Source organism: Cobetia sp. UCD-24C (assembly GCF_001306765.1).
Classification (GTDB): Bacteria; Pseudomonadota; Gammaproteobacteria; order Pseudomonadales; family Halomonadaceae; genus Cobetia; species Cobetia amphilecti.
Window position 1 is genome coordinate 115,343 of record NZ_LJTD01000004.1, and the last position, 57,671, is coordinate 173,013.

Sequence of the window (57,671 nt, forward strand, 5' to 3'; positions counted from 1 at the left end):
AGCGAGGGCGTGGCCATGCCGGGCAACGAGACGACCTCTATCGGGTCATGATGCTGGCCATGAGGCATTCGCGAGCCCATCAGGGCAGGCAGGTCGAGCATGACGGGGGCGTTGTCGTGTTCCGGGGCGTGACCTGCCTCGTGTTCCAGATTGGCCAGGCACACCATCTGCTGGTGAGGAGTGTGACGTATCACACCAAAGACACCCTTCGGCAGCACGGACGGGGAGATGAGCGTCTGTTGCCCCGTCTTCAGCGTCGCATTCTCGCGACGCAGTTCCAGCAGCTTGCGAACGCGATTCAGCAGGCTCTCGGGCGCCTCTTGTTGCAGCGAGACCGCCTGTGACTGATGAGGGGCATGGACGGGAAGCCAGGGCGACAGGGAGTCAGCGCAGAAACCACCATTGCGTTGAGGCGCCCACACCATGGGCGTGCGACAGCCATCGCGTCCCTTGACCTCGGGCCATAGCGCGATTCCGAAGGGGTCCTGCAGCTCGGCGTAGCTCAGCTCCGCTTCCTCGAATCCAAGCTCTTCGCCCTGATAGAGGCAGAGGCTGCCCCGCAATGAGCAGAGTACCGTCAGAGCCAGCAAGGCGCGTGCGCTCCCCCAGCGGCTGGCACTGCGCGGAACATCATGATTGGACAATGCCCAGCACGGCCAGGCGTCTTCGCCATGCTCGGCAAAGCGTGCCAGAACGGCGTGCAAGTCCACGGCATCGCCCGTGCTGTTGAGCAGGTCGAAGGTGTAGGCCATATGCAGGCGGTGCTGGCCCGCGGTGTAGGCTGCCATGGCGGGAAGCGGGTCGCTGCCCCCGACCTCGCCGACGCTGGTGGCGCCGGGGTATTCCTCCAGCAGGGCACGAATCTCTTCCAGATAGTCGAGATTCTCTGGCTGATCCGCATTGTGTTTCAGCAGTTGATAGCTGCGGGGATGCCCACGGCTACGGTAGTCGTCCGAGGACGGCGGATTGTCCGTCAGCGCCTGGTCATGGAAGTAGAAGTTGGCGGTGTCGAAGCGGAACCCGTCGACGCCCAGCTCCAGCCAGAAGCGCAGATTGTCGAGCTGTGCCTGACGCACCTCGGGATGATGGAAGTTGAGGTCCGGCTGGCTGGCGAGGAAGTTGTGCAGATAATACTGGCAGCGTCGTGAATCGAAGGTCCAGGCCGGGCCACCAAAGGCGGCTAACCAGTTGTTGGGCGCGCCGCCGTCCGGGCGCGGGTCCGCCCAGACATACCAGTCAGCCTTGGCATTGTCCCGGGATTGGCGACTTTCCCGGAACCACGCATGCTGATCGGAGCTGTGTGACAGCACCTGATCAATGATGACGCCCAGCCCGAGCTCATGTGCGCGGGCGACGAGCCGCGAGAAGTCCTCCAGAGTGCCGAACAGGGGATCGATGTCACGGTAGTCCGAGACGTCATAGCCGAAGTCCTGCATGGGCGAGGTGAAGATGGGGGAGACCCAGATGGCGTCCACCCCCAGGGTCGCGAGGTAGTCCAGACGTTGGATGATGCCGGCAATATCGCCGACACCATCGCCATTGGCGTCCATGAAGCTGCGCGGATAGATCTGATAGAGCGTTGCGCCGCGCCACCAGTCGTGTGCGGCATGGCGATGGAGTTGGGTAGATGTCATTGCACAATCCTTGTTGTCGAGGCGGCAGGGGGCACGGGCATGCTAGAGCGCCGGAAAGGCCCCGCGTCTCTGCGCGAGACCTTCCGGGCGTCATCAGTCTGCAGGCGCAAGGCCTGGCGGGGTGAGGCCGTTGGCGTTACCAGCCGCGGCGTCCGATGCGGGTGAGTTCTCTCCCGAGCGCTTCCACCGCCTGAGCACCGGTCTCCTCGCCCGACAGCACCTGATGGGTGCGGTTGAAGAAGGCATTGGAGACGCGAGCGTAGGCATCGCCCGTCACCGAGGCCGGGCGCGCGACGCCGGTTCTGAGCGCTTCATAGAGCTCCCCCATCGAGGGGTTGCTCGCCAGCACCTCATCATCTTGGTAGAGGTGCTCGATGGTGGGGTTGCGCCCCATCTTCATGGCATGGGCCTTCTGCTGCGGAGCGGCGGTGATGTAGGCGACCAGCTCCGCTGCGGCCTGGGGGTGCTCCGAGTAGCGTGATACCGCAAGATTCCAACCGCCCAGGGTTGCGCGTGACTCGCCCTGCGGGCCATGCGGGAGGGGCGCCATGCCGACCTTGCCTGCCACCGGACTGCCCTCGGCCTGGCTGAGCTTCCAGACATAGGGCCAGTTGCGCAGGAACAGCGCATTGCCCGACTGGAACAGCCCGCGTGACTCCTCCTCGGTATGATTCAGCGCGCCTTCCGGAGCGATGCTGCCGATCCAGGAGGCGGCAAGGTCGAGTGCCTCGGCGGCGCGCGAGTTGTCGATGGTGACCTCACCGGCATCATCCACCAGGGTGCCGCCGCCCTGGCTTGCGACCCACTCCAGTGCGTTGCAGGTCAGCCCCTCGTAGGCGCGCCCCTGGAAGCTGTATCCCCAGAAATCGGCATTACCGGCGTCGCGTTCCGCCGCCTGGATCGTGCGCGCCGTCTCGGTGAGTTGCTGCCAGGTCTCCGGCACCTGCTGGTCGTATTTTTCCAGCAGGTCCTTGCGGTAATAGAGCACGCCTGCGTCGGTGTACCAGGGCATGGCTACCAGACGTCCCTCTACGGTGCCGTTGTCGACCAGCGTGGGGAAGAAGCCCTCGGTGGCGTCGTCGGGCAGGTAACGGGAAAGATCGACCAGGTGATCGTCGAGCAGCCCTGGCCACGCCATGTCGACGATCAGCACGTCGATATCACTGGAGCCGCTGCTCAGCAGCTGCTGATACAGCGAGAGCTTCTCGGTGGTGTCGTTGGGAGTGGAGATCACATTGACACGATTGCCGGACTGCTCGGCCCATTGCTGGGCGAGTTCCGGGCACATGTCGGAATCTCCGCCGGGGCCACAGGCAATCGTGACCTCGGTGGCCAGTGCGAGGGGTGCCGTCAATGAGGCCCCGCTCAACAGCAGGGCACCGGCGCTACCCTTGAGGGTCGTGAGCATCCGTTGGCGTGGGGTGCTGATAACAGAAGGCATGGCGTGCGACTCCATCATTGTGATTGTTGTTGCGGCGTCCGGGATGACCGTCATCCACCGAGCATCCCGTGAAGCATCGAATCTGCCAGGCGTCAGTTGAGGGCGAGCCACATGGCGCTGCCTGGCATCAGCGACAGGGGGTGGTGAGAGGCGTGTGTCGCCGTGACACCGGCGATCTCGAGGGTGCTCCAAGTGGTGATGTCTGGCGCCAGTTGACTCGGGTCGATCACGCTCGGCGTATCGCCTGTCCCGAGGTGTGCCAGACACAGCAGGCGTTGCGCTCCATGCTGGCGCACGCTGGCGAAGACGTCGTCCGGGAGCCGCTCGGGGGCAATCAGGATCTGATCGCCCTCGCGCAGCACCTGGCTGGTGCCGCGATAGCGCAGCAGGCGACGCGCTCGCGACAGGAAGCTGTCATCACGGTTTTCCTGCTGCGCCACTGACAGTGGCAACTGCCGTGGGGAGACCGGTAACCAGGGCGTGCCCTCAACGCCGGACTCCGTCGCGCAGCGGCTGAACCCACCGTTCAGGCCGTCATCCCAGACCATTGGCGTGCGACAGCCATCGCGGCCCTTGATCTCGGGCCACAGGTTGATGCCGAAGGGGTCCTGCAGGTCCTCGAAGGCCAGCTCCGCTTCGGGAAGCCCCAGCTCTTCTCCCTGATAGAGGCACAGGCTGCCACGCAGCGAACACAACACCGTCAGGGCGAGCAGGGCGCGCGATTCTCCCCAGCTGGTCGCACTGCGTTCCACGTCATGATTGGACAGGGCCCAGCAAGGCCAGGTGTCTTCGCCTTGCTCGGCAAAGCGCGTCAGCACGTCGTACAGCGCGCGGGCATCGCCATCACTGTTGAGCAGGTCAAAGGTGTAGGCCATGTGCAGGCGGCATTGGCCGGCGGTATAGGCAGCCATGGTCGGGAGAGGGTCATTGCCGGCGATCTCGCCGACACTGGTGGTGCCCGGGTACTCATCGAGCAGGTCGCGGATGCGCTCCAGATACGCCAGATTCTCCGGTTGCTCGATATTGTGCTGCATCCGCTGATAGCTCTGCGGGTTGCCCGGGTTGACGCCTTCGCGCGCCATCGCCGGGTTGACGCCTTCGCGCGCCATCGCCGGGTTGTCGGTCAAGGCGCGGTCATGGAAGTAGTAATTGACGACGTCGAAGCGGAAGCCGTCCACCCCCAGATCCAGCCAGAAGCGCAGGTTGTCCAGCTGCGCCTGGCGCACCTCGGGATGATGGAAATTCAGGTCCGGCTGACTGGCCAGGAAGTTGTGCAGATAGTACTGGCGGCGCTTGGCATCGAAGGTCCAGGCGCGACCACTGAAGGCCGCCATCCAGTTGTTGGGCGGGTTGCCATCCGGAAGCGGGTCGGCCCAGACATACCAGTCGGCCTTGGCGTTGTGACGGTCCTGACGGCTTTGCTGGAACCAGACGTGTTGATCGGAGCTGTGAGACAGCACCTGGTCGATGATCACGCGCAACCCCAGCTGGTGGGCTTGCGAGACCAGGTGCTTGAAATCCTCCAGGTGGCCGAACATCGGGTCGACATCCCGATAGTCCGCGACGTCATAGCCGAAATCCTTCATCGGCGAGGTGAAGAAAGGGGATAGCCAGATGGCATCCACGCCGAGACTGGCCACATGGGGCAGGCGCTCGATGATGCCGGCCAGGTCGCCAATGCCGTCGCCGTTGGCATCCATGAAACTGCGGGGGTAGATCTGATAGATCGTGGCACCACGCCACCAGTCGAGGCGTGCGTGAGGATCGAGTTGAGACAGGGTCATCATGACCTCCTTGTGAGTCGCGTGATCGGCAAGCGGGAGATTCAGTGCGCCTCGCCAGCACAGCGCGCGATGGCAACGCCGTGGGGCGGCAGCGTCAGGCGACCTGCCTGCCAGTGACCATTGATCATGCCGGGGGCATCCTCGAGGGCTTCCGCTCGCCAGGCGGTCTTCAGAGTCAGGGCCTGAGCAGAGAAGTTGAGCGCGATCAGCAACGACTCGCCGCCTGAGTGACGCGTGAAGCAGATGACTTCCTCATGCAGCGAGTGGAAGTGGATCTCCCCTCGGCTGAGAGCGGGGTGACGGCGGCGGAAGGCGAGCAGCTCCCGGCTGGCATTCAACAGCGATGCCGGGTCGTGTTCCTGATGGTCGACGGCCAAGGCATGGTGGAAGTCGGGAACCGGCAACCAGGGAGACACGCGAGAGAAGCCCGCATGTGACTCACCGGCCTGCCACGGCATGGGCGTCCGGCAGCCGTCGCGTCCCTTGTAGCGTGGCCAGAAGGTGATGCCGGCGGGGTCCACCAGCTGGTCATGGCGTAGCTGGGCTTCACTCAGCCCCAGTTCTTCGCCCTGATACAGGCAGACGCTGCCGCGCTGGGTCAGCAGGAAGGCGAGATAGAGGCGCAGGCGCGCCGGCGAGGCTTCGGCGTCCCAGCGCGTTGCCAGGCGTGTGACATCGTGGTTTCCCAGTGCCCAGCATGGCCAGCCGTCCCCGATCTGCGCTTCCATCGTCTGTAGGGTCGCCAGGAGGTGGTCAGGTGAGGCGTTCTCGGTCAGTAGATCGAAGGAATAGGCCATGTGCAGCCGCTGGTCGCCCCGGGTGTACTCGGCCATCACGCGCAAGGAGTCATCGTCGCCGACCTCGCCAACGCTGGTGGTACCGGGGTATTCATCGAGCAGACTCCGCAGCCGCTCGAGAACAGCGAGATTCTCGGGTTGGGTCTTGTCGTGAAGATGTTGTTGATAGCCGTAGGGGTTGTCCGGGCGCACGCCAATGAAGCCTTCAGCGATCTCACGCCGCGGCGGGTTATCCTTTAGCTCACCATGTGTGCAGAAGTTGATGGCATCCAGGCGGAACCCATCCACCCCCCGCTCCAGCCAGAATCGCACTTCTTCAAGAATGGCCGTCACGACCTCGGGATGATGGAAGTTGAGGTCCGGCTGCTCGATCAGGAAGTTGTGCAGGTAGTACTGGCAGCGGCGAGTGTCCCATTGCCACGCGGAGCCCCCGAAGATCGATTGCCAGTTGGTGGGCGGTGCGCCATCGGGTCTGGGGTCTGCCCAGACATACCAGTCGGCGCGCGGATTATCGCGGCTCTGGCGGCTTTCCTCGAACCAGGGGTGGGCGTCGGAGGTGTGTGAGAGCACCTGATCGATGATGACTTTCAGGCCGCGCGCATGCGCTGCCTCGACCAGACGGTCGAAGTCCTCCAGGGTGCCGAACATCGGGTCGACATCGCGATAGTCGCTGATGTCATAGCCGAAGTCCTTCATGGGCGAGGTAAAGAAGGGAGATAGCCAGATCGCATCGACATTCAGCGAGGCGATGTAATCCAGGCGCTCGAGGATGCCCGGCAGATCACCGATGCCATCGCCATTGCTGTCCTGAAAGCTGCGCGGGTAGATCTGATAGATGACGGCGCCGCGCCACCAATCGTGGGCTGACACCTGGGTGTCTCGAATCGTGGACATGCGAGTCTCCTGGGCGGGAGCCATGGCTCCCACCCGTGCGTTCCTTGCGGAGAATGAAGCGGTTGGCCTGAGGCGCCGTGAGCAGGCGCTGGATACTCAGTCCTGGCTGCCAGGCCCTCGAGAAAAAGCCCTGCAGAACAGGCCCTGAACGTCAGGCTGCCTGGCGTTGCTGGGTCAGGCTCAGCGCGCGATCCTGGCTGTCGAAGAGATGCACGTGCTCCAGGTCCGGCACCAGCGCGACGCGTTGGCCGATCTTCCACTGACTTGGGGCTTCACTGCGGTGGATCAGCAGGCTGTCGCCGTCTTTCGGATCCAGATAGACATAGACTTCGTTGCCCAGGTACTCGACGTTGACGACCTCGAAGGCGTTGTCGCCACGGGCCTCTTCCAGGCAGAGGTGTTCGGGACGAATCCCCAGCGTCAGGCGGCTGCCGGTGCGTTCGTCGCCGGCATCGCGAGGCAGATCCAGTTCGCCGATCCCGGGCGTCGCGATGCGACAGCCATTGCCCTCGCTTCGCAGCAGCTCTGCCGGCAGGAAGTTCATGGTCGGGGAGCCGATGAAGCCGGCCACGAAGCGGGTCGCCGGCGCCTGATAGAGCGTCTGGGGGCTGCCGACCTGCTCGATGCGCCCATCACGCAGTACCACGATCTTGTCGGCCAGCGTCATGGCTTCGACCTGGTCATGGGTGACGTAGACCATGGTGGAGCCCAGGCGATGGTGCAGGCGGGCGATCTCGTTGCGCATCTGGACGCGCAGCGAGGCATCCAGGTTGGAGAGCGGCTCGTCGAACAACAGGATCTTGGGCTCACGCGCCATGGCGCGCCCCATGGCGACGCGCTGGCGCTGGCCACCGGAAAGCTCCTTGGGCTTGCGATTCAGCAACTCCTCGAGCTGGAGGATGCGCGCCGTTTCCATCACGCGCTGCTCGACGTTGTCCTTGTCGGCCTTGGCAAGCTTGAGGCCGAAGGCCATGTTCTCGTACACCGTCATGTGCGGGTAGAGCGCATAGGACTGGAAGACCATGCCCACGCCGCGCTCACGCGGGGGGAGGTCATTGACCAGATCGCCGGCGATATGCATCTCACCCTCGGTGATCGATTCCAGCCCGGCGATCAGGCGCAGCAAGGTCGACTTGCCGCAGCCTGACGGCCCGACGAAGACCACGAATTCTCCGCTGCCGATCTTCAGGTCCAGATCCTTGATGATGTGCGTGCTGCCGAAGGTCTTGTTGATCTTGGAGAGGGTTACGCTTGTCATCTTGCGACTCCCAGCCGGTGCTCGGCACCGGCTTTCGAAAGAAGGTTAGTCGAGTGCCAGGAAGGCAGCCTGATAGGCCGGCAGTACCAGGCGCGCTGCCTGGGGCTGAGCCTCGTCCAGTTCGGCAGTGAAGCCCGTGCCCTCGAGAAGGCGCGCGCCGCCTGCGTAGGCTTGCGGCAGTGTGGTGACCTGTTCTGCGCCCGTGAGATTGAAGAGGCACAGCATGCGCGTGCCGTCATGCTCGCGCAGGAAGCCCAGCAGCTCGTCACCCACGTCCACCAGCTGAATGTCTCCCTCACGCAATACCGGATGCTGATGGCGGAAATTCAGCAGGGCGCGGGTGGCATGCAAGACCGAGTTGGCGTCGTCTTCCTGATTGGCCACGGCCAGGGGGAGGTGGCGTTCATCGACCGGCAGCCAGGGCTCGACACTCGAGAAGTCCCCCTGGTCCGTCTGACGCCAGGGCATGGGGGTCCGGCAACCGTCGCGGCCCTTGAATTCCGGCCACAGCACCTTGCCGTAGGGGTCCTGAATGCGCTCGAAGGGCACGTCGGCTTCCGGCAGGCCCAGCTCCTCACCCTGGTAGAGGCAGACGCTGCCGCGCAGTGACAACACCATGGCCAGAGCGACCTTGGGGTAGGCCACCGGGTCTTCGTCGGCACCCCAGCGTGTGGCGCTGCGCACGACGTCGTGATTCGACAGCGCCCAGCACGGCCAGGCATCGCCGGCCAGGCGCTGGAACCGCTCGATGACTTCGCGGATATAGCCTGCAGAATGCGGAGCATTGAGTAGGTCAAACCCGTAAGCCATGTGAAGTTTGTCCCCTCCAGCGGTGTATTCCGCCATACGCTCCAGCGGATTGTCATCGCCGATTTCCCCGACTGTGGTGGTACCCGGGAATTCATCCATCAGGGCGCGCAGGTCTTTCAGGAAGTCGAGATTTTCCGGGCGGCTCAAGTCATAGACGTGGCGCTGCCAGGTATAGGGGTTGGAATCCGGCGCGCCCAGTGTCTTGGCTTCGCCTGCTGGCACTGGCGGATTGTCGCGCAGGGCCTGGTCGTGAAAGTAGAAGTTGACGGTATCCAGTCGGAAGCCATCGACGCCGAGTTCCAGCCAGAAGCGCATGTTGTCGAGCTGAGCCTGACGGGCCTCCGGGTGATGGAAGTTCACGTCGGGCTGGCTGGTCAGGAAGTTATGCAGGTAATACTGCTGGCGGCGCGAATCGAAGGTCCAGGCCGAGCCGCCGAAGATCGACAGCCAGTTGTTGGGCGGCGTGCCATCGGGCTTGGGGTCTGCCCACACGAACCAGTCGGCCTTGTCATTCGTACGGTCCTGACGGCTTTGCTGGAACCAGGGATGCTCATCGGAGGTGTGGCTGATCACCTGGTCGATCATGACCTTGAGATTGAGCGAGTGAGCGCGCTCCAGCAGCACCTTGAAGTCCTCCAGGGTGCCGAACATCGGGTCGACATCACGGTAATCGCTGATGTCATACCCGAAGTCGAGCATCGGAGAGGTGAAGAAGGGCGACAGCCAGATGCCATCCACGCCCAGGGAGGCCACGTAATCGAGTCTGGCGGTGATGCCCGGCAGATCCCCGATCCCGTCGCCGTTGCTGTCCAGGAAACTGCGCGGGTAGATCTGGTAGATGACGCCACCGCGCCACCAGCTGGAGGAGGTCTGCATTTGGGCTTCGAGCAATGACATGAAGATTATCCTTTGACGGCGCCGGCGGTCAGGCCGGATACGATGCGGCGCTGGAAGATCATCACCAGGATGACCAGCGGTATGGTGACGGTGACGGAGGCGGCCATGATGGGGCCCCAGGGGAGCTCATGCTGGCTGCCGCCGGAGATCAGGGCGATGGCGACCGGCACGGTGCGTTCGCTGTCGGTCAGCGTGAAGGTCAAGGCGAACAGGAACTCGTTCCAGGCCGCGATGAAGGCGAGCAACCCGGTGGTGGCCATGGCCGGCCACATCAGGGGCAGGAAGACCTTGGTGATGGTCTCCCATGGCGTGGCGCCGTCCATGATCGCGGCCTCTTCCAGTTCCATGGGCAGCTGACGCATGAAGGTCGTCAGCACCCAGACGGTGAAGGGCAGCGTGAAGATGGTGTAACTGAGAATCAGGCCACCGGGGTTGTTGTAGAGATTCAGGCTGCGAATCACCTCGAACAGCCCTGACAGCACCGCGACCTGAGGGAACATCGAGACCCCGAGGATGATCAACATCACGGTGGAGCGGCCGCGAAAGCGCACGCGTCCCAGTGCATAGGAGGCGGTGATGCCCAGCAGCAAGGCGATCAACACGACGCTCAAGGCGATCAGGATCGAGTTGCCGATCGCCTGCAGGAAGCTCTTCTGCGCAAAGATCTGGGCATAGTTGCTGAAGTCCAGCGAGGTCAGCCAGTAGTTGACTTCGAACAGCTCACTGGACGGTTTCAGTGAGGTGATCACCGCGTAATAGAAGGGGAACACGGCGTAGACGATGATGACGGCGATCAAGGCCCATTTGCCGACCAGCTTGGCGAGTCGGGTCAGCTGGTAGCGGTTCATTGGAGTCTGATTCATTTCTCCACTCCCAGTTGGCGGCGGCCAAGGTAGAGGTAGACCACGACGGCCAGCGCGATGATCAGGAACAGCATCGTGGAGGCGGCACTGCCGTAGCCCACGTCCTGGAACTCCACCAGTTGCTGGCGGGCGTAGATGGACATGGTCATGGTGCTCGACGAGTTGGAGGTCAGCACATAGATGACGTCGAAGACGCGCAGTGCATCGAGAAGGCGGAAGATCACGGCGACCAGCAGGGCCGGGGTGATCAATGGCAGGGTGACACGGAAGAACACCTTCACCGGGTGGATGCCATCGACCTCGGCGGCTTCATAGCAATCCTTGGGCAGCATCTGGAGCGCGGCGAGTACCAGCAGTGCCACGAACGGGATGGTCTTCCACACATCGACCATGATCACGGCCCACATCGAAAGATCGGCATCCGCCGTCCAGGCCAGTGGCGCATCGATCAGCCCCAGCCCCATCAACAGGTGGTTGATGATTCCGAACTGGTCATTGAGCATCCAGGCCCACATCTTGGCGGAGACGATGGTCGGGATGGCCCAGGGGATGAGCACCGCGGCGCGGACCAGCATGCGCCCCTTGAATTCGGCGTTGAGCAGCAGGGCCACGATGATGCCGAAGACAACTTCCAGCGACACCGAGATGACGCTGAAATAGACGGTGTTCCAGACGGAATTCCACCACACCGGGTCAGCCAGCAGGCCGTACCAGACGCCGTCGTCCTTCACGAGATAGTTTTCAATGCCTATGAAGGCGGCGCCGGTCGTGTCCGAGAGCGAGGCATCGGTCAAGCTGAGGTAGAAGGTTCTCAGCAGTGGCCAGCCGGCCACCAGGGCCAGCGCGACCAGCATCGGCGCGAGATAGGTCCAGGCCGCACGTACCCGCTGGCGTCTGACCTTGGTGCCGCGTTTGCGGGCCCGGGCCGAGGGCGTGTCCGTCGGCACTGACTCATTGAGCGTGGTTGTCATGCGAAACCTCCCGGGTTACCAGCGACGACGTTTGATGCGAGCCAGCTCGCCCTTCAGCTGAGCCACGGCCTGGGCGCCGCTCTGCTCGCCGCTCAGCACACTGTGGGTCGCATTGAAGAAGGCGTTGCTGACCTGGCCGTAGTTGTCACCGGTGACGGCAGACGGACGTGCCACGGCATTGGTGAAGGTGTCGTAGAGCGTGCCGAAGAAGGGCACGGCGGTGAGCACCTCTTCGTCCTGATACAGCGCCGTGAGGGTCGGGTTGTAGGCGGCCTGGATGGCCCGGCGTTTTTGCTCGGCCTCACCGGTGAGGAAGGCCACCAGCTGTGAGGCGAGCTCGGGGCTCTCGCTGTACTTCGAGACCGCCAGGTTCCAGCCGCCCAGCGCCGCCGCGCTTTCTCCCTCGGCGCCGTGAGGCAGCTTGACCACCCCGACCTTGCCAGCCACCTTGCTGTCATCGCTCTGGGTCAGCGACCAGGCGTAGGGCCAGTTGCGCATGAAGACGGCGTTGCCGGACTGGAAGATGCCGCGGGCTTCTTCCTCGGAATAATTGAGCGCCCCCTGCGGGGTGATCTCGCCGATCCAGCTGGCGGCCAGGTCGAGAGCGGAGGCTGTATTGGGGTTGTCGACGGTGATCTCGCCGTCGGCATCGACAATGGCGCCACCGTCGTTGCTGGCGACCCATTCCAGCGCATTGCAGGTCAGGCCCTCATAGGCACGCCCCTGGAAGACGTAACCCCACATCTTCTCGCTGCCGGCCTCGCGTTCCTTGGCCTGGATCTGCGTGGCGGTCTCTGTCAGCTCCTGCCATGTCTCGGGCGGTGCGAACCCGTACTTCTCCAGCAGGTCCTTGCGGTAGTAGAGCACCCCGGCATCCGTGAACCAGGGCATGGCCACCAGGCGGCCATCGACCGTGTTGTTGTCGATGATGGTCTTGAAGTGGCCCTGCGCTGCCTCTTCTCCGAGCGTCTGGTGCAGATCAAGCAGGTGATTGCCGAGCAGGCCCGGCCAGACCACATCGATTTGCAAGACGTCGATGTCACCGGACTGGGCCGACAGAATCTGCTGATAGAGCGAGAGGCGTTCCGTCGAGGAATTGGGCGTGGAGACGATATCGACCTCATGGCCGGTCTTGTCTTCCCAGGCAGCGACGCCCTGTTCACAGAGTTCCAGTTCGGCCCCGACCGCACCGCAGGAGATGGTCAGGTCCGCGCCCATCGCAGGGGCGGTGGTGGCCGCTCCCAGCAGGGCGAAGCTTGAGGCAATTAGCGTCTTGCGTTGCATGGTGGATCCTCGTCACTTGTTGTTGTTTGACCCGCATCGGACGACTGGGTGGGGGAGAGTCACAACGTCGTCCGATGGTGGCTTCTTAATCGATTAAGGCGTAGTCACAGTCAAGCGATTGGCGTCGATATCCGCAACCTGAACTTTGGTCTTGCTGTCACCGATATGTCGCCAGAAATGGGAGTTTTACGCGGTGATCGCTCCCCTTTGGTCGAATTTCGACATAAGTCGTGTGTCTGGAGCGCCGGATTGCCACTAGGGTCTTAAACGATTAAGTGAATGTGGCCACCCCTCCAACGCCAACGCCAACGCCAATGATTCGGGCGCCACTTCGCTGATCATCGCCAAGCGAGTGATTCGTCAACAACAACAAAGGCTCTCTTCAACATGACAACTCCCCCTCAGCACCCGCTCAAGACCCCACTCGTCATGGCCGTTGCCATAGCGGTCATGAGCACCAGCGGACTCGCCAATGCCGACGGGACAGGCGACATCGAGGCGCGGCTCGCAGAGCTGGAACAGCGTATCGATGACGCCGAACAACGGGCCAGAGCGGCTGAGCGTCGCGCCGCCGAGGCAGAGCGCGCGATGGCCGTTCAGCGCCAGTCGAATGAGGCTGATCAACCCGCGCGCGTGACCGCGCAGACCGAGGACCTCGAAGAGCGTCTGGCGGCCGTCGAGCGCCAGGCCAGTGGCGAAGAAGGTTTCTCCTTCAATGCCTATGCCCGCTCCGGGCTATTGATCGGCGAAGGAGGCAAGAGCATCGAAGGCGGCCCCTATCTCACGCCGGCGGGCTCGGTGGGCGGGGCGGTCGGGCGGCTGGGGAACGAGCCCGACACCTACGTCGAGTCGGTATTCAACTACAAGACCCGCTACGACAACGGGACGAAGGCGCTTTACCGCACCATGATTGCCGATGGAGTAGAGACCAGTAACGACTGGACCTCGGACGAGTCCAGTCTGAACGTACGACAGGTCTTCGTGGAGTTGAGCGATCTGCCGAGCTTTACCGGCGCCTTCGAGAATTCCTCCATCTGGGCGGGCAAGCGCTTCGATCGGGACAACTTCGATATCCACTGGCTAGACAGCGATTTCATCTTCCTCGCCGGGACTGGCGCAGGTATCTACGACGTCCAGCTTGCCGATGACTGGAAAGCCAACTTCTCGGTCTACGGGCGCAGTTACAGTGAATACCCGACAGAGGACTCCGATACTGGCGGTAATACCGACAACCTGACGTTCACCATGAACAACTATGTCGGCCACTGGCAGTGGATGGTCAGTGCCCTGTCGGCGGCAGACAATGAAGAGCGCGCCATGGACACGGGGGCCGAAGCGGCCGATTCCGGCTTCCACACCATGCTGGCCTACCATGGCGACAGCTTCTTTGGTCTCGCCGACGGCAGCTTCAAGGCCGCCGTGCTGCATGGCCGAGGGCTTGGCGCGGAGACGAAGGTCATCGGGGGTGACGGGAATCTGACAGATGATGCGACCTCGACTCGACTCGGTCTGTATGGCACGACCTATCTCGCGCCCAAGTGGCGTCTGGCACCGGCCGTGCTGGCGGAAGTCAGTGAAGACCGTTATGCCGAAGGCGACGAATACTCCTGGGCGACGTTCAATGCGCGTCTGGCCAATGAGCTGACGGCGAATTTCGAGATGCAATACGAACTCAGCTATCAATGGATGGATCTTGACCCCGGCGCCTCAGGCACTGCCGTGGAAGGGAGCTATCGAAAATTCACCATCGCGCCGACCTTCAAGCCTGAAGTCGGTGGCTTCTGGAAACGTCCGGAAATCCGCCTGTTCGCGTCCTGGAGTGACTGGGATGAGGAGCTCAATGACTTCTCGGATGAAGATGCGCTCGGGAGTGCAGGTTTCACGGGAGGTGAATGGGCCTTCGGTGTCCAGAGCGAGGTATGGTTCTAGGAACAGGACGCCAAGCCAGTCATCGCCTGCCAGTGTTTCGATCTTGCCCGCGGTTAGCCGCGGGTTTTTTGTAACGCTAGCGCTGGATGGTTGAGACGCTGATCCCAAACTGACCAGCGAGATCTTTTCTCCGTAATGCTGGAAGGAGCTGCTTGGGAAGTCGGCATGAATTTTCGGTGTCGTTATCGCTTGCTTATACAGCTTGATAACCATGATGATTTTCCTGTATGAATTACTTGATGCGTTTACGAGAGGCTAATAAAGGATAAATTCGTTGTGAAAATAGATCATCCGGCACCCTACAGTGAGTTGTCGATGAGTTATGCTGAACGTTTTTTTCTATACATTTAATGACGGTTTTTATATTGATTGTTGGGAGTCGGTAAATGACGATATGCCACGGAAAGATGAAGGGAACTTTTTGTCGATGATGTTGTATCGGATTTGCTGGCTCGCGCTATATTTCATTTCAAGTCAATGGCAGCGCCACCAATGAGTTGAAGCGGTAGGGCTGTTGTTGAGCCCTAATATCTGTGCTAGCTTATATTCGTGGCCTGCCATGAGGCTCAATCACAGCATGTGACTGGTCATTGGTTGATTTTTATTTGTCGCATTATCTGTTTGATTTAGGAGACTGCCATGAATAGTGATATCGCCGAAGGTAAGTGGAAGCAACTCAAAGGTAAGGTCCGCGAAGGTTGGGGAGAGCTTACAGATGAAGATGTCGACGAAATTGCGGGTCGCAAGGAGCACTTTGTCGGGAAGGTTCAAGAGCGTTATGGCATGAAGAAAGAAGATGCTGAAAAAGAATGGGATAAACTGTCCGATTCGTGAAGCTTTTTTAATATATATTCCATGTTACCGATGCTTGCGCTTTGCAGGCATCGGTTTTTTGTGTCTGAGCTCCAGTAACAAGAGCAGCACGCATGATATACGGGGGTTTAGAGCATTCTCTCGAGAATACTTGGGATGGCTACTCGATAGCCGAGGCGCTGTCGGGAATGGTCATTCCGTTTCACGACGCACCTTGCGTAGCTCAGTATTACTGACATTCTTGGAGACTGCCCCTTGGAGAAGTACTGGCGTGTCAAGCCATTGATATTATCCGTGGTCCCTCGCCAGGTGGGGCTATAGAGGGCATAGCAATACATTTACTGTCAAAGCCCTTTGCGACATCTTCGTGATTGGCGACCTCCGAGTCGTATCCAGGGTCATCGTCTGGGGGTACCGCGAAGAGGCACCAGCAACCGATGCATCGGCTGTTGCGTCAGTTCTACTGTGGTCCTGAGCCGTCGTGCTGCCAGAGATAGTCGCCAGGGTCGTGTTATCGAAAGGCGGCTATTGAATCCCTGGTGGCACACGTCAAAGCCAACGTGATATGGCTGTATTCTTCATCATGCGCCTGCTGCATGCTTGCGTGATCCGCGGTATGGTCGGCCAATGATTATCCAATGTGGGGTGGAATGCCTTGATGAGATGTTGAGCATTGAGCCCCGTTAGGGAGTGAGCATGAAGAAGTCCGAGGACATATCCTCATCCAAGCGTGTCACCATCACTGAAGTTGCCAAGGAGGCCAACGTCTCGATTGCGGCGGTCTCTCGGGCAATGAATCCTGAAGGCAGCAGCTCCCCCGAGATGCGTAGCCGGATCCTGGCGGTAGCCGAGCGAATGGGGTACAAGCCGAATCGTCTGGCACGAGGCATCAAGTCGCAATCCAGCCTGATCGGGATTCTCGTGACCAATTTCGAGAACCCTGTCTACCTGGCGATTCTCAGCGAATTTTCTGCTGCGATTCAGCGGCATAACTGCCACACCTTGTTGATCAACGTGAATACCGAGAAAAGCATCTCGGAGGCTGTCTCGTTGGTGATGGAATATCATGTCGATGCCTTGATCGTCACTTCTGCATCGGTGCCGCCGGAGTTGGTCGAGGCCTGTGCGAAGCAGAATACGCCTGTGGCCATATTCGGGCGTGATGGAGAAGATTCCGGCGCCTGTGTGGTGACCTGTGACGATGTCGAGATGGGGCGCATGGCAGCAGATCATCTCATTGATCTCGGTTATCGTCGGCTGGCCTATGTGGGGGCGTCGACCAAGGAGCAGGCCACGCTGGATAGAAAGCGTGGCTTCATCGAGCGGCTGGAGCAGCGCGGGCTGACCTTGCATGGCGTGGGGGAAGGGCATCGCCACAGCTACGATGCGGGTTATGAAGCTACCTGTGAGTTGTTCGCAGAGGCGGAGGTCATTCCTGATAGCATCTTCTACTTTGACGATATCATGGCATGTGGCGGCATGGACGCCATACGTCATGAGTTCTCGCACCGCATACCACAGGATATCGGTATCGTCGGGGTGGATGACATTCGCTTTGCCTCAAGCAAATCCTATGATCTGACGACGATCTGCCAGCCATTCACGGAAATGGTCAACAAGACGGTGTCGTTGTTGTTCGCGCGCATCAAGCAAGGTGGCATGGCGCCCAGTCGGGTCATCATGCCGTGTCAGATCACGCAACGCGGTTCGACTCGTCACGTCAACTGACACGCGCACTGCAGAACGCTTGATAGTTTTCTCGTGAAATCTTCTCTGGTGGCGGAGCAGCACTCTCTTGGTAGTCCGCCTGGAATACTGGCGATTCGTTGGCACATCGGTGGATTTTCGTTCTTTCTCGTCCCTTGGTCTAAATGGCTTTGAAAACATTTTCAAAGCCGGTTTGGCTGCGCTAGGCTGCTTGATATGCAGCGTACCAAAGCCAAGGAAAAGCCCCTGTGGTACGCGATAGAACAATAACGCCATCCACGCCTGAAGCCGAGACGCCCAATGACTCAGCAGACACCGCCCTCATTCGATCACCGTTCAAGCTCACAGCAGACAGCGGAACACCAGTCGAGCACTTTGGCCCCCAAAGTGCTGCGCATTGGGATGATCGGGGGAGGCGTTCAGTCTTTCATCGGTCAGGTCCATCGTGCGGCGGCGCAGATGGATGGACGGTATCGTGTCGTCGCCGGTGCGCTGTCATCGAATCCCGAGCGTGCTCGCCAGCAGGCGGAGCAACTCAACATCGCACGTGGTTATGGCGATGGTGAATCACTGCTACGCGAGGAAGCTGCCCGCGAAGATGGTGCTGAGGTGATCGCCATTCTCACGCCCAACGATAGTCACTTCGTCCTGGCCAAGCTGGCTCTGGAGCTGGGCTTTCATGTCGTCTGTGAAAAGCCGCTGGTCAATGATCCGGCTCAGGCTCGCGAGCTTGAAGCGATTGCCGAGCGGGCAGGGCTGCGCTTCTGCATGGCCTATGGCTATACCGGTTATCCCATGGTGCGTCAGGCACGCGCCATGATCGAGAATGGCGAGCTCGGTGAAATCCGTCAGCTGCAGTGTGACTACGTTCAGGGGCACCTGGCCAGCCTGACGGATGCGGAAAAGGCAGGCCACGACTGGCATATGGACCCCGCCATCGCGGGGGAGTCGATGATTCTCAATGATATCGCGACCCACGCCTTTCATATGCTCGAGTATGTTTCCGGGCTTGAGACCAGTGAATTGAGTGCCGATGTCACGGCCAGCGTGGCCGGACGCGAAGCGCACGATAATGCCAACGTAATGTTGCGCTATGGCAATGGTGCCCGCGGCCTGATGTGGATTACTCAGGCGGCTGCCGGCGCCGAGCATGGCCTGAGCTTCCGAATCTTCGGCAGTCTCGGGGGGCTCGAATGGCATCAGGAAACCCCCAATCAGCTCCTGTTCCGCCGTCTTGATGGCGCTCCTGTGCTGCTCTCCAAAGGGGCAGCGGGACTTCATGAAGCCTCCACGCGCATCTCTCGTGTGGCCTTTGGACACCCCGAAGGTTATCGCGAAGCCTTTTCTTCCCTGTATAGCGACCTCCATGAGGACATCACTGCCTGCCAGCAGGGGACTGAGCCGCACCCATTGGCCTGCTGGTATCCCGACCTGCGCAGTGGTGTGCGTGGTGTCGAGTTCGCCGCCACCGCGCTCGACTCCAGTCGACGAAATGGCGATTGGGTGTCTCTCCCATCACGGCGGACAGTCAATTGACGCGCTGATTCGGCTGTTCCATTGAGATAGCCAACGCCACTTCATTCAGGAATGACGCAATGACGGGCCGCCCTCGAGGCAGCCGGTGCGGATTCTGCTATGCCATTGTTCGGTCAATTACGTTGTAAGGAGTACGGGATGAACAGGAAAGGGGTCGACGATCTGCGCAGTAATCGCTGGTTCAAGCAGGATGATCTGCGCTCTTTCGGGCATCGCTCTCGCGTCAAGCAGATGGGTTACTGGGGAGAGGAGTTCGTCGGCAAGCCGGTGATCGCCATCATCAATACCTGGAACGACCTCAATACCTGCCATTCTCACTTTCCTGAGCGGGTCAAGGATATCAAGCGTGGTATCACGGCAGCGGGGGGCTTTGCTGTCGAACTGCCTGCCATGTCATTGGGTGAGCAATTGATGAAACCCAGCGCCATGATGTATCGCAACATGCTGGCCATGGAAGTCGAGGAATTGCTGCGCAGCTACCCCGTGGATGGCGCCGTGGTCATGGGCGGGTGTGACAAGACCACGCCGGGCGTGCTCATGGGCGCGATCTCCATGAATCTGCCGACCATCTATGTCCCCGCTGGTGCCATGCTGCGCGGCAATTACCGTGGGCAGGTGTTGGGGAGTGGTACGGATGTCTGGAAGTACTGGGATGAGCGACGTATCGGCAACGTCAGTCAGAGTGACTGGAACGAGATCGAGAATGGGATTGCCCGCTCTCCGGGTACTTGCATGACCATGGGCACGGCGGCAACGCTGATGTCGATCGGTGAATCGCTGGGCATGAGCCTGCCGGGGGCCTCAAGCATCCCCGCGGTGGACGCCAATCACAACCGTATGTGCTACGCCAGCGGCAAGCGAGCGGTGGAAATGGTCTGGGAAGATCTCAAGCCGACCGATGTCATGAGCGAGGCCTCCTTTGATAACGCGATTGCCGTCGACATGGCGATCGGTGGCTCGACCAACGCCATCATCCACATCGTGGTCATGGCACGTCGTCTCGGAATCACGCTGCCGATGGAGCGCTTCAACGAGATATCGCGTCGCGTGCCGCTGGTGCTGAACCTCAAGCCTTCCGGCGAATATCTGATGGAAGACTTCTTCTATGCCGGAGGGCTGCCGGCACTGATGACGAACATCGGCAGTGAGCTGAAGCTCTCCGCTATGACCGTGACCGGCCGCACCCTGGGCGACAACATCGAGGGCGCCAAGGTCTGGCGCCCGGAAGTCATTCTCCCGCTGGACACGCCGGTCAATGCCTCGGGCGGGACTGCCGTACTGACCGGTAGCCTGGCGCCGAAGGGGGCCATCATCAAGCCGACCGCGGCGGACCCTCGTCTGCATGTCCATCAAGGGCCTGCCTATGTGTTCGAGAATATCGCCGACCTCAAGGCGCGTATCGATGATGAAGACCTCCCGGTCACGGCTGACAGCATCATCGTGCTCAAGAATGGCGGACCGGTGGGCGGCCCCGGCATGCCGGAGTGGGGCATGATGCCGATTCCGGCCAAGCTGCTGAAACAGGGCGTGCGCGACATGCTGCGTATCTCCGACTCGCGCATGAGTGGCACCAGCTACGGGAGCTGCATTCTGCATGTGGCGCCGGAAGCCGCCGTCGGCGGCCCGTTGGCCATCGTCAAGACCGGCGACATCATCGCCGTGGATGTCCCCAATCGGCGGCTGGACCTGATGGTCGATGAGGAGGAGATCCAACGTCGATTGGCAGATTGGCAGCCGCCTAAGGACCGGCACCCTCATGGCTATGCCTCTCTCTACAAATCGCATGTCACCCAGGCAGATGAAGGCTGTGACTTCGACTTTGCCAATGGTGCCCCTGGCAGTACTCCTGAGCCCGATATCTATTGAGCGCCGCTGCCTGAAGCAGGGAGATAAGGTCGAGGGTATCGGGGGCAGAGAGATAGAAGGTGTAAGCCCGCAGGGGTATCCACGCATGTGCCATAGCCATCGTCGACAGGAGTCCAGGAAATGGCGGAAATCGAACTGTTGATAGAGAGCCGGGCGGAATTGGGTGAATCCCCGGTCTGGGATGCCAGTCGCAACAGCCTGTTATGGGCGGACCTTTATGCCCCGGCGATCGAGCGCTACTGCCTGAGTGATGGCAAGCGAGAGCGTCGCGTGCTGCCAGAGACCTTGGGTGCCTTCGGGCGCTGTGCCGATGGGCGTTTGATCGTTGCCATGCGTTCGGGTATCCATCTGCTCGATTTCGAGTCGGGTGCACTGGAGTTCCTGGCCTGCCCACCCGGTGAGCCGTTGGCTGGCACGCGCTTCAATGACGGCAAGGTCGCACCGAATGGACAGTTCTTGATCGGCACTATGGATGAAGCGAGCCGCTCCCGGCCGTTGGGGCATTTCTACTCGGTCACGCCTGAGCGCGAGACGCATTGTCTGCAGTCAGGCCTCATTGTCGCCAATGGACTGGCCTGGAGTGCTGATGGACGGCGCATGCATTTTGCGGATACGCGGCGCGACACGATCCATGTCGCGGACTACTGCCCGGAAAATGGTGTCATGGGAACGCCGCGAGTGTTTGCCGAGACCCAGCCTGCACTGCACGGTCGCCCCGACGGTGGGGCGATGGATATGGCGGGAGGCTACTGGAGTGCAGGTGTCTTTGGCGGAGTCCTCAATTATTGGGATGCCCAGGGACGTCTGGCGCGCCAGGTCCGCCTGCCATGCCCCGGCCCGACCATGCCGTGCTTTGGCGGGGCCGATATGACAACGCTGTTCGTGACCACCTTGCGCAAGGGCATGAGCCCTGAGGCACTGGCCGCAGCCCCCTTGTCTGGCAGTGTCTTCGCGCTGGAGGTCGAGGTGCCGGGTGTCCCCATCGCCACCTTTGCCTCTCGCTCTCCAGCATCACCCGACGTGCTGAATGGAGAACGCTCACCCTCCCTGGACACGACCCGTGAACCTCACGCGTGACTGACCTTGTGACTGCTCTTGTGCCCCGTCCCTTGTGACCTCCACCGTTGATGAATTCCAGAGGGAGACCCCATGCGCCTCAATCGCCTCAAGCAACGCATTGCCCAAAAAGAGGGCGTCGTGAATGGCTGGCTCTCCATGCCGTGTGCCTTCTCGGCAGAGATCATGGCCCATCAGGGCTGGGACAGCCTGACCATCGACATGCAGCACGGGGTGATCGATTACAGCGATCTGCTGCCGATGCTGACGGCCATCTCCACCACTGACACCGTCCCGCTTGTCCGGGTGCCAAGTCTGGAGCCGGGGTTGATCATGAAGGTGCTGGATGCGGGGGCCTATGGCGTGATCGCGCCTTTGATCAATACGGCCGATGACGTCAGGGCACTGGTGGCCGCCTGTCGTTATCCCCCGCTGGGGATGCGCAGCTTCGGCCCTCACCGCGCCATGCTGTATGGCGGAGCGGATTATGCGAAGCATGCCAATGACGAGATGCTGGTGCTGGGCATGATCGAGACCCGCGAAGGCGTGGCGAACCTGGAAGAGATTCTGGCCGTCGAGGGGCTGGATGGCATCTATATCGGCCCTGCGGATCTGGCGTTGTCACACGGGCACACACCTGGGTTCGATCACGGTGATGGCCCCATGGATATCTTGATCGACGAGATTGTTGCACGGGCTCGGCAGCACGGCAGCGTCATCGGTATTCACAACGGCAGTGCCGCGCATGCGCGACGGATGCTGGCGCGCGGTTGTGATCTGGTCACGGTCGGAGCCGATACGCGTCTGTTGATGACAGGGGCCCAGGCAGTACTGAAGGACATGGAGCGCAGCGCGAATCATTGTGAAGGCTATTGAATGCACCTGGCCGTGGCAGTCGTTCGCCTGAGCCAGCGATACGCTATCAGAGGAGAGGCAAAATGAATCAGTTCGCACGTTATCCCAGCCTGGAAGGCCGGCATGTCTTCATCAGTGGCGGCGCCAGCGGCATCGGCGCGACCTTGGTAGAGCATTTCTGTGAGCAGCAGGCGCGAGTGAGTTTCGTCGATATCGATGATGCCTCTGGCGAGGCCCTGGCGGCGCGTTTGACCGATCAGGGAGGAGAGGTTCATTACCGACATTGCGATGTGACTGACATCCAGCAGCTGCGCACGGTCATCGAGGCAGCGGCCGATGAGTGGGGGCCGATAGGGGCCCTGGTCAACAATGCCGCGCGTGATACCCGGGTGCCGCTCACGGAGCTGGATGTCGAGACTTGGGATGATCTTCAGGCCACCAATCTTCGCCATGTGGTGTTTGCCTGTCAGGCAGTCTTTGCCGGGATGCAGGCGGCGGGCGGCGGGTCGATCATCAATTTCAGCTCGCCCAGCTTCCTGCGTCGCTCGCGGGACATCTCGGCCTATTCAAGCGCGAAGGCGGCCACCATCGGTCTGACGCGCACCTTGTCGCGTGACATGGGGGATGCGGGGATTCGCGTCAATACCGTGCTGCCGGGGTGGATCATTACCGAGCGTCAGAAGGCGCTGTGGTGGAATCCCGAGCTGGAGAAGCAGGTATTGGAAAATCAGAGCCTGCACCAGCGGGTACAGCCCGAGGATGTGGCTCGGATGGTGTTGTTCCTGGCAGCGGATGACAGTCGCATGATGACGGCCCAGACCTATATCGTGGATGGTGGCCTCGTCTAGCCATGCTGAAGTGGTCATGGCGTTTTCGCAGAGCGTTTTGGGAGGCTGCGTTTTGCATGCATCACTCCCCATGAAGCGCTTTTCGTGCCAGCGCCACTGGCAACGAGATGGCGTCTATCGCCGGAGTGGCATCGAGTGCTCCTTGGGATGATCAATAGGATGAGGGTGATCGAAGCGACAGTTTTATAGGCTGCTTCAATCATGCCAAGACATCCTTATTGAACTTTGATCCAAGGAAAGCACTTTTTTTGAAAATGAAGGTGAAAACGTTTTCAAGCGCTGCTAGTGTCTTTTCAAACGGCGAAGAATTCAGCGCTGACCATCATTTTCCTACGTCATCATCACTGAGCTTCAGGTGCGGATTTTTCGACCTGAATGCACACAATAAAACAACGCCATATGCTCGTCGGGAGAGAGGAATGAAAACGATAAAATTGACCGTCTCCGAAGCCATCGCCAGATACCTAGCGGCGCAGAAGATTGAACTCGATGGCAGTGTCGAGACCTTGTTCGGTTGCGGGTTCGCCATCTTTGGCCACGGTAACGTGACCTGTCTGGGGCAGCAGCTGCACAACATCCAGGACACGATCCCGATCTGGCGCGGCCAGAATGAGCAGTCCATGGCGGTTGCCGCCGTTGCCTACGCCAAGGCCAACAAGCGCCAGCGCATCGGGATCGCCAGCACCTCCATCGGGCCGGGTGCCACCAACATGATCACGGCTGCGGGTATTGCGCACACTAACCGCCTTCCGTTGCTGATGTTCGCCGGCGATGCCCATGTCTCACGCCTGCCAGACCCGGTGCTGCAGCAGGTCGAGCATGCCCATCAACCAGGCCTGAGCGTCAATGATGCCTTCAAGCCCGTCACTCGCTATTGGGATCGCATCACTCATCCCGCACAGATCATGCAGTCCTTGCCGACAGCGATCGCGACGCTGACGGATCCCGCCAATTGCGGGCCGGTCATGATTTCATTGCCACAGGATATTCAGGGCGTTGCCTATGACTATCCAGAGGCACTCTTCGAAGAATGCATCCATCATATTCGTCGCCCGGAAGCCGATACGCGTGCTGTACAGGATGCCATTTCCCTGCTGGAAAAGGCGGAGAAGCCGCTGATCATCGCTGGCGGTGGCGTTCATTATTCCGAAGCCAATCAGTTGCTGGCCGACTTTGCACAACGTCGTAATATTCCGGTGGTCGAGACGATCGCGGGCCGTTCTTCGCTGCTGCAATCCCACCCCTGCAATATCGGCCCGATTGGTGTGACTGGCTCGAATTCCGCCAATGCCATGGCGGCACAATGTGATGTGCTGGTGGCCATTGGCACACGCCTGCAGGACTTCACCACCGGATCCTGGTCGGTGTTTCGTAATCCAGCGCTGAAGATCGTGTCAGTCAACGTGGCGCATATGGATGCCATCAAGCATCGCGCCATGGCGGTCATCGGCGATGCTCGCCACACGCTGGAGCGTCTTGATTCCGGGTTGGGTGAATGGCAAGCCGATCAGCGCTGGCTGGAAAAGGGCCAGGCTGAGGTCGCCGAGTGGAAATCCCTGTGCGCCAACCGTGGCGAGATCACGCCCGGCGAGATGGCGTCCTACGCCCAGGTCATTGCCAGCGTCAATGCGGTGCAGGAACCCGGCGATACCGTGCTGACTGCCGCCGGTGGCTTGCCGGCAGAGCTCAACATGAACTGGCAGAGCAAGCAGCTCGGCAAGTTCGATATCGAGTTCGGCTTCTCCTGCATGGGATATGAAGTGGCGGGTGGCTGGGGCGCCAAGATCGCCAATCCCGACAACGAGGTCGTGGTCCTGGTCGGCGATGGCTCCTACATGATGATGAATTCCGACATCTACAGCTCGGTGCTGACGGGCCACAAGATGATCGTGCTGGTGTGTGACAACGCCGGGTTTGCGGTCATCAACAAGCTGCAGAGCAACAGTGGCAATCCGTCCTTCAACAACATGCTGGCCGATTGTCGCAGCCAGGCCGATGAGCTGGTACGCGTCGACTTCCTCAAGCATGCCCAGTCGCAAGGTGCCTATGGTGAGCACCTGAGTGACATCAGTGATTTCCGGGCCGCCTACCAGCGCGCCAAGGAGAGCCCGCGGACCTACGTCATCGTGGTGGATATCGATTCCAGCAAGTGGTCTTCCTGTGACTGCTGGTGGGATGTGGGGCTACCCGAAGTCGTCCGCGAGGACGTTGATGAAGCGCAGGTCACCGCCATGAATGCCGGCCGTGTCCATCAGCGTCGCGGGCTCTGATTCTGTGTGAGGCCTGGCGCACACCGCAACGGGCCTCATGAACACGCTTGGAATGACAACGCCAATTACCAGCACCCATGCATTTGCAGGAGAACCCTGATGTTCAATGAAGAACACAATATCGCACCGCTGCGCTGGGCCATGGTCGGTGGTGGCCGTGGCAGTGAAATCGGCCACGCCCATCGTGCTGCTGCCCATCGTGACAACTTGTTCCAGCTGGTCGCCGGTGCCTTCGATCTCGACGCTGAACGCGGGCGTGAATTCGGCACCAACCTGGGACTCGATCCAGAGCGTTGCTACCCGGATTACGCCAGCCTGTTCGAGGCCGAAGCTGCTCGCGAGGACGGCATTCAGGCGGTCAGCATCGCCACGCCCAACAGCACCCACCATGCCATCAGCCTGGCAGCGCTCAAGGCCGGTCTGCATGTGATCTGCGAAAAGCCGGTGACCTTCACGGTTGCCGAGGCCGAGGAGCTCAAGGCCGAAGCACAGGCGCGCGGTCTGGTCTTCGGTGTCATGTATGGCTATAGCGGCTATCAGATGCTGCACCAGGCACGTGCCATGGTGCAGTCGGGTGAGCTGGGGCAGATCCGCATGGTCAACATGCAATTCGCTCATGGCTTCCATAGCCAGCCGGTGGAGCAGGTCAGCAGCGGCGCCAAGTGGCGTACCAGTCCTGCCGTTTCCGGGCCGACTTATGTGCTGGGGGATCTCGGGACGCACATCTTCTATGCCGGCCAGTTCATCACCGGACTCAAGGTCGAACGCCTGATGTGCCACCGCCAGAGTTTCGTGGCCTCGCGTGCGCCGCTGGAAGACAACGCCCAGGTGTTGCTCCAGTACCAGAACGGCGCGGTGGGGTCGCTGTGGGCCAGCGCCGTGAACGCGGGTTCCATGCACCAACAGAAGATTCGCGTGGTGGGAGAGAAGGCCAGTATCGAGTGGTGGGATGAGTATCCCAACCAGTTGCGCCTGGAAGTGCAGGGCGAGCCGGCCCGCATTCTCGAGCGTGGCATGGGCTATCTCGCCGAAGGCGACAGCGCCGTGAATAGCAATCGCATCGGTGGCGGGCATGCCGAAGGCTTCTTCGAATCCTGGGCCAATGTCTATCACCGCTATGCACTCGCCATGCAGGGCGCCGAAGCGCGCCGTGATGGCAGAAGTACTCAGCATCTCGGTCTGTCAGAGCAGGAGTTGGAGTCGCTCTGGTTCCCCAATATCGACGCCGGTATCGAAGGTGTGCGGTTGCTGGAGTGCTGTGTGGAATCGTCTGACAACGAGAATCGCTGGGTCGCGTTCTGACCTGACTGCCGGCATCTGGAGCGCCTCACTCTGACGCTATCACCGCCATGGATTGGTAGTTTCTGTGAGGTCGCTTCGCCATTGCGCCACTGACGATGGTTATTTCAAAAGACAACGACAACACCAAAGAGAAGGACATCCTCATGCAAATCAAGCTTTCCAACGCACCGTGTTCCTGGGGTATCGAGTTTGCCGACAATCCCGCCAACCCCAGCTGGCAGACCGTACTGGATGAGATCGCCGGTGCCGGCTTCAAGGCGACGGAGCTGGGTCCGCTCAACTATCTGCCGACCGAGCAGGCAGCACTGGCGTCCGCGTTGGACAGCCGAGGGCTCGAGCTGATCGCCGGTACCATCTTCAAGCATCTACATGACGCGTCACGTCGTCAGGAAATCCTGGATTACACCCGCGCGACCTGTGAAGTGCTCAAGCCGCAGCAGGGCAACTATATGGTCATCATCGATCACGTCAGCTCGCCGCGCACCGATGAGGCTGGCCAGCAGGAAACCGCGACACGTCTCAATGATGAGCAATGGAACGAGATGATGGTCACTATCCGCCAAGTGGCTGAAATCTGTCAGGAATATGACGTGATGCCGGTGCTTCACCCGCATGCCGGCACCTATATCGAGTATCGTGATGAAGTCGATCGCGCCATGAAAGAGCTGGACTCTGACCTGATCAAGCTGTGCATCGATACCGGCCATTGCACCTATGCCGGGATCGACCCCGCCGAGCTGATTCGCACCTATGGCAAGCGCGTCGCCTATATCCACTTCAAGGATATTCAGGCGCCGGTGCTGGAAAACGTGGTGAAGGATGGCATCGACTTCTATACCGCCATCGGCCAGGGCGTGTTCTGCCCGCTGGGCCAGGGCTGTGTCGACTTTGATGCGGTTCGCGAGAGTCTGGAATCCATCGGCTATCAAGGCTGGATCACCGTCGAGCAGGACGTGGACCCGACCAAGGACAACAGCGCGCTGGAAAATGCCCGCGAAAGCCGTGAATTCATTGAACGCAGCATTCTTGAAAAGGGCCTGGCGGAAGCCTGATCCGCATGAAGCCCTGTCGTCATCGCGCCAGAAGACGGCAGGGCACGGAAGATACCGCAATGACTTGTCTCGATAGCGTGGTGCGTCAGATGCCACGAGCACTCGAGCCACACCTGCCTCAGCAGTTCTCGTAATACTATAACAATCGATCACGAGAGGTCGTCATGCCCACTTCACACCCCGGTAGCGACACCGCTACCCCCTCAGCATCCACCGATTCCTCCTCACCCGACAATCAAGAAAAGCTGACGCCAGCGCAGCTTGTCTTCCTGATCAAGATCATTCTGGTGGCCGCCTTGGGTGGCCTGCTGTTCGGTTATGACACCGGCGTCATCTCCGGGGCCATCGGGCCCATCGCGCAGTATTTTGATCTGTCCGCCGCCGAGAAGGGCTGGGCAGTCTCATCTGTGGTCATCGGCTGTATTGGTGGCGCACTCATCGCCGGACGGCTGTCCATTGCCTATGGGCGCAAGGCCGTCTTCATGCTGTCAGCGTTGATGTTCACGGCGTCAGCACTGGGATCCGGCCTGGCGAGCACCTTTGATGCCTACATCTGGTGGCGCATTCTCGGCGGGATTGCCGTCGGCATGGCCAGTGTCATGGCACCGATGTATATCTCTGAGATGTCACCCGGTTATATGCGTGGGCGCACCGTCAGTCTGTTCCAGCAATCCGTGGTCTTTGGCCAGATGGTGGTGTTCTTCGTGAACTACTTCATTGCCAAGGGCATGGCGGAAACCTGGATCCTGAATCACGGCTGGCGCTGGATGCTGGGGTCTGAAGCGATCATTTCCATTCTGTTTGCGGTGCTGATTCCTTTCGTGCCGGAATCTCCACGTTGGTTGGTGCTGAAAGGGCGCCTGGACGATGCCCGCCGAGTCTTGGCGCGCTTCTATCATGGCGACGCCATTGAACGCACGCTGGGCGAGATCCAGAAATCCTTCCAGCACAATGAGAGCAAGCGTCACGCGTCGCTGCGTACCAAGGGGATGCTGGGGCTGGTGGCCATCGGGATCTTCATCGCAGCTGCCCAGCAACTGACCGGCATCAATGTGGTGATGTACTACGCCCCGGATGTGTTGTCCGCCGTCACTTCCAGCAATGAAGATGCCCTGTTCCAGACCTCCATCATGGGGGTGACCTTCGTCGCCGGTAACCTGCTGGGCATGCTCTTGATCGACAAGGTCGGCCGTCGTCCGCTGTTGATTGCGGGGAGCCTGGGCAGCATCGTCGGCATGACCTTCCTGGGTGTCGTGATAGGCAATGGCGAACCGGGCATCAGTGCCTTGATCGCCCTGATCGTCTATGTCGTCTCGTTTGCCATCTCCTGGGGCTGTGTCTGCTGGACACTGGTCTCCGAGATATTCCCCAATGCCATTCGCGCACGAGCCATGTCACTGGCCGTGGCGGCGCAGTGGCTGCTGGGCTTCATTGTCACTCAGACCTTCCCGATGATGCGCCAGAGCGACTTCCTCAATGAACTCGTCGGTGGTGGATTCAGCTTCTGGCTCTACGCTGTCCTGACCTTCATCAGCTTGATGATCGTGCTGCGTTACGTGCCGGAAACCAAGGGTAAGACATTGGAGGAGCTCGAGAACATCACCGGCACTCGCTTGAGCAAGCGTCGCCGTCGTCTTGCTCGTCAGGGCTTGCCACTGACCGCGGAGTAAACCAGGAGCGCTCTGGACTGTTCATCAAGTCGTCGTTATCTACTTCCGCTGGCAATCTTCATGTGCTGGCGGGAGCGTGTCTTGTACCAGACACTATCGTTCTGCCCTGATACCGATGGCATGATCAAAGGACACCAAGCCACAGCCAGAGGACACATGGATGAAGCATAACGTCGCACGGTATGGCCTGATATTGAATACAGAGCGGTTCGATGAGTGTGTCGCGTTCTACCAGGGCCTTTTTGAACTGCCGCTTCTGTTCAATAAAGAGGATGGCGGTTTCAGGCTGATCTGCCTGGCCTATGGAGACGGATATTTAATGATCGAGCAGGGCGGAAGAGCGATTGAGGGAGGCAAGAGTCCCGAGCAAGGTAGCGCCAAGCTGCGCTTCAATGTCAGCGACATCGAACAGGCCTTGAGGGATGTCAGGGAATGGGGGATCGATGCCGAAATCGAAGAGACGCCCTGGGGGAGGACAATACATCTGCATGATCCCGATGGTAACCGGGTGGGGATCCGGGATGAGGCCGGATTCGAGTGGCAGGTGTCGAGTTGAGTATCTCCCCAACTTCGGGGTGTTATCTGGGAGAGCGAGGGGGCTCGTTTTCCTGATGCTAAACACCTGCCCCTTGCGAGCCATCGCAAAATGATGGCAGGCAAGGGGCAGGTGTTACGACAAGTCAGTCTTACGATGGCGAGGGTAGAGTATCAACTGCTGGCACTGGCCAGTGCTCGACGACGCTTGCTAAGGCGTGTCCCAGTGATGTTTTCTAGCTCTTCCAGCGTTTTACCTTTTGTTTCAGGGACATAGCGGAGGACTACTAGAAGACTCAGCAGGGTTAGTACTGCGTAGAGCCAGAAGCTGAACCCACTACCGAACAGGCTATTAAGCCAGGCACTTTCTCGCAGCATCGGGAAGGTTTGTGTGACCACGAAGCCCGCAAACCATTGACCGGCAACCGCAAGCGCCATGGCACGTCCACGAATGGCATTAGGGAAGATCTCTGACAGTAGTGTCCAGCACACACAGCCCCATGAAATTGCGAAGGACACCACGTAGACGATGAGTGCAATCAAAGCGCCATAGCCCACGGCATCACGACCGATAATGATGCCCAAGGCGCACATCCCAATCATGCTACCAATACTCCCCGCGATGAGAAGCGGGCGGCGGCCTACTTTGTCGATCAACAACATGCCTAACAGGTTACCACCCACAAAGGTGACACCCATGATTGAGGTTTGAAGCAAGGCGTCCTCGCTACTGGCGGTTACCGAGGACAGCACGTCCGGTGCGTAATACATGACAACGTTAATACCGGTCAATTGTTGAGCACTGGCAATGAACACACCGAGTATCACCAATCCTAAGAGTCCGCGCTCCCGCAAACTGACCAGGTTATCGCGTGAACTGTCGCGATAGGAGGAGACAATACTGTTGAGTGTTTTGTCGAGTTCTGCAGTAGGGGTAAAACGGCTCAGGACACTTTTTGCTTGCTCGTGGCGACCTCTGAGCACCAGCCAGCGCGGCGACTCAGGAATAAATAGCAGCAAGAGACCGAAGAGCAGGGCCGGGAGAGCCTCAGAGCCCAGCATCCAGCGCCAGCCATAATCGACCATCCAGTGTTCGGCCATGCCTTTGGCAATGAAGTAATTCACGAAGAACACTACCATTTGACCGAAGACGATGGACTGTTGGAAAAGACTGACAGTACGGCCTCTCAGATGGCCTGGCGACATCTCGGAGATATACATCGGTGCTACCACGCTAGCTAGGCCTACTGCCATTCCGCCCAAGATGCGCCATAGCGTGTAATAGGTGAAATCTGTTGCTGTAGCGGAGCCGATGGCTGAGAGGAGAAAAAGTATGGCAGCTATCAGGAAGGCCATACGGCGGCCAAAGCGGATAGAGACCCAACCGGCACAGATGGCACCTCCAATACAGCCGATGACCACGGAAGATACGGCCCAGCCCTTTTCTGCGGGCGTCAGTTGGAAGTATTCAGCGATGGGGCCAATGGCCCCAGAAATGACGCCGGTGTCATAGCCGAACAGCAGGCCTCCCAAGGTGGCAATCAGCGTGATACGAATCAAATAGCTGAGTTGCTGACGTGACAGGGAAGTAATGGCCCCGTCGGGCGAGCGTTTATCGGTCATACGGAATCTCCAGCGTTTGGACGTGGCTACGTCCCGCGCAGATGGCTTCGAGCAGTCTAGTGGGTTGGCGTGACTCGCTGCTCGAGATGTTGTTATGCCCATAGAGCTGAAGTTAGGCGGCTCTGTGGGGTATACCTTCTAGGTAGTATTAGGCGGTCTCGACGATCGCAAAGTGTTCACGAAGGGCCGAGACACTTCGTGTCAGCTGATCTTCCAGAACTGATAGATAATCGCCTGTCTTGACGGGGGTAAATGGGTCAGGGCCCATGGCAGGTGCTTCAACGATGATTGGGCCGGCGTATTGCATGGCCTGAAGCTGAGTAAACTGATCCGCCAAGTGGCTGTGCCCTTGACCGATACCGCCGCGATTGGAGTCGGCAACATGATAAAGTCCAAGTTGATCACCAGTCTCGGCAAGTGCACGTACGGGGTCAGCTTCCTCGATATTCATGTGGTAGGCATCCAGCAGCACCTTGAGCTGGGAGCTGCCGACATCCTGAATAAGCTTGCGGCATTGCGCCGCGGTATTGACAAGATGAGACTCGTAGCGATTGAGAACTTCATAGACCAAGGGCATATCGCGTTCGGCGGCGTACTCACATAATGGTTTCAGTGCCTCGACCAAGTGGCGATATTCGCTATCTTGATCGCTGCCCTCTGCGGCGCGAATGCGCCCCACAAGCCCGTGCAGTGATACGCGTGCTCCGCCCAGTGCCTGAGCAAAATCAATGAGATCTCGATAATAACTATCGGCTGCCTGCCGATCTGAAGCATGTGGGGAGGCGGGATCACAATCCCCTGGCGTCAGTGAGAAAACTTGTAATCTATGAATTTGGCACAGTGCAAGGATTGCCTCTGGAGTGAAGGTTTCCAGGTCGCCGTGCAGTTCAACTCCATCAAACCCCAGCCGTGCCACGCGAGCGAAAATATCTTCGATCGGTTGAGGGCCGAAGGTCCAGGTACAGACACCTAATTTCATGACATGCCTCCATGGCGGTCATAGCCTTGCCAGCTTGGCAAGGCGTGATGATCAAGAGGTCGGGCAATTCACGAGTTGGCATGCCCGACCTACAGGGAGTGTTGGATCAGAGAGTCGGCATGGTGAAGTGACTGGTTTCGCTGCGCAGGCCATCTGGCCAGCGAGTCGTGACAGCCTTCATGCGGGTATAGAAACGCACACCATCCGGGCCGTGCATGTGAAGCGGGCCAAAGAGAGAGCGCTTCCAACCGCCAAAGCTATGGAATGCCATCGGGACAGGGATCGGCACATTCACGCCGACCATGCCGACCTGAATGCGAGTGGTATATTGGCGGGCAGCATCACCGTCGCGAGTGAAGATGGCTGTGCCGTTGCCATACTCGTGGGCATTGATGAGGGCAATTGCCTCGTCGAGTGATTCCTGGCGAACCAGACACAAAACCGGCCCGAAGATTTCTTCGGCGTAGATGCGCATGTCAGGGCGCACATGATCAAAGAGGGTCGCGCCCACGAAATAGCCGTTCTCGTGCCCCGGGACCTTGATGTCACGGCCGTCCACGACCAGCTCCGCACCTTGCTCGACACCGCTGTCGATGAACTCGATAACCTTGTCGGCATGCACGCGCGAGATCAGCGGTCCCATGTCATTTTCTTGCCCCTCGACTTCGCCGGGGCCAACTCGCAGGGTGGCCATCCGCTCGAGGATCTTGTCACGCAGTCGCTGAGCGGTTTGCTCACCGATCGGTACTGCGACGGAGATCGCCATGCAGCGCTCACCAGCACTGCCGTACGCCGCTCCCATCAGGGCGTCTGCGGCCTGATCCAGATCGGCATCCGGCATCACGACCATATGATTCTTCGCCCCCCCCAGGGCCTGAACACGCTTGCCATGTGCTGAAGCTGTGGAATAAATGTATTCGGCGATCGGGGTGGAGCCGACAAAGGAAACGGCCTCGACGCGCTCATCGGTCAGCAGGACATCGACGGCTTCCTTGTCCCCATTGACGACGTTGAATACGCCCGGCGGCAGGCCGGCTTCCGTCAGCAGTTCTGCCATGCGCAGCGGAGCAGAGGGATCTTTCTCCGAAGGCTTCATGATGAAGGTATTGCCGGTTGCCAGGGCAATGGGGAACATCCACATCGGTACCATGGCCGGGAAGTTGAACGGGGCGATGCCTGCGCAGACACCTAGCGGTTGCATCAGAGAGTGGCTGTCTACGCCGGTACCGACATTAAGAGAGTGTTCACCTTTTTGAAGGTGGGGCATGCCACAGGCGAATTCGACGACTTCCATGCCGCGAGTCACCTCACCGAGCGCATCCGAATGCACTTTGCCGTGCTCACGCGAAATCAGTGTGGCGAGTTCGTCGCTATGCTTTTCCAGCAGTGCCTTGAAGCGGAACAGGATGCGTGAGCGCTTGAGGGCTGAGGTGTTGGACCAGCCGGGGAAGGCGGCGCTGGCGGCAGCTATGGCGGAGCGGGTTTCCTCGGCACTGGCCAGTGACACACTTGCGGACTGCTCGCCAGTGGCCGGGTTATAGACTGGTGCATTACGACCGCTGTCGCCGGGTTGCGTTTGACCATTGATGAAGTGATGTAACTGTTGCATGAACGTGTCCTCGTGGAGAGTGGTATTGGCGCTGACTCAAGCGAAGTAATCTGAGTCGTGCGGGCTGTCTATGCAGCCTGGTGGCCTAGAGCCGGCTCCCTCCGTGCGCAGAGGAATAAGAACCGTGCTATTTGTTGAGCGCGGTTGCCACATCATCCCGGCCCAAACCTTTCGGAAAACTTTGAATCAGCAGATGAATCAGGCGTTGATCAGCTTTGCCTCGCGTGCGAGATGAGCCAGGTTGTCGTGACCGAGCGTCGCGTAAGTCAGCGGGTCGGCGACGGCAGGGTCTTGCTCGGCCTCTACAACCAGCCAGCGATCATCGTGCTGACCATATCCCTGACGCTTCAGCTCGGTGAAAAGCGCGGCAAAGTCAACACCGCCGTCTCCCGGCACGGTGAAAACGCCATCCAGTACGGCATCCAGGAAGGACTTGTCACGGTTGATCGCGTTGTCCATCAGTGCCATACGGATGTCCTTGCAGTGGACGTGGGTAATGCGTTTGCCATGCTTGCGTGCCACGGCGACGGGATCGCCACCGGCATAGGTCAGGTGACCGGCATCCAGCAACAGCTTCACGTGTTGTGTGGAGGCCATCAAACGGTCCACATCGGCTTCACTCTCGATGACGGTGCCCATGTGATGGTGATAAGCCATTTCCACGCCTTGAGACGCCATCTCTTTTGCGACAGCATCCAGGCCGGTTGTTAAACGCTCCCAATCGGCATCATTCATGACGGGGCGGCGTGAGACAGGAGTGTCTTGATCCCCATGTACACAGCGGCTGACTTCGCAATACACCATGACAGTAGCGCCACACGTCTTGAGCAGCTGAAGATGATCATTCAGGGCTTCCAGCTCTTCCTCGATGCTACGCTCCAGCAGACGGCTTGAGTACCAGCCAGATACCAACGCCAGATCGTGAGCATTGAGTACCTGAGACAGGGCGTCGGGGGTGCGCGGGAATTTGTTTCCTAGCTCGAAACCAGCAAAACCTGCCTGGCGGCCTTCGCTGAGACATACCTCCAGCGGTGTGTCGGCACCGAGGCTCGGTAGATCATCATTGGTCCAGGTCAGCGGGTTGATGCCTAGGCGAATGCTCATGGCGGTATCCTTCTTCGAGATATTGAGTGTGCAAGGAGGCACCGTGGCCTCCGAGGGCATGGCGTAGACTCAGGGCCGGAGAGGCTGCCTGCACCCGACCCTGTGGATGTTTTAGTGAGCTTGTTGCTGTTTTTGCGTCACATAGCCCTGGTAGGCGTCACGGACCTCAGTACGTTCGCTGACCTCGGGAATGGCGACCTCCCACCAGTGCCCGCCTTCCTGGGTGGAGGGCAACGGATCAGTGTCTAGCGCGATGACGTAGGTTGTCTCTGAGGCCCGGGCACGCTCGAGGGCGGCTTCCAGTTCGCCAATCCCTGTGACCTGTTCGGCCTGACAGCCCAGCGCACGAGCGTGTGCCGCAAAATCCACCTTGGGAGCGCCTTCCGGAACGGTGCGACAGTCCTTGAGCAGATTGTTGAAACCGGCACCGCCAGTCGCGTGTTGTAGGCGATTGATGCAGCCGTAGCCTCGGTTATCGAGCACGACGACGGTCAATTTGTGGCCCAGCATCACTGAGGTGGCCAGCTCGGAGTTAAGCATCAGGTAACTACCGTCTCCCACTACGACGGTCACATCACGCGATGGGTGAGCCATCTTGACGCCCATCCCGCCGGCCAGTTCATAGCCCATGCATGAGAAGCCATATTCCACGTGATAACTGCCGGGGACAGTGGCTGCCCATAGCTTGTGAAGCTCACCTGGTAAGCCGCCGGCGGCACAGACCACGGTGGTGTCTTCTGTCGCTTGACGATTTACGGCACCGAGTACCTGAGCATCGGTTGGCAGCGAGAGTGCCTGGTCAGCCATCACGCTTTCCCTGACCGCTTCCCATTCCTGCTTGAGCCCAGATTGGCGTTGCACCCAGCTATCTGGTGCAGCCCAGTCGGCTAGCCCCGTCGTTAAAGATTCTATTCCGCGCAGTGCGTCGCACTGCAGCTGCTGTGCGCCATGCTTGACGGCATCGAAGCGACCGACATTGAGGCTGATGAGTGTTTGATCGGCGGCTTCAAAGAGCGTGCGAGAGCCGCTGGTAAAGTCTTGGAGTCGTGAACCGATGGCCAGAATGACATCTGCTTCACGTGCCAGCTGATTGGCGCTGGCCGCGCCCGTCACCCCAATCGCGCCCATATTGCGAGCGTGGCTCCAAGGCAGGGCACCTTTGCCTGCCTGTGTTTCGACCACGGGGATACCGTGCTGCTCGGCAAAGGTGGATAGAGCATCGCACGCCTCGCTGTAGTGCACGCCACCGCCTGCAATCAAAAGTGGGCGCTTGGCTGAGCGGAGCGTGTCTAACGCCATCACAAGCTCTTCCTGGGCGACAGGAGCACGGCGGATACGATGGAGCTGGCGGTCGAAGAAATCGGTAGGCCAGTCGTATGCCAGCGTCTGGACGTCCTGTGGCAGACACAGGGTGGCAGGGCCGCAGTCCACGGGATCCAACAGCGTCGCCAATGCTTGGGGAAGGCTGGTCAGCAACTGTTCCGGCCGTGTGATGCGATCAAAGAAGCGCGAAACAGGTCGGAAGCAATCATTGACGCTCAGGCCGGGGTCGTTGAAATGTTCGACCTGTTGAAGCACCGGATCTGGTGCGCGGCTGGCGAAGGTGTCGCCGGGCAAGAACAGCACCGGTAATCGGTTGACATGGGCAAGCCCGGCAGAGGTCACCATGTTGGTGGCACCAGGTCCGATGGACGAGGTGCACGCCATGATTCGGCGACGGTTGTTCGCCTTGGCATAGGCGATGGCAGCATTGGCCATGCCTTGTTCGTTATGAGCACGATAGGTGGGGAACGCATCACTTGCAGCGTGCAAGGCCTCGCCAAGGCCTGCCACATTGCCGTGGCCGAAGATGGCAAAGCAGCCACCGAACAAGGGGACTTCCTGTCCGTTTTGCTCGATATATTGCGCACTCAGGTATCGCACCAATGCCTGAGCGACTGTCAGGCGCACGGTACCCGGCGCTGCCGCTGAGTGAGAAACAGAGCTCATTGCAGGACTCCTTCTGCGAGCGTGGTGGCAGGACTGGCATCCTCTGCGTTGCAATAGGCATCACGCAGTTTCTGCCAATGGGTAATCAATTCGAGATAGTTGTCAGCAGCCTGTCGGGTCAGGGTCGCGTCATCGATAGTGCCCGAAAGCCAAGCTTGGCTGGGGGCGGTGAATAATGTACGGCCGACGGTGAACCCTTTGCAGATCGGGAAACGTGCTGCCTGTTCGAATCCACGCTTTACGTCTTCGATGGGGGCATCCAGTCCCAGAAGTACGACACCGTGACACCAGCTATCGCGTGTACTGATGATTTGGTTCACCTTTTCCCAGCCCTGGGCTGTAAGAGCCGGAAGTTTCCACCAATCGGGACGAATGCCGAGGTTGTAGAGACGCTCCAGACTGCGCGGAATGGTGGTCTCATCGCAGGTGGGGGCGTCTGCCTGACGTGGCGGAATCACTTCAATCAGCAGTTCATGTCCGGAAATGCAGCAAGCGTCATACAGCTGGCGCAAGCGGGCTTCCTGGTCAAGGCGCAGTGTGGCTTCGTCATCGGGGTGGTAGAACACCAGGCACTTCACGATGTGGTGGCGCGGCCAGCGTCTCAGCTGGCTACCGATGTCATCGCCATGCTGGAAGCGAAGTGGGCGTGAGCTGGGGAGCTCGACCGGGCGGCCGACCCACCATTCCAGTTCAGCGGTGTCATTGAGTGCATCCTGGCCCAAGACATCATCACAGAGGATCGCCGGCCGTGTGATGCCGGCCTGCTGTGCCGCTGTGCGGGTGGCTTGTACCAGTAACTGCTTCAAGCGAGGCAGGCGATCGGGGTTACCTTCGACATCGCGTGCCATGTCCAGGAATTGACGGCGATGGTCGAATGCCAGTCCCAGCACGCTGTCCCAGTGCGCTACACGACGGGTGGTGACGCGATGCAAGTGGGTTAGATGACCATCAAGATCCGGGCGAGGCACGGACTCGCGGCGGCTCAGATAATCGAACAGTTCCGCTTCTGTGGGCATGGCTGGTGCACACCCGTGACGGGACACCACCAAGGCGCCGCACGCGTTGGCGTAATGGCCGCAAGTTTCCCAACTTTCATCGCGCAGGTAGCCACGCAGGAAACCGCTCATGAAAGCATCGCCGGCACCGAGTACATTCATGACCTCGACCTTGACGCCCTCGACCAGAATGCCCTCTTCCAGTTGTTGCGGGATCTCTTCTTCGAAGATGACGCAGCCACGCGCCCCTATCTTGCACACGAGCACTGCCTCGCTATGACGGCGAACTTCACGCAGCGCTTCTAGCGTGTCGGTACTGTTGCCGGCAATGTGAAACTCTTCTTCCGTGCCGACGATCAGGTCAAAGTCGCCAAGCCAACGTGCCATGTGCTGGCTTACGCTTTCATCCGCGACGAACCGAGTCTCGCCATCGCCAATGCTGGTCAGCCCCCAGAGTACTGGCCGGTAGTCGATGTCCAAGACACGCTTTACACCAGCGTTTCGTGCAGCATCCAGTGCCTTGCGAGCAGCGCGCTGCGTACGCGGTGTAGAGAGATGAGTGCCGGTGATGGCTAAGGCACGTGCTCGGGAGATAAATGCCGGATCGACATCATCTTCATCAATGGCCATGTCAGCACAGTCGTTACGAACAAAGAGTAGGGGGAACTGGTCTTTGTCCTTGATGCCGAGGAGCACCAGGCCCGTCAGGCGTTCAGGATCGCGGATTAAGTGGCTGACATCACAACCGGCCGAGGTGAGCTCTTCGCGCAGAAATTCCCCCATCTGCTCGTTGCCAACTCGAGCTAGCATCGAGGATTTGAGTCCAAGGCGTGCCGTACCATACGCCATATTGCCGGAGCTCCCGCCCAGGTATTTCTTGAAGCTGGTGGCGTCCTCGAGACGCGCACCGATCTGTTCAGCGTAGAGGTCAACGGCGACGCGGCCGAGGCAAATGACATCCAGATCCGGTGAGTGAGGAGAGTGGCGCGTCATGGGCATATCCCTTAATGGGCCGGTGTTACCCGGCATTGACAATAATCGATGTAGATCGAGGTATCGGGGGGAGCCCCGTAGTGCTTATTGATGATCTACGTGTACGCCTGCTCGCGGTCAGGCAACAGAGGCGGAATCCGTCCGTTGGAACTCCGCCAACTCTGCATCCAGGCTGGCCATTTCCTCGCCACCGGCCATCATGTTGAGCACTTCCTCACGAGTGATGTCCTCTTTGCGCCAGCTTCCTAATGAGGTGCCGCGCTTGAGCAGAGTAAAGGCATCACCGATGGGGTAGGCGTGATGGACGTTATGCGTGATGAAGATGACGCCGAGCCCTCGGTTGCGCGCCTGAGCGATATAGCGCAGTACCTTCGATGCTTGCTTGACACCTAGTGCTGACGTTGGCTCATCCAGAATGAGCACCTTGGCACCGAAGTAGACAGCGCGTGCGATTGCGACACACTGGCGTTCGCCGCCTGACAGCGTGCCGACGGGTTGAGACGGGTCACGCACATCGATCCCGATCTTGGCCATCTCTTCACGTGCCACCCGATCCGCAAACTCCCAGTCCACATATTTGAAAGGACCGAATCCCTTGGTGGGCTCACGGCCCATGAAGAAATTACGGGTGATCGACATCAAGGGAATCATTGCGAGGTCCTGGAAGACCGTTGCGATGCCAGCATCGAGTGCCTGGCCGGGAGACGTGAAGTTGGCAGGGCTTCCCTCCAGCAGCAGTTCACCGTGGGTCGGGGCATGCACGCCTGACAGAGTCTTGATGAGGGTGGACTTGCCTGCGCCGTTATCGCCGAGCAGACACATGACTTCGCCTGCGTAGACTTTCAATGAAATATTGGAAAGAGCGACAACGTTACCGAAGTGCTTATCGACAGCCTGCATCTCGATAAGAGGAGTGCGGGTGTCAGCGGCTTTAGGAGTATCGCCTCTGGCGCGATCGGCGACGGTCGTAGTCTGTTCCGGCGTCTGTTGCAGGTTGGCGTTAGTAGTCATTACTTAGCCTCCAGAGCTTTCTTGCGCACGTAATTGTTGAACAGTACTGCGATCAGGAGCATGGCGCCGAGGAAGACCTTGAACCAGTCAGTGTTAACGCCGGTGTAGAAGATGCCCATCTGTACCGTGCCGAAGATAAGCGCACCGAATACGGCACCCACGGCAGAGCCATATCCGCCTGTCAGCAGGGCTCCGCCGATGACGACGGCGATGATGGCTTCCAGTTCCTTGAGCAGACCGCGAGTCGTGTCGGCTGAACCGGTATCCATGACTTGCAGGCAGGCAAAGATGGTGGCGGCGACAGCGGTAAAGATAAACAGCAGGATCTTGACCTTCATTACAGGGACGCCGACGTTGCGTGCAGCATTCACATCACCGCCGCAGGCGAATATCCAGTTGCCGAAGCGGGTGTAAAGCAGCAGCCAGGTCGCGGCAGCGGCCAGTACAATCCACCAGACGATAGAGACCGGGACACCAGTGACACTTGGATTTCCCGCGAAGTTGGTGGCAATCCAGCCTTGGGCTGCCATCCAGCTGAAGAGGCCAGTAACTACCTCGCCGGAGAAAAACGGTGCCAACCAGTCATGATCGGCAATCTCTTGCAGACCGCTGACTTGGGTGCGTCCAGTCGTCAAGCGGGTCAGGCCGATGGCCAGGCCGCGCAGGATGAACAGAAAGCCCAGTGTGACGATGAAGGAGGGCAGGCCTGTCCGCATCACCAGATAGCCGTTAATCCAGCCAATCAGGGCGGCACAAGCAAAGGCGAAAGTAATGGCCAGCCAGAGGGGCCAGCCGTATTGCACGGCAGGGATGGCAATCAAGATGCCGGCAAAGCCGATCATGGAGCCGAGAGAAAGGTCGAATTCACCGCCGATCATTAGCAGCGACGCCGCGATCGCGAGAATGCCTAGCTGCGCAGAGACTTCCAGGAAGTTGAGGATGCCCGCCAAGCTGAACATGCCTGTCCCCGAAGCGGCGACAGAGAAGAAGGCAAATACCAGGATGGTGCCGGCAATGGCGCCAAATTCAGGACGTTTCAGCGCGGCCTTGAGGGGGTGAACGCGGCGCAGCCGTTCGTCATCAGCGGCCGGAACGGCACTGACAGTGTGATCAGTCATGATGCTCTCTCCTGGCGCCCTCACTGAGAGGACGCCATGTCATGGAAATGAAAGTTTTGCCAAATTGAGCTTTTCGCTTAGCGAATGCCTTGCTCTGAAAGCTCGATGACCTGACCTGCATTTTCGGCGGTAACAAACCCGGGGCCTGTGGCGACATCGCCAGCCGGCATCAGACCGTGTATGTGGTACTGATGCATGAAGACCACCGGCAGATAGCCCTGCAGGTACTGTTGTTGATCAATGGCAAAGTTCATTTCACCCGATTGAATCGCGGCAAGAATATCGGGGGAGAGGTCGAAGGTGCCGAGCTGAAATTTTTGAGTAGCGCCGGCTTCTTGCATGGCTTTGAGCATTGGCTCAGAGCCGAGAGGCCCCAGGGCGAGGATGGCGTCCACTTCGCTATGCTGATTGAGGTAAGCCACGAGAGAGTTTTTGATTTCGGTGGGATCGGTGCTGGTGGCTAGCTCGCTGGCGCTACCGTCAAACCCTTTGATGAAGCCCGCACACCGTGCATCTAGGCCTACGTTGCCTTGTTCCTGATTGATGCAGAGCCCGTGCTTGGCGCCGCTCTCGACCATGCGTTCTGCTGCACCGCGCCCTGCTTCATATTCACTTTGACCAATGTGAAGACGTGCGCCAATCTCCTTGGACTTATCGCCACCAGAATTGATGGTGATGACCGGGATCTGCTGCTCCACAGCGTTCTTGATGCCTTTGCCCAATGCATCGGCGTCTGTCAGGGAAATGATAAGGCCATCTGGCTGTGAGGCCACAGCAGCATCCAGTAGTTGGGCCATCTTTGCCATGTCAAAGGTAGAAGGTGCGCGGTACTCGACTTTGACACCAAGCTCTTCAGCCGCATCGTCAGCGCCGCGCTTGACGACAGACCAGAAGGGGTCGGAGTTCTGGCCATGAGTGATCATGACGTAGCGTTCGGTGTCGGCTGCCCAGGCAGCATTGGCCACAGAGACTGCTAACAAGGCTGTCGTGAGACTGGCTACCGCACGACGCAGGCGTGGCATCCTTCTGTGAGAGTTCGGAGAGGTGGCGAAAGGCTCGACTTTGTACATGGTTGGCTCCTGACGTTCTTTGGTTATTGTCTTTGTCAGTGAGGAAGAGCGGACTGGCGTTGCTCTCTTCCAGTATGCGAGTGCCCAGTGGTCTGGAGCATGGCGTGTTCCATTCCGACCGGTAGTTGGAATGTAGATTCCACTTGGGCGGAATGCAACCGGAATATTCAATTTATTTTTTTGTTGGAATTTTCATTCCATGTGCCTAGACTGCCAGTCATCGTTCACTCCCGAGTTACGGCCGCATCGGCGCCGGGTCGGCAGGTGACAAGTGACAGGAGTATCTATGGCAGATATCACCCCTCTACAAATGACAGCTCGGCAGATTGAGTCTTTCGAATCCCTCGAGGCGCATATCAGCCAGCAATACCCATCGCTGTCGCGTCGGCTGCAACAAAGTGCCCGCTTTTTGTTGGATCATCCTCAAGAAGTGGCTTTCGGTACCGTGGCAGGTCTCGCCCAAAAAGCCGATGTCACGCCCTCTACGCTCATCCGCTTCGCCAATGCTGTGGGGTTTTCGGGCTTTTCGGAGATGCAGAAACTTTTTCGAGCACGCCTAGTAGAAGCTGAGCCCAGCTACAGCGAGCGCATCAGAGTCGCCCGAGAAGTAACGGGTGAGAGTCCTGGTGCTCACGAGCTGTTGAGAAGTTTCTCGGCTGCCAATCAGCAAGTACTTGGTGAATTGCCAGGGCGTATCGCGTCGAAGGATATCGAGCGAGCTCTCGATCTGTTAGAAGTCGCGGAGGCTGTTCACCTTCTGGGGGCACGGCGAAGTTTCGTCGTCTCAAGCTACCTGGCCTACTCATTGCGGCATATCGCCAAACGCGCCTTCTTGATGGACGGCATGGGAGCGATGTATCGCGAGCAGGCAGAGGCGATCTCCCCCCAAGACTGTCTGCTGGTCACCAGCTTCGCGCCTTACGCAGAAGAGGTGCAGTCTGCCGTCCATGTGGCGCGTGAGCGCGGTACCCCCACGGTACTCATCACCGACTCTTCCCTGAGCCCGCTGACTCACCATGCAGATGTCGTATTGGTGGTGAACGAAGCGGAAGTTCAAGGCTTCCGAGGCCTGACGTCCACGCTATGCCTAGCCCAGGCACTTGCCATCGGCCTGGGCGTTCGCCAGCAGGGCAGCGGGGAGTTGCAGGGCACCACACCGCTAGACACCTCATTGCAGTAAGAGGGCGCTGCCAACTTTTGAGGCTGAAGTACGGAAAAGGCGAGCACTACAGGAGGTAGTGCTTGCCGACAGTCCCTCTCAATTCGTTCGAGACGTAACAACAACAAACGCCATAGATACGGAGGACGCTTCACATGAAAATCGCTCTGCTGGGTGCCGGTCGCATCGGTCGTGTTCACGCTCGCGCCATCTTTGAGCACCCCTTGGCTCAACTGGCGTGTGTCAGTGATGCCTTCCCGGAGGCTGCCAATTCACTCGCTGCGGAATATGGTGTGCCGGTGATGACGGCGGAAGACATCTTCGCGTCAGCGGACATTGATGGTGTTCTGATCGCCTCCTCCACTCCGACTCACTGTGACTTCCTTGAGCGCGCGGCTCGTGCTGGCAAGGCGGTACTTTGCGAGAAGCCGATCGATCTGGATCTTGCGCGAACGCGTCACTGTCTTGGTGTGCTGGCAGAGTACCCCGTGACCTGTGCACTGGGGTTCAATCGTCGCCATGACCCTCAGTTCTCGGCGCTCAAGCAGGCGCTGGAAGCGGGACGAATCGGGGAACTCGAGATGATCACCATCACCAGTCGCGATCCAGAGCCGCCGCCCGCAGAATATGTGGCAGCCTCGGGAGGACTCTTCCGTGACATGAGCATTCATGATCTGGACATGGCGGTCTGGCTGCTGGGCGAGTCGGTCACGGAGGTGACGGTCAGTGGCAGCTGCCTTGTGGATCCAGCCATCGGTGAAGCGGGAGATCTGGATAGTGCACTCATCAATCTGAAGAGTGCTTCTGGCAAGTTGGTCTCCATTAGCAACTCGCGTCGTGCCTGTTACGGCTATGACCAGCGGATCGAGGTCTTTGGCAGCCAGGGCATGCTGGAGGCGCGCAACGAGACTGATACGCGCCTGCGCTTCACCGGCGTGGAAGGCGTGGTGGAAGAGCGTCCACAGTGGTTCTTCCTCGAGCGTTACGCGCAGGCCTATGTTCGTGAGGTGGGAGATTTCGTCACTGCCTGGCAAGAAGGTCGTGCCCCTCTGGCCGGAGCCCAAGATGGTCTTGCCGCGTTGGAACTCGCCGAGGCAGCTCTAATTTCCTATCGCGAAGGTCGGCGTGTACTCCTCAGTGAGATTCGCTGAAAGGCCACTCCTCCAACACCACTGCCAGACAGGAGCTGATACATGACTCTTCTCGTTAGACCGCATGCCCCGAGCGAAGATGGCACCTTGCTCGAGGTAACCCCGGAATCTGCAGGCTGGACACACGTGGGCTTTCGCGTGCATCGCTTGAAACAAGGTGAGCGTTTCGAGCGCCACACCGAGAGTCGTGAGCAATGCCTCGTGCTGCTCTCGGGGCGCGCGACCGTGCGTTCCGGTGACCAGACTTTCGAGAATATTGGCGAGCGCATGAGTGTATTCGATCACTTGCCTCCCTATTCGGTGTATCTGCCAGATGGCGTCGCCTACTCGGTAGAAGCCCTGACAGAGCTTGAGATAGCAGTTTGCAGTGCACCGGGGCATGGCAACCATGCCGCGCGCTTGATTCGCCCCGAGCAGGTGGCCTGTTCGACACGAGGCGAGGGGACCAATACGCGCCATGTGCAGGACATTCTTCCGCAGACAGAGCCTGCTGATAGTTTGTTGGTGGTTGAGGTCTATACACCGCCGGGTAATTGGTCCAGCTACCCGCCGCACAAGCACTGTGCGGACAACCTCCCGGAAGAGTCTTTCCTGGAGGAAACCTACTATCACAAGCTCAATCCGTCACAGGGCTTTGCGTTCCAGCGTGTCTATACTGATGATCGCTCTCTGGATGAGACCATGGCGGTGGAAGACGGTTGCTGTGTGATGGTGCCGGAGGGATACCACCCCGCCGCCGCCCCGCACGGCTACGAGCTCTACTACCTCAATGTCATGGCCGGCCCCAAGCGGGTCTGGAAGTTCAAGAATGATCCTGCGCATGAGTGGATCGTCGAGCAGGCGTGATAGACAGGTCATTCTTCGATAAGTCGTAAAAAGCCCGCCTCTGGACATTCCAGAGGCGGGCTTTTGCGTTCATGGCGTCACATTACGCCAGAGGGCTTCATACCAGCTCGCGCTTTTCTTCCCGTGCGATGCGGCGATCACGTGCGACCGCGCGGCAGATGACGATCAATACCGCCAGGGTGAGCACTGGCCATACCAGTACGTAGGTGGCAAATAGCAATGTCATGTGTGTTGTCTCCCTGTTCTGTCTCGGACGTTATCCAGATCATGCGCCGGTGGAGGCAGCAGGCTGCGTCTGGATCGGTGTTGTCGTATCACGATCGCCTGAGTCAAGTGCTTCGTCATAGTTGCCGACACGTGCGGTGATGGTGTCGAAGTCGAAGCGTTCCTGGCGGCTGGCGAGGCTCATGACCACACACACCAGGGTGCTGGTGCCGTAAGCGGTCAGTGATGCCAGCAGGACGGTGTAGTCGCGCAGGAAGTCAGTCGCGAAGATCAGCATGGCGATCATGGCCGCGATTCCCGCAAGGATGCCGAGAATGCGCCCCAGGAAGCCGAATACCATCAGGCCGATGATCACGCCGCCGCCGATGCTGGCGAGCAGCTCGAAGAACAGACCGCTCATGCCCGTCAGCGGCACCAGTTCAAAGCGTGCCAGGCAGAACATCACCATCGCGACGATGACCGACGTGGTGAAGGCGGTGTTGGTCACCCGGTTCCAGAAGCAGCTGGCGATGACCGGGAAGACGATCGCGCCCCACAGAGCCCCGACGAAGACCAGCATCACCAGGATATCCAGTGAGAAGCTGGCGAAGACGATGCCCAGCACCGTGGCGATGATCATGGTCAAGCGGCCGATGAAGAGCATGCGCTTCGGGTCTGGCTTGCCGCGGGCGATATTCTTGCCATAGACATCGGCCATGATGATGGCGGACAGCGCGGAAAGGTCGGAATCCGCGGTGGAGGACAGCGAGCCGATCACCAGAATGAAGAACAGCGCGATGAAGAACGGCGGCAGATACTCGGACACCATCTGCGGGATGAGGTTGTTCATGTCGCCGTTGAGCGGCTCCACCCCGAGTGTCAGTGCCATCAGGCCAATCATGCCCAGGCCGATGACGATGGCGCCATAGCCCAGCGTCGCGGTGAGGAAGGTCGGCTTGATGTGGTCTTCGTTGACGGCGAACAGGCGCTGGGAAATGGTCTGGTTACCGATCGCATAGGCCAGTACCGCGACGAAGAAGGGCGCACCCTGATTCAGGATGGCATCCGTCGAAAAGAAGTTGGCCTGCTCTGGCGTCAGGTTATCCAGGCCTGCGACCAGCTCTGTCGGGCCACCCATCGCGAAGAACACTGCCGGGATGATCACGATGGCGATTGCCATCAAGGCGACCAGCTGCGCGAAGTCGGTCAGCACCGAGGCGCGGAAGCCGGACCACAGGGTATAGAACAGCACCCCGACGCCTGCCATGATCACGCCCGCCTGGAAGGACAGCGGCGAGAGCACGGAGACGAGCGCCCCGGCGGCGGTGAAGTTGACCATCAGGCTGATCACGCTACCCAGCAGGTTGGAGAGCGCCAGAATCAGCTGACTGGAGGAGCCGTGGCGCGCATGGATCAGCTCGCCCAGTGTATGCGCATTGGGCGCCAGCTTGCGGAAGCGGCGGCCGAAGGGGTAGATGAACAGAATCATCAGTGCACCCCACAGGCCATAGTGGATCGGCCCTGAGACACCATAGGTATAGCCGGAGGTGGCGGCAGCATAGAAGGAGGCCGCCCAGATCCAGGTAGCCGTCATGCTCGCCGCGCCCATGCCGAAGCCAACGCGATGGTTGGAGACCATGAAGGCATCGGCATCTTCATTTTTCTTGCGGATCCCCAGCGTCATCAGGTAGGTGCCGCCATAGAAGGCAAGCAGCAGCAGTACGACAGTCAGGGTAGAGAATTGATATAGCGATTCGTTGTTCAAGAACTGGCCCTCGGTAGGGAAACAGGGCGCTACGCAACGCAGTTGCCAGAGGGCAAACGGTTGTCGATAGCGACGAGTAAGGAGGGGAAGGTTCTTAGCCGTGGACGTAGTTCAGCGTCATTTGCTCAAGCAAATGGCATCCAGCGCAGCACGTGGGCCGCGTCATCAATAATCGGCAATCTCGGTCAATGAAGACGGAGTTGGTGGCACTTCCCGGTCAGGCGGGAACTTGGGGGAGGGCGGCGTGGCATGCATCTGCCTTCATCGGAATAATGATATCGCATACGCGTCCTTGTTATCGGTCAAGCCTTGCAAGGGCGCTGATGCGAGTTGTTGGTCAGCCCCAAGCTTGGCAAAACGGTGTTTTTATTTTCTCTCGTTATCAAATTCGTTGGCAACGATAAATTATACGCATGTCAATGTCCACACCCTGGCGGGCAAAGCTTGCCTCTCATTCACGTCAACGGTGGTTGGACGAGCGGGTGCGACGATGTTCAGTGGCGTGACACGTGCCAGAGCAGCATGGAAGACATGACGTATTATATAAATAATATTACTCGGCATGAGTTGTGTTTATTTGCTGAGCTTTCTGAATGGAGCCAGAAAGTTGAATAAATCGTTGTCATTACGTCATGCGTATTACTTGTCCAATGCTTGAGGAAAAGACTCCCTCAATGGCTCAGGCAACGACTGACTCGGCGTGGAAGGGGACGTTGACGCATGGGAGAGCGAGTCTTCAAAGCGGCCTACCCACAGTAAAACGCCCTGTCCGAAGACAGGGCGTAGTGGGCATGCTCAGCGCAGGGTTTGGCTTACCGAGAGCTTTCCGCCGTCTTGCGAGTGCTTTCCCAGCGCAGGTGCGCTTCGGGAGAATAGCTACGTGACGGCGTGTGCTCGAGACCGATCTTGGCGGTACCGATCGACACCAGACGCAGCAGGGACGCCGTGGCGGCAATCACGATGAACAGCGCTGGCACACCGCCGAGGTTGGAGAGCATCTTGATGCCGTCAATGCCCACGAAGGCCGTCATGATCCAGGCGACGGCGCCGATGGTGCAGCCCCAGATGATCTTCATGAGCAGACGATCATGGGTGTTTTCATCACTGTCACCGGCCATGGCGGCCTGGCTGTCGGTGCTGCACAGCTGGCTGATCGCTTCGGTGTTGGAGTCGGCCGCCGTCACGAAGGACAGGAAGGCGATGATCAGGAAGACGGCGCTGACCAAGGTGCTCATCGGCAGTTCGTCAAACAGGGCATAGATGACGGAGCCTGCACCAGACTCATTCAGCAGTTGGTAAAGCGCACCGCCACTTTGCATGTCGAACTGGATAGTGGAGCTTGCGAAGACACTCACGTAGGTAATCGAGAACAGAGCCGGTGCGACAAGGTTGATCAGCATGAACTGGCGCACGGTATAGCCACGGGAAATCTTGCCCAGGAACAGGGCGGAAATCGGTGCCCATGCCATCCAGTTGGCCCAGTAGAAGATACTCCAGCTTTTCGGCCACGGATCGTCATCGAAGGCCCCGGTGAACAGGCTCTTTTGCATGAAGTTGTTGAAATACTCACCTGCGGCTTCGGTGCCATAACCAAGAATGGTCTGGGTCGGGCCGCACAGGAAGACGAAGGCCATGAAGACGAAGAAGGCCTTGGCGTTGATGGCGGAAAGACGCGCAATGCCTTTCTGCAGACCACTGGCCGCGGAGGCGGTAAAGCAGGCCACGATGGCGAGAGTCACCAGTGCCAGCATCAGCGGGCCAGTGCCGGTCCCCAGGAAGCGGTCCAGGCCGCCGGCCAGTGTCATGGCGCCGGTGCCCAATGACGATGCCATGCCGCAGACCAGTGCGAACAATGCCAGTGCATCCAGCGCGCGGCCCTTGCGACCGATCAGACGATCACCCAACAGCGGCACGAAGAGCGTGCCGAGCGAGAACGGCTTGCCCAGGTTGTAATGCATCAGAGCGAACAGTAATGCCGGGACGGTATAGATCGCATAGGGCGTGAATGACCAATGCAGGAACATCGTCGAGAGCGCAAAGCGCGCCGCCTCGGGAGAGTTCGCCGTCAGATCCAGCGAACCGGGGGGAGTATGCAGATGATAGAGCGGTTCTGCGGTCGACCAGAACATGATGCCGACGGCCAGCGTTGTACATAGCGTGATGGAAAACCAGCGCCAGGGTGTCAGGATCCGCGTGGCATTTTCACCACCGATCCGGGTCCGGCCCAGTGGTGACAGGTAAGTGATCAAGCATGTCACCACCATCGCCAATGCCGTAATCGAGAACAGCCAACCGAACTTGTTGAGTACCCAGTCATTCAAGGCCGTCGTGGTGGCGAGAAAGCCTTCAAGATTGATGAGGCTTGCTGCCACCGCGACCATCAACAGGATGAACGGTGGCCAGAAGACCAGGGGGCGGATGGAAGAGCCAAACATACGCATTCCTATAATTTCTTGTGAGGGTGCGGATCCTAACCCATAAAATTCTGTTTTGTCAGCGTTGAGATTCGCTCATCAACGGCGTATATACGCGCGCGTTCATGTAATGCGCTGGCGGGATTTCAAGAAAGTTCTGTCCGGAAATTGCGTCAGTGGCTAACGCCCCCGAGCCGTTACGCAGACTGCATGGCCCACGACACTGTGCGGGTCATGACACTCAAGAGAAAACCACGACACCCCCATTGCCTTTCGGCCCGGGGGTGTCGTGGTTTCTCCTAGAGGACTTGAGTATCACGCCATCTCGAGCTAGCTCAGCTGGACTGGGAAGATTGCCAGCGCTGGTGAGCTTCCGCCGAATAACTGCGTGACGGCGTGTGCTCGAGGCCGATCTTGGCGGTGCCGATCGAGACCAGTCGTATCAGAGACGCCGTGGCACCGATCACGATAAAGAGCGCTGGTACCCCGCCGAGGTTGGAGAGCATCTTGATGCCGTCGATACCGACGAAGGAAGTCATGATCCAGGCGACGGCGCCGATGGTCGAGCCCCAGATGATCTTCATCATCAGGCGGCCCTTGCTGCGGTCTTCGCTTTCATTGCCTGCCAGAGCCTCCTGGCTATCCGAGCTGCAGAGCTGGCTGATGGCGTCGGTATTGGAGTCGGCCGCTGTCACGAAGGACAGGAAGGCGATGACTAGGAAGATCCCCCCCACCAGAGAGCTCATCGGTAGCTCATCGAATAGTGCGTAGATCACCGAGCCAGCCCCGGCCTCGCTGAGAATGGTGTTGAGTGCCCCGGCGGTATCCATGTCGAGCTTCAATGTCGTGCTGCTGAACACCGCGACATAGATGATCGAGAAGAGTGAGGGCGCCACCATGTTGATCAGCATGAACTGCCGCACGGTATACCCCCGTGAGATCTTGCCCAGGAACAGAGCCGAGATCGGTGCCCATGCCATCCAGTTGGCCCAGTAGAAGATGGTCCAGCTCTGTGGCCAGGGGTCATTGTCGAAGGCCCCGGTGAACAGATTCTTGCTCATGAAGTTGGTGAAGTATTCGCCAGCCGCTTCCGTGCCGTAGCCCAGGATGGTCAGCGTCGGACCGAAGGCGAACACGAAGATGAGAAAGGCGAAGAAAGCCTTGGCGTTGATGGCGGACAGGCGTGCGATGCCTTTTTGCAGACCACTGGCCGCCGAAGCGGTGAAACACAGCACGATTGCGAGGGTGACGATGCCCAGCATCAGCGGGCCCGAGCCAGTGCCGAGGAAGCGGTCGATGCCGCCTGCCAGTGTCATGGCCCCTGTGCCGAGGGACGACGCCATGCCACAGACCAGGGCGAAGAGCGCAAGTGCATCGAGCGCACGTCCCTTGCGACCGATCAGTCGATCTCCCAGCAGCGGCACGAACAGGGTCCCGAGCGAGAAGGGTTTGCCGAGGTTGTAATGCATCAGGGCAAAGATCAGAGCAGGGACGGTGTAGATCGCATAGGGCGTGAACGACCAGTGCAGGAACATGGTCGAGAGCGCGAACCGCGCGGCTTCCGGGCTATTGGCGGCAATGTCCAGCGAGGTGGGCGGCGAGTGCAGATGATAAAGCGGCTCTGCGGTCGACCAGAACATGATGCCCACGGCCAACGTGGTGCATAACGTGATGGAGAACCAACGCCATGGGGACAACAGTCGCGTCGCGTTCTCGCCGCCGATACGGGTGCGGCCCAACGGCGAAAGATAGGCTATGAGGCAGGCCACCACCATGCTGAGCGCCGTGATGGAAAACAACCAGCCGAACTTGCTCAGTACCTGGTTGTTGAGATTGGTGGTGACAGCCAGAAACCCTTCGAGGTCGACCAGGCTGGCGACGACGGATACGAAGAGCAGTATGAACGGGGGCCAGAAGACCAGTGGTCGAATGGAAGATCCAAACATGGGTCACTCCTTGATCTTGTTATAGTGTTTCTTGCGGGAAGGGGATTCGGTATAGCGCGGTGTCGGGGTCGGGGGGGGCCTCATTGTAAGATGCGAAAGAATCGAACGTTTGTTTTTGTTGAGAATATCATGTTTATCGCACGTTCATGGCTGGCCATTCCAGATCGGGAAACCTCGCCCAGGTGTGGCAGTGGGTTGCGCATGCAGCCTATGGCAATGAACCGCGAGAAATCTTGCGCCCTGTCGTAAAAAGAAACGCGAAGGTCGCAATCGGGATAGTAAAGACTCCCGCATAAGCAGCAAGACCCATGCAAAGCCAGGAGCCTTACGAGCCCCGATGGGTTTGGTATCATCGAAGGCAATTACGCGGGTGGCTGTCTGTGACAGTCACCCGTCTTTGTCATTGTCTTTTCGGCGGAGGTGAGAGCGGCATGCGAGGCGTTTGTCAGTTTCGAGAATGGCTCCTGCTCTCCCATCGTCCGCCTTTCGTGAGTGTCGTCTATGCCAACCCCTCTGCCACTGCAGAAACTGCCGCCCTTGAGTTCGCTGAAAGGGTTTGAAGCTGCTGCGCGTCTGCTGAGTCTCCGCGCGGCTGCCGAGGAACTGAACCTGACGCATCCGGCCATCGCCAACCAGATTCAGCGTCTCGAAGAGAGTCTGGAGGTGAAACTGTTTGCCCGTGAAGGCCGTCATGTGGTGCTGACGGCGGCTGGCGAGCGTTTCTATCCGGTAGTGCGTGAAGCGCTGGCGGGCCTGGTGCAAGGCGCCGAGTCTCTGCGCCAGATGCAGCATGCCCAGCCGCTGACGATTCAGGTCTATGTGACGACCTCGATTCGCTGGTTGGCACCTCGCTTGTCGCATTTCCAGGCCATGCATCCTGAAGTCGAGCTCAAGCTGATGACGTGCAGTCTCGGCTGGGAGTTCGATGAGGCCAATGCCGATGTCGGTATCGTCTTCCGCGATGCGCCGCTGGCGGACCACCTGCACTGGCAGCCGTTGTTCGAGTCACGCCTCTTCCCGGTATGCAGCCCCCAGCTGCTGGGCGACGATGCACGCTCGGTTGCCGCGGATGCCTTGAAGACGCTGCCGTTGATCGGGGTCTACACCGAGGGCTGGAATTGGGAGAGTTACTTCGAGGCATTGTCGCTAGGCCCGTGTCCCACCCGCAATTGCATCGTGGTCGACACCCTGGCCGTCGCCCTGGAGATGGCGGCGCGCGGGGAGGGCGTCGCATTGGTCAACGGGCCCTTTGCCGACGATGACCTGGCGAACGGTCGACTCATCAACCCGACCGGACAGGTGACGACCGGGCGCGGTGAATGGGGGGCTGTCTGTCATCGCGAGCTGGAGCGGGACCCCCGCGTCGCGACCCTCCTTGGCTGGCTGGAGGCACAGAGTCGCAGCGTGCCCACCTGATCCGCCAGAGCGAGAGCTGTTACGTGACTACGCCACCTTCGGGTGGCGTTTTTTGTTTCTGTGTTCTGAGTTCTGGACATCTGGCATCTGCCGGTTGATCGCTGTGCGCTGTTTGCTGTTCGTTCGGAGACGTGGGGGCTGGGTGGACTCACAAAAATTGTTACCAATCGCAAAATTCTTATGAATTGTTGGCAGGCAGGTCGGCCAGTAGGGTGAGCTTCAAGATGACATGGGCCACGACGGACAGGATTCCACTCCGTCCCAAGCGGCCCTGTGCAGTACACCGGACAGCCAGCAGGCAGACAGCAAAGAGGACAGCACATGAAAGTCGGATTCATCGGTCTCGGTAACGTGGGTGGCAAGCTGGCAGGTAGTCTGCTGCGCAATGGACATGACGTCACCGTGCGTGACCTTGACCCGGAAGCCGCCAAGCCTTTCCTCGCGCAGGGTGCCAAGTGGGCGGATTCTTCCAGGGAACTCGCCGAAGCCAACGACATGGTCATCACCTGCCTGCCGTCTCCGGCTGCCTGCAGCGCCGTGATGGAAAGCGACGACGGCATCATCGCCGGTCTGCGTGAAGGCAAGATCTGGCTCGAGATGAGCACTACCGACGATGGCGAACTGCGTCGTATCGCCGACAAGGTGCTGGCCACCGGTGCCAAGGCACTGGAAGCGCCGGTCTCCGGCGGCTGCCACCGTGCCGCCACCGGCAATATCTCCATCTTCGTCGGCGGTGACCGCGAATCCTTCGAGCAGGTGCTGCCGGTGCTGACCAACCTGGGGCGTCGAGTTCTGCACACCGGGGAGCTGGGTACCGCCTCCGTGCTCAAGGTGATGACCAACTATCTGGCCACCGCCAACCTGTGCGCCGTCGCCGAAGCCCTGACCGTCTGCAAGAAGGCCGGCATGGACATGAACACCACCTACGAGGCGATCAAGATTTCCTCGGGCAACTCCTTCGTCCACGAGACCGAGTCCCAGGTCATCCTGAACGGAAGCCGCAACATCAGCTTCACCATGGATCTGGTGCTCAAGGATGTCGGCCTGTTCGACACCTTGGCCAAGAACCTGGATGTGCCGCTGGAAATCTCCCCGATGCTGATGGACATCTTCCGCGATGGCCAGGAACGCTTCGGTCCGCGTGAGTGGTCCTCCAACATCATCCGTCGTCTCGAGGAAGCCGCCGATGTCCGTGTGCTCGGCACCGGCTTCCCGGCAGAGCTGACCGATGACGAGCCGGAAGAAGTCGGCTACGAAGTCGGCGTTACCGGCCGCAGCTGAGCCGTGAAGACTGCCCCGGAGCGCCGTGCGAATGGCCTCCGGGGCATTTGCGTTTGAGACTCACCCTCAGGGAAAGTGTTCTCTCCCACCAGCAACGAGAGGTCTGGCATGCAACATCACGACAACTTCTACATCAATGGTCACTGGCAGGCACCCTTCGGGCGCGAGCGCATGGAGGTCATCAATCCGGCCACCGGCGAGCTGTGCGCCAGTGTGCCGCGCGCCGGTGAGCAGGATGTGGAGGCTGCCATCATGGCAGCACGTCAGGCGCTGCCTGCCTGGTCCACGACATCCGCGCAGGAACGCCACGATATCCTGATGGCGGCAGCGGATGAGATGCAGCGTCGCTTCGATGAGCTGCGCGACGTGCAGGTGCTCACCATGGGTTGCCCGGTGCAACTAGCCGGCGCGCTGCACGTGGAAGGTCCCATCGAAGGCATGCGTTACTACGCCGAGCGTGCCTTCCAGATGGAAGAGGACGAGCGCAAGGGCGATGTGACTCTGATGCGCGAGCCCATCGGTGTCTGCTCGCTGATCAACCCGTGGAACTATCCGCTGCATCAGTTGATCGGCAAGCTGGCCCCGGCGCTGGCGGCAGGCTGCACCGTGATCGCCAAGCCGGCGGAGCAGACGCCGCTGCAGGACTTCATCATGGCCGAGATCTTCGAGAAGGTCGGTCTGCCTGCTGGCGTCTTCAATGTGGTGACGGGCGAGGGCAGCGAGATCGGCCCGGTGATGTCCGGCCATCCGCAGGTCGACATGGTGTCCTTCACCGGCTCGACCATTGCCGGTAGCAAGGTCGCCGAGAGTGCCGCGCCTACCGTCAAGCGGGTCTGTCAGGAACTGGGCGGCAAGTCGCCGTTGCTGGTGACGGAAGATGCCGACCTGGCCACGGCCGTGCGCTTGAACGTCGAGAACGTGATGGCCAATACCGGCCAGACCTGCGACGCCTTCACGCGTCTGCTGGTGCCGCGTTCGCGCATGGAAGAGGCGACCCGTCTGGCGGTCGAGATCGCCAATGAGCAGGTGGTGGGTGACCCGAATGATCCGGCGACCACCATGGGGCCGCTGGTCTCCCAGCGTCAGCGCGAGCGGGTGCTTGATCTGGTGCAGCGGGCCATCAACGATGGTGTCGAGCTGGCGCTGGGTGGCGTCGAGCCGCCCGAAGGGCTCGAGAAGGGCTGCTATGTGCGGCCGACCATCTTCACCAATGTCAGCAATGAAATGGAGATCGCCCGTGAGGAGGTCTTCGGCCCGGTGTTGTGCATCCTGCCTTACGACGACGTGAAGCAGGGGATCGCCATCGCCAATGACAGCGTCTATGGCCTGTCATCTGCGGTCTATGCGCGTGACGCCGAGGCAGCATTGCCCATCGCCCGCTGCATGCAGGCAGGACAATGCTATCTGCAAGGGGCAGAGTTCTCCTTCGATGCGCCCTTCGGTGGCTACAAGCGTTCCGGCAACGGCCGCGAATGGGGTGACGAAGGCCTGGCGGAATATGTCGAGGTCAAGGCACTGCTCGGGGCGCCGGCCATCGCCTGACAGAAGGCGGGCCGCGCCGCCGTGATGCCACGCAAGATACCCGTGATTCGTGAGGCCAGAGTGGCCCGTGAATCACGGGTATCTTGCATTCGCGCCATCGACCATTCGCGCCATGGACAAAAGGCGCCCTCAAGGTGCTTGTCGGCTGTCGCAGCCGCGTTTCGCTATCAGGGCAACACCGATAACGTCTGTCAGATCGCTGGGTGCTGAAAAATACCTATATTGGGCGCTGAAAATACTTATATATAGTGGCAAGACTTTGTGCGGTGCAGCATGACGGGCTCGCCAGGCAACGTTTTCGGCCTCAGATGATGCGCGAGGACAGCTGGCGCGCCGCCTGGACCAGATGCTTGGAGTAGGCGCGTGCCTGCTGCGGATTCAGCCAGTCCTGGCTGATGACGGCGCTGATGGCGGCGATGGGCTCATTGCGCATGTTCAGTACAGGTGCGGCGATACAGCTCAATTGTCCCTCGGCATCGCCACTGGATACGGCATACCCGAGGCGTTGCGCACGCTCAAGCTCGGCATCCATCTCGTCACGGCGTTCGGCCAGTTCGGGCGTGATACGCGTCGCAGCCTCCAGGTACAGCTGACGCGAGCTCTCGGGGCGCATGGCGAGAATCGCCTTGCCGGCGGCGCAGGCGTGCTGGGTCATGGTCTTGCCGATATAGAGGTTGTAGCTGCCACTGCCGGAGGCATCGACCTTCGAGATCACCACCACCTGGTCCCCGATGGGGATGCACAGGAAGATCGAGCGGTGAATCTCGTTCTTGAGAATCTCCGCGATGGGGTAGAAGACCGGGATCAGGCTCTGCTTGTTGTAGATCGTCGAGGAGATCTGGAAGATCCGCGAGCCGATGCAGTAGGACTTCTTGCGACCGGGATCGTGAGCGACCAGCTGATGGTGCAGCAGGGAATTGATCACGCGGTGACCGGTAGCGGGTGAGATGCCGGTAGACTCACAGATTTCCGAGAGCGTCAGCGGGTAGGAGGCTGCCGCAAGCAGATCCAGAATCATAACACTGTGGTCGACGGCAGGGGCTTTGGTCTTCTCGTGATTCATGAACGCGGGGTCACTCCGAAACGCGAATCTCGGTCACAGGCGGTTTCTGGCCAAAGGCTGTGACACTGTGACGACGGAAGGGCGATGCCTCGGGCTGCATCGCCCATTCGTGGAAAGGGGAACGGCCCATAGGGTACCAGACCCATGGGCCGTTCGTGGGGTTGGCGGCTATCCGCCGGGTCAGTCAGCGTGGTCGGCCAGCACCAGATCCGCACCTTTTTCCGCCACCATCATCACCGGCGCATTCAGGTTGCCGGAGGTGATATTGGGGAAGATGGCGGCATCGATGACTCGCAGCCCCGCCACACCATGCACCTTCAGC

Annotated in this window: 43 protein-coding genes (2 of these 43 running past the window's edge); 19 read left to right on the plus strand and 24 right to left on the minus strand. The window is 59.6% G+C overall.

The annotated features are described in order from the left end of the window. The 9 genes from AOG28_RS06975 to AOG28_RS07015 all read right to left on the minus strand — a co-directional run. Positions 1-1,634, minus strand: the 5' portion of a protein-coding gene (locus AOG28_RS06975; RefSeq protein WP_054555829.1) for an alpha-amylase family glycosyl hydrolase. Its footprint begins 85 nt before the window's first position; 1,634 of the gene's 1,719 nt are visible here — the first part of the coding sequence; the start codon lies at positions 1,632-1,634; the stop codon falls past the left edge of the window. 136 nt (positions 1,635-1,770) lie between these two features. Then, a complete protein-coding gene (locus tag AOG28_RS06980; protein ID WP_054555830.1) occupies positions 1,771-3,042 on the minus strand; it encodes an ABC transporter substrate-binding protein in 1,272 nt (423 codons plus the stop codon). 125 nt (positions 3,043-3,167) lie between these two features. Continuing rightward, the gene (locus AOG28_RS06985) at positions 3,168-4,862 is read right to left on the minus strand and encodes an alpha-amylase family glycosyl hydrolase (protein WP_200906745.1); all 1,695 of its coding nucleotides are present in this window, start codon (positions 4,860-4,862) and stop codon (positions 3,168-3,170) included. A 38-nt stretch (positions 4,863-4,900) separates the two neighbouring features. After that, on the minus strand, positions 4,901-6,550 hold the full coding sequence (locus tag AOG28_RS06990; protein ID WP_054555832.1) for an alpha-amylase family glycosyl hydrolase: 1,650 nt from the start codon (positions 6,548-6,550) through the stop codon (positions 4,901-4,903). Between the two features lie 151 nt (positions 6,551-6,701). Then, positions 6,702-7,808, minus strand: a complete 1,107-nt coding sequence (locus tag AOG28_RS06995) for an ABC transporter ATP-binding protein (RefSeq protein ID WP_054555833.1) — start codon at positions 7,806-7,808, stop codon at positions 6,702-6,704. Positions 7,809-7,853: 45 nt separating this feature from the next. Beyond that, entirely contained in the window at positions 7,854-9,494 is a 1,641-nt protein-coding gene (locus AOG28_RS07000; protein WP_054556102.1) for an alpha-glucosidase family protein, read from the minus strand. Between the two features lie 26 nt (positions 9,495-9,520). Further along, complete coding sequence (locus AOG28_RS07005; RefSeq protein ID WP_054555834.1) at positions 9,521-10,363, minus strand: carbohydrate ABC transporter permease; 843 nt, start codon at positions 10,361-10,363, stop codon at positions 9,521-9,523. A gap of 11 nt (positions 10,364-10,374) precedes the next feature. Continuing rightward, positions 10,375-11,349, minus strand: a complete 975-nt coding sequence (locus tag AOG28_RS07010) for a carbohydrate ABC transporter permease (protein ID WP_054555835.1) — start codon at positions 11,347-11,349, stop codon at positions 10,375-10,377. Positions 11,350-11,364: 15 nt separating this feature from the next. Continuing rightward, entirely contained in the window at positions 11,365-12,633 is a 1,269-nt protein-coding gene (locus tag AOG28_RS07015) for an ABC transporter substrate-binding protein (RefSeq protein ID WP_054555836.1), read from the minus strand. A 387-nt stretch (positions 12,634-13,020) separates the two neighbouring features. Between AOG28_RS07015 and AOG28_RS07020 the strand changes: the two genes are divergently transcribed. The 13 genes from AOG28_RS07020 (at position 13,021) to AOG28_RS07080 (ending at position 30,093) form a co-directional block, all read left to right on the plus strand. Further along, positions 13,021-14,562, plus strand: coding sequence for a carbohydrate porin (locus tag AOG28_RS07020; protein WP_054555837.1), 1,542 nt, complete (start codon positions 13,021-13,023; stop codon positions 14,560-14,562). A gap of 639 nt (positions 14,563-15,201) precedes the next feature. Further along, complete coding sequence (locus tag AOG28_RS07025) at positions 15,202-15,396, plus strand: CsbD family protein (RefSeq protein WP_054555838.1); 195 nt, start codon at positions 15,202-15,204, stop codon at positions 15,394-15,396. A gap of 675 nt (positions 15,397-16,071) precedes the next feature. Then, positions 16,072-17,103, plus strand: a complete 1,032-nt coding sequence (locus tag AOG28_RS07030; protein WP_054555839.1) for a LacI family DNA-binding transcriptional regulator — start codon at positions 16,072-16,074, stop codon at positions 17,101-17,103. A 381-nt stretch (positions 17,104-17,484) separates the two neighbouring features. Beyond that, positions 17,485-18,618: a Gfo/Idh/MocA family protein gene (locus tag AOG28_RS07035; RefSeq protein ID WP_054555840.1), complete on the plus strand. Its 1,134-nt coding sequence runs from the start codon at positions 17,485-17,487 to the stop codon at positions 18,616-18,618. 138 nt (positions 18,619-18,756) lie between these two features. After that, a complete protein-coding gene (gene araD, locus AOG28_RS07040; protein WP_054555841.1) occupies positions 18,757-20,484 on the plus strand; it encodes an L-arabinonate dehydratase in 1,728 nt (575 codons plus the stop codon). Positions 20,485-20,604: 120 nt separating this feature from the next. Beyond that, positions 20,605-21,561 (plus strand): SMP-30/gluconolactonase/LRE family protein, encoded by a 957-nt coding sequence (locus tag AOG28_RS07045; protein ID WP_054555842.1) that lies wholly within the window; start codon positions 20,605-20,607, stop codon positions 21,559-21,561. 72 nt (positions 21,562-21,633) lie between these two features. Further along, positions 21,634-22,416 (plus strand): HpcH/HpaI aldolase family protein, encoded by a 783-nt coding sequence (locus tag AOG28_RS07050; protein WP_054555843.1) that lies wholly within the window; start codon positions 21,634-21,636, stop codon positions 22,414-22,416. A 62-nt stretch (positions 22,417-22,478) separates the two neighbouring features. Further along, complete coding sequence (locus tag AOG28_RS07055) at positions 22,479-23,243, plus strand: SDR family NAD(P)-dependent oxidoreductase (RefSeq protein WP_054555844.1); 765 nt, start codon at positions 22,479-22,481, stop codon at positions 23,241-23,243. A 419-nt stretch (positions 23,244-23,662) separates the two neighbouring features. Beyond that, entirely contained in the window at positions 23,663-25,513 is a 1,851-nt protein-coding gene (gene iolD / locus AOG28_RS07060) for a 3D-(3,5/4)-trihydroxycyclohexane-1,2-dione acylhydrolase (decyclizing) (protein ID WP_054555845.1), read from the plus strand. 99 nt (positions 25,514-25,612) lie between these two features. Beyond that, on the plus strand, positions 25,613-26,815 hold the full coding sequence (locus AOG28_RS07065) for a Gfo/Idh/MocA family protein (protein ID WP_054555846.1): 1,203 nt from the start codon (positions 25,613-25,615) through the stop codon (positions 26,813-26,815). Between the two features lie 143 nt (positions 26,816-26,958). Next, the gene (locus tag AOG28_RS07070; protein WP_054555847.1) at positions 26,959-27,867 is read left to right on the plus strand and encodes a TIM barrel protein; all 909 of its coding nucleotides are present in this window, start codon (positions 26,959-26,961) and stop codon (positions 27,865-27,867) included. 164 nt (positions 27,868-28,031) lie between these two features. Continuing rightward, complete coding sequence (locus AOG28_RS07075) at positions 28,032-29,537, plus strand: sugar porter family MFS transporter (RefSeq protein ID WP_082388443.1); 1,506 nt, start codon at positions 28,032-28,034, stop codon at positions 29,535-29,537. A gap of 160 nt (positions 29,538-29,697) precedes the next feature. Further along, positions 29,698-30,093 carry a VOC family protein gene (locus tag AOG28_RS07080; protein ID WP_054555848.1) on the plus strand — a complete coding sequence of 132 codons (396 nt, stop codon included), beginning with the start codon at positions 29,698-29,700 and terminating at the stop codon, positions 30,091-30,093. Between the two features lie 152 nt (positions 30,094-30,245). Here AOG28_RS07080 and AOG28_RS07085 read toward each other — a convergent pair whose 3' ends face one another. From AOG28_RS07085 to AOG28_RS07125, 9 genes are all read right to left on the minus strand, one after another. Next, positions 30,246-31,796, minus strand: coding sequence for a sugar porter family MFS transporter (locus tag AOG28_RS07085; RefSeq protein WP_082388445.1), 1,551 nt, complete (start codon positions 31,794-31,796; stop codon positions 30,246-30,248). A gap of 46 nt (positions 31,797-31,842) precedes the next feature. Then, a complete protein-coding gene (locus AOG28_RS17685; protein ID WP_082388448.1) occupies positions 31,843-32,673 on the minus strand; it encodes a sugar phosphate isomerase/epimerase family protein in 831 nt (276 codons plus the stop codon). Between the two features lie 106 nt (positions 32,674-32,779). After that, positions 32,780-34,282 carry a CoA-acylating methylmalonate-semialdehyde dehydrogenase gene (locus tag AOG28_RS07095; RefSeq protein ID WP_054555851.1) on the minus strand — a complete coding sequence of 501 codons (1,503 nt, stop codon included), beginning with the start codon at positions 34,280-34,282 and terminating at the stop codon, positions 32,780-32,782. A gap of 198 nt (positions 34,283-34,480) precedes the next feature. Then, positions 34,481-35,386, minus strand: a complete 906-nt coding sequence (iolE, locus tag AOG28_RS07100; protein ID WP_054555852.1) for a myo-inosose-2 dehydratase — start codon at positions 35,384-35,386, stop codon at positions 34,481-34,483. Between the two features lie 111 nt (positions 35,387-35,497). Next, positions 35,498-37,375 (minus strand): 3D-(3,5/4)-trihydroxycyclohexane-1,2-dione acylhydrolase (decyclizing), encoded by a 1,878-nt coding sequence (gene iolD, locus AOG28_RS07105; RefSeq protein WP_054555853.1) that lies wholly within the window; start codon positions 37,373-37,375, stop codon positions 35,498-35,500. Continuing rightward, positions 37,372-39,363 (minus strand): bifunctional 5-dehydro-2-deoxygluconokinase/5-dehydro-2-deoxyphosphogluconate aldolase, encoded by a 1,992-nt coding sequence (locus tag AOG28_RS07110; protein WP_054555854.1) that lies wholly within the window; start codon positions 39,361-39,363, stop codon positions 37,372-37,374. Before AOG28_RS07110 ends, iolD (AOG28_RS07105) begins: the two co-directional genes overlap by 4 nt. Before the next feature lie 117 nt (positions 39,364-39,480). Beyond that, complete coding sequence (locus tag AOG28_RS07115; RefSeq protein ID WP_054556104.1) at positions 39,481-40,263, minus strand: ATP-binding cassette domain-containing protein; 783 nt, start codon at positions 40,261-40,263, stop codon at positions 39,481-39,483. 110 nt (positions 40,264-40,373) lie between these two features. Then, positions 40,374-41,492, minus strand: a complete 1,119-nt coding sequence (locus tag AOG28_RS07120) for an ABC transporter permease (RefSeq protein WP_054555855.1) — start codon at positions 41,490-41,492, stop codon at positions 40,374-40,376. Between the two features lie 77 nt (positions 41,493-41,569). Further along, a complete protein-coding gene (locus AOG28_RS07125) occupies positions 41,570-42,562 on the minus strand; it encodes a sugar ABC transporter substrate-binding protein (RefSeq protein WP_234368214.1) in 993 nt (330 codons plus the stop codon). A 286-nt stretch (positions 42,563-42,848) separates the two neighbouring features. On the opposite strand from AOG28_RS07125, the gene AOG28_RS07130 reads away from it, so the two are divergent. The 3 genes from AOG28_RS07130 to iolB all read left to right on the plus strand — a co-directional run bounded on the left by AOG28_RS07130 (position 42,849) and on the right by iolB (position 45,718). Continuing rightward, entirely contained in the window at positions 42,849-43,742 is an 894-nt protein-coding gene (locus tag AOG28_RS07130) for a MurR/RpiR family transcriptional regulator (protein WP_234368213.1), read from the plus strand. Positions 43,743-43,876: 134 nt separating this feature from the next. Further along, positions 43,877-44,872, plus strand: a complete 996-nt coding sequence (gene iolG / locus AOG28_RS07135) for an inositol 2-dehydrogenase (RefSeq protein WP_054555856.1) — start codon at positions 43,877-43,879, stop codon at positions 44,870-44,872. Between the two features lie 42 nt (positions 44,873-44,914). Beyond that, positions 44,915-45,718 carry a 5-deoxy-glucuronate isomerase gene (gene iolB, locus AOG28_RS07140; protein WP_054555857.1) on the plus strand — a complete coding sequence of 268 codons (804 nt, stop codon included), beginning with the start codon at positions 44,915-44,917 and terminating at the stop codon, positions 45,716-45,718. A gap of 97 nt (positions 45,719-45,815) precedes the next feature. Here iolB and AOG28_RS18650 read toward each other — a convergent pair whose 3' ends face one another. From AOG28_RS18650 to AOG28_RS07155, 4 genes are all read right to left on the minus strand, one after another. Then, positions 45,816-45,944: a putative transporter small subunit gene (locus AOG28_RS18650; RefSeq protein WP_215824257.1), complete on the minus strand. Its 129-nt coding sequence runs from the start codon at positions 45,942-45,944 to the stop codon at positions 45,816-45,818. A gap of 39 nt (positions 45,945-45,983) precedes the next feature. Next, positions 45,984-47,687 carry a sodium:solute symporter family protein gene (locus tag AOG28_RS07145; protein ID WP_054555858.1) on the minus strand — a complete coding sequence of 568 codons (1,704 nt, stop codon included), beginning with the start codon at positions 47,685-47,687 and terminating at the stop codon, positions 45,984-45,986. An 812-nt stretch (positions 47,688-48,499) separates the two neighbouring features. Then, a complete protein-coding gene (locus AOG28_RS07150; protein WP_054556107.1) occupies positions 48,500-50,122 on the minus strand; it encodes a BCCT family transporter in 1,623 nt (540 codons plus the stop codon). A gap of 314 nt (positions 50,123-50,436) precedes the next feature. Further along, positions 50,437-52,047: a BCCT family transporter gene (locus AOG28_RS07155; RefSeq protein ID WP_054555859.1), complete on the minus strand. Its 1,611-nt coding sequence runs from the start codon at positions 52,045-52,047 to the stop codon at positions 50,437-50,439. Positions 52,048-52,548: 501 nt separating this feature from the next. On the opposite strand from AOG28_RS07155, the gene AOG28_RS07160 reads away from it, so the two are divergent. The 3 genes from AOG28_RS07160 to AOG28_RS07170 all read left to right on the plus strand — a co-directional run bounded on the left by AOG28_RS07160 (position 52,549) and on the right by AOG28_RS07170 (position 56,286). After that, a complete protein-coding gene (locus tag AOG28_RS07160; protein WP_054555860.1) occupies positions 52,549-53,463 on the plus strand; it encodes a LysR substrate-binding domain-containing protein in 915 nt (304 codons plus the stop codon). Between the two features lie 321 nt (positions 53,464-53,784). After that, complete coding sequence (locus AOG28_RS07165; protein ID WP_054555861.1) at positions 53,785-54,744, plus strand: NAD(P)-dependent oxidoreductase; 960 nt, start codon at positions 53,785-53,787, stop codon at positions 54,742-54,744. A gap of 108 nt (positions 54,745-54,852) precedes the next feature. Next, positions 54,853-56,286 (plus strand): aldehyde dehydrogenase family protein, encoded by a 1,434-nt coding sequence (locus tag AOG28_RS07170; protein WP_054555862.1) that lies wholly within the window; start codon positions 54,853-54,855, stop codon positions 56,284-56,286. Between the two features lie 304 nt (positions 56,287-56,590). Here the strand turns inward: AOG28_RS07170 and AOG28_RS07175 are convergent, their stop codons facing one another. Together AOG28_RS07175 and AOG28_RS07180 are read right to left on the minus strand one after the other, a co-directional pair. Further along, positions 56,591-57,349: an IclR family transcriptional regulator gene (locus AOG28_RS07175; RefSeq protein WP_054555863.1), complete on the minus strand. Its 759-nt coding sequence runs from the start codon at positions 57,347-57,349 to the stop codon at positions 56,591-56,593. 180 nt (positions 57,350-57,529) lie between these two features. Continuing rightward, a protein-coding gene (locus tag AOG28_RS07180; RefSeq protein ID WP_235506977.1) for a GMC family oxidoreductase crosses the window boundary here: on the minus strand, positions 57,530-57,671 show its end. Its footprint extends 1,493 nt past the window's final position; the window shows 142 of its 1,635 coding nt (coding positions 1,494-1,635); the start codon falls outside the window, past its right edge — the gene reads right to left on this strand; it ends in the stop codon at positions 57,530-57,532.

What these genes read in the sequence shown, in the direction of transcription:
- AOG28_RS07155 (WP_054555859.1), bottom strand. Translation starts at nt 52,047, where the DNA reads ATGTTTGGATCTTCCATTCGACCACTGGTCTTCTGGCCCCCGTTCATA.
- AOG28_RS06980 (WP_054555830.1), bottom strand. Translation starts at nt 3,042, where the DNA reads ATGCTCACGACCCTCAAGGGTAGCGCCGGTGCCCTGCTGTTGAGCGGG.
- AOG28_RS07125 (WP_234368214.1), bottom strand. Translation starts at nt 42,562, where the DNA reads ATGTACAAAGTCGAGCCTTTCGCCACCTCTCCGAACTCTCACAGAAGG.
- AOG28_RS06985 (WP_200906745.1), bottom strand. Translation starts at nt 4,862, where the DNA reads ATGATGACCCTGTCTCAACTCGATCCTCACGCACGCCTCGACTGGTGG.
- AOG28_RS07175 (WP_054555863.1), bottom strand. Translation starts at nt 57,349, where the DNA reads ATGAATCACGAGAAGACCAAAGCCCCTGCCGTCGACCACAGTGTTATG.
- AOG28_RS07005 (WP_054555834.1), bottom strand. Translation starts at nt 10,363, where the DNA reads ATGAACCGCTACCAGCTGACCCGACTCGCCAAGCTGGTCGGCAAATGG.
- AOG28_RS07035 (WP_054555840.1), top strand. Translation starts at nt 17,485, where the DNA reads ATGATCGGGGGAGGCGTTCAGTCTTTCATCGGTCAGGTCCATCGTGCG.
- AOG28_RS07120 (WP_054555855.1), bottom strand. Translation starts at nt 41,492, where the DNA reads ATGACTGATCACACTGTCAGTGCCGTTCCGGCCGCTGATGACGAACGG.
- iolG (WP_054555856.1), top strand. Translation starts at nt 43,877, where the DNA reads ATGAAAATCGCTCTGCTGGGTGCCGGTCGCATCGGTCGTGTTCACGCT.
- iolB (WP_054555857.1), top strand. Translation starts at nt 44,915, where the DNA reads ATGACTCTTCTCGTTAGACCGCATGCCCCGAGCGAAGATGGCACCTTG.
- AOG28_RS07130 (WP_234368213.1), top strand. Translation starts at nt 42,849, where the DNA reads ATGGCAGATATCACCCCTCTACAAATGACAGCTCGGCAGATTGAGTCT.
- AOG28_RS06995 (WP_054555833.1), bottom strand. Translation starts at nt 7,808, where the DNA reads ATGACAAGCGTAACCCTCTCCAAGATCAACAAGACCTTCGGCAGCACG.
- AOG28_RS07170 (WP_054555862.1), top strand. Translation starts at nt 54,853, where the DNA reads ATGCAACATCACGACAACTTCTACATCAATGGTCACTGGCAGGCACCC.
- AOG28_RS07010 (WP_054555835.1), bottom strand. Translation starts at nt 11,349, where the DNA reads ATGACAACCACGCTCAATGAGTCAGTGCCGACGGACACGCCCTCGGCC.
- AOG28_RS07085 (WP_082388445.1), bottom strand. Translation starts at nt 31,796, where the DNA reads ATGGGCATAACAACATCTCGAGCAGCGAGTCACGCCAACCCACTAGAC.
- AOG28_RS06990 (WP_054555832.1), bottom strand. Translation starts at nt 6,550, where the DNA reads ATGTCCACGATTCGAGACACCCAGGTGTCAGCCCACGATTGGTGGCGC.
- AOG28_RS17685 (WP_082388448.1), bottom strand. Translation starts at nt 32,673, where the DNA reads ATGAAATTAGGTGTCTGTACCTGGACCTTCGGCCCTCAACCGATCGAA.
- AOG28_RS07165 (WP_054555861.1), top strand. Translation starts at nt 53,785, where the DNA reads ATGAAAGTCGGATTCATCGGTCTCGGTAACGTGGGTGGCAAGCTGGCA.
- AOG28_RS07025 (WP_054555838.1), top strand. Translation starts at nt 15,202, where the DNA reads ATGAATAGTGATATCGCCGAAGGTAAGTGGAAGCAACTCAAAGGTAAG.
- AOG28_RS18650 (WP_215824257.1), bottom strand. Translation starts at nt 45,944, where the DNA reads ATGACATTGCTATTTGCCACCTACGTACTGGTATGGCCAGTGCTCACC.
- iolD (WP_054555845.1), top strand. Translation starts at nt 23,663, where the DNA reads ATGAAAACGATAAAATTGACCGTCTCCGAAGCCATCGCCAGATACCTA.
- iolD (WP_054555853.1), bottom strand. Translation starts at nt 37,375, where the DNA reads ATGAGCTCTGTTTCTCACTCAGCGGCAGCGCCGGGTACCGTGCGCCTG.
- AOG28_RS07065 (WP_054555846.1), top strand. Translation starts at nt 25,613, where the DNA reads ATGTTCAATGAAGAACACAATATCGCACCGCTGCGCTGGGCCATGGTC.
- araD (WP_054555841.1), top strand. Translation starts at nt 18,757, where the DNA reads ATGAACAGGAAAGGGGTCGACGATCTGCGCAGTAATCGCTGGTTCAAG.
- AOG28_RS07075 (WP_082388443.1), top strand. Translation starts at nt 28,032, where the DNA reads ATGCCCACTTCACACCCCGGTAGCGACACCGCTACCCCCTCAGCATCC.
- AOG28_RS07110 (WP_054555854.1), bottom strand. Translation starts at nt 39,363, where the DNA reads ATGACGCGCCACTCTCCTCACTCACCGGATCTGGATGTCATTTGCCTC.
- AOG28_RS07150 (WP_054556107.1), bottom strand. Translation starts at nt 50,122, where the DNA reads ATGTTTGGCTCTTCCATCCGCCCCCTGGTCTTCTGGCCACCGTTCATC.
- AOG28_RS07020 (WP_054555837.1), top strand. Translation starts at nt 13,021, where the DNA reads ATGACAACTCCCCCTCAGCACCCGCTCAAGACCCCACTCGTCATGGCC.
- AOG28_RS07080 (WP_054555848.1), top strand. Translation starts at nt 29,698, where the DNA reads ATGAAGCATAACGTCGCACGGTATGGCCTGATATTGAATACAGAGCGG.
- iolE (WP_054555852.1), bottom strand. Translation starts at nt 35,386, where the DNA reads ATGAGCATTCGCCTAGGCATCAACCCGCTGACCTGGACCAATGATGAT.
- AOG28_RS07030 (WP_054555839.1), top strand. Translation starts at nt 16,072, where the DNA reads ATGAAGAAGTCCGAGGACATATCCTCATCCAAGCGTGTCACCATCACT.
- AOG28_RS07000 (WP_054556102.1), bottom strand. Translation starts at nt 9,494, where the DNA reads ATGCAGACCTCCTCCAGCTGGTGGCGCGGTGGCGTCATCTACCAGATC.
- AOG28_RS07095 (WP_054555851.1), bottom strand. Translation starts at nt 34,282, where the DNA reads ATGCAACAGTTACATCACTTCATCAATGGTCAAACGCAACCCGGCGAC.
- AOG28_RS07050 (WP_054555843.1), top strand. Translation starts at nt 21,634, where the DNA reads ATGCGCCTCAATCGCCTCAAGCAACGCATTGCCCAAAAAGAGGGCGTC.
- AOG28_RS07115 (WP_054556104.1), bottom strand. Translation starts at nt 40,263, where the DNA reads ATGCAGGCTGTCGATAAGCACTTCGGTAACGTTGTCGCTCTTTCCAAT.
- AOG28_RS07055 (WP_054555844.1), top strand. Translation starts at nt 22,479, where the DNA reads ATGAATCAGTTCGCACGTTATCCCAGCCTGGAAGGCCGGCATGTCTTC.
- AOG28_RS07160 (WP_054555860.1), top strand. Translation starts at nt 52,549, where the DNA reads ATGCCAACCCCTCTGCCACTGCAGAAACTGCCGCCCTTGAGTTCGCTG.
- AOG28_RS07015 (WP_054555836.1), bottom strand. Translation starts at nt 12,633, where the DNA reads ATGCAACGCAAGACGCTAATTGCCTCAAGCTTCGCCCTGCTGGGAGCG.
- AOG28_RS07045 (WP_054555842.1), top strand. Translation starts at nt 20,605, where the DNA reads ATGGCGGAAATCGAACTGTTGATAGAGAGCCGGGCGGAATTGGGTGAA.
- AOG28_RS07070 (WP_054555847.1), top strand. Translation starts at nt 26,959, where the DNA reads ATGCAAATCAAGCTTTCCAACGCACCGTGTTCCTGGGGTATCGAGTTT.